The organism is Pseudomonas synxantha (assembly GCF_900105675.1).
In the GTDB taxonomy this organism is placed as follows: domain Bacteria; phylum Pseudomonadota; class Gammaproteobacteria; order Pseudomonadales; family Pseudomonadaceae; genus Aquipseudomonas; species Aquipseudomonas synxantha.
Map to the genome: position 1 here is coordinate 1,983,041 of NZ_LT629786.1, position 54,892 is coordinate 2,037,932.

At 60.9% G+C, this 54,892-nt stretch carries 57 protein-coding genes, 1 tRNA gene and 1 pseudogene (2 of these 59 cut by a window edge); 24 read left to right on the forward strand and 35 right to left on the reverse strand.

Annotation, left to right across the window (positions count from 1 at the left end):
* The 20 genes and pseudogenes from BLU48_RS09440 to BLU48_RS09535 form a co-directional block, all read right to left on the reverse strand.
* Positions 1–1,114, reverse strand: the 5' end (the start) of a protein-coding gene (locus BLU48_RS09440; protein ID WP_057024038.1) for an autotransporter family protein. 1,454 nt of this gene lie to the left of the window's left edge; 1,114 of the gene's 2,568 nt are visible here — the first part of the coding sequence; the start codon lies at positions 1,112–1,114; its stop codon lies beyond the left edge, outside the window.
* A gap of 250 nt (positions 1,115–1,364) precedes the next feature.
* Positions 1,365–2,126: a PIG-L deacetylase family protein gene (locus BLU48_RS09450; protein ID WP_057024036.1), complete on the reverse strand. Its 762-nt coding sequence runs from the start codon at positions 2,124–2,126 to the stop codon at positions 1,365–1,367.
* A gap of 179 nt (positions 2,127–2,305) precedes the next feature.
* Positions 2,306–2,965: a glycosyltransferase family 2 protein gene (locus tag BLU48_RS09455; protein ID WP_057024035.1), complete on the reverse strand. Its 660-nt coding sequence runs from the start codon at positions 2,963–2,965 to the stop codon at positions 2,306–2,308.
* A complete protein-coding gene (locus BLU48_RS09460; RefSeq protein WP_057024034.1) occupies positions 2,962–3,561 on the reverse strand; it encodes an SAM-dependent methyltransferase in 600 nt (199 codons plus the stop codon). The genes BLU48_RS09455 and BLU48_RS09460 overlap by 4 nt, the downstream gene beginning before the upstream one ends.
* The gene (locus tag BLU48_RS09465; protein ID WP_057024033.1) at positions 3,558–4,316 is read right to left on the reverse strand and encodes a PIG-L deacetylase family protein; all 759 of its coding nucleotides are present in this window, start codon (positions 4,314–4,316) and stop codon (positions 3,558–3,560) included. The genes BLU48_RS09460 and BLU48_RS09465 overlap by 4 nt, the downstream gene beginning before the upstream one ends.
* Positions 4,313–5,311, reverse strand: coding sequence for an acyl-CoA dehydrogenase family protein (locus BLU48_RS09470; RefSeq protein ID WP_057024032.1), 999 nt, complete (start codon positions 5,309–5,311; stop codon positions 4,313–4,315). The genes BLU48_RS09465 and BLU48_RS09470 overlap by 4 nt, the downstream gene beginning before the upstream one ends.
* Position 5,312: 1 nt before the next feature.
* Positions 5,313–7,472 (reverse strand): glycogen debranching protein GlgX, encoded by a 2,160-nt coding sequence (glgX, locus tag BLU48_RS09475; protein ID WP_057024031.1) that lies wholly within the window; start codon positions 7,470–7,472, stop codon positions 5,313–5,315.
* 109 nt (positions 7,473–7,581) lie between these two features.
* The gene (locus tag BLU48_RS09480; protein WP_057024030.1) at positions 7,582–7,848 is read right to left on the reverse strand and encodes a DUF2934 domain-containing protein; all 267 of its coding nucleotides are present in this window, start codon (positions 7,846–7,848) and stop codon (positions 7,582–7,584) included.
* A gap of 23 nt (positions 7,849–7,871) precedes the next feature.
* Positions 7,872–10,622: a malto-oligosyltrehalose synthase gene (locus BLU48_RS09485; protein ID WP_057024029.1), complete on the reverse strand. Its 2,751-nt coding sequence runs from the start codon at positions 10,620–10,622 to the stop codon at positions 7,872–7,874.
* Positions 10,619–12,703 carry a 4-alpha-glucanotransferase gene (malQ, locus tag BLU48_RS09490; RefSeq protein ID WP_057024028.1) on the reverse strand — a complete coding sequence of 695 codons (2,085 nt, stop codon included), beginning with the start codon at positions 12,701–12,703 and terminating at the stop codon, positions 10,619–10,621. The genes BLU48_RS09485 and malQ overlap by 4 nt, the downstream gene beginning before the upstream one ends.
* Positions 12,700–14,445: a malto-oligosyltrehalose trehalohydrolase gene (gene treZ / locus BLU48_RS09495; RefSeq protein ID WP_057024027.1), complete on the reverse strand. Its 1,746-nt coding sequence runs from the start codon at positions 14,443–14,445 to the stop codon at positions 12,700–12,702. The genes malQ and treZ overlap by 4 nt, the downstream gene beginning before the upstream one ends.
* Positions 14,446–14,465: 20 nt before the next feature.
* Entirely contained in the window at positions 14,466–16,022 is a 1,557-nt protein-coding gene (glgA, locus tag BLU48_RS09500; RefSeq protein ID WP_082636684.1) for a glycogen synthase GlgA, read from the reverse strand.
* Positions 16,023–16,519: 497 nt separating this feature from the next.
* Positions 16,520–17,473, reverse strand: coding sequence for a D-2-hydroxyacid dehydrogenase family protein (locus tag BLU48_RS09505; protein WP_057024025.1), 954 nt, complete (start codon positions 17,471–17,473; stop codon positions 16,520–16,522).
* A 25-nt stretch (positions 17,474–17,498) separates the two neighbouring features.
* Positions 17,499–18,500, reverse strand: coding sequence for an alpha/beta fold hydrolase (locus BLU48_RS09510; protein ID WP_057024024.1), 1,002 nt, complete (start codon positions 18,498–18,500; stop codon positions 17,499–17,501).
* A gap of 45 nt (positions 18,501–18,545) precedes the next feature.
* Positions 18,546–18,989: a YqaA family protein gene (locus BLU48_RS09515; RefSeq protein WP_057024023.1), complete on the reverse strand. Its 444-nt coding sequence runs from the start codon at positions 18,987–18,989 to the stop codon at positions 18,546–18,548.
* 3 nt (positions 18,990–18,992) lie between these two features.
* Positions 18,993–19,439, reverse strand: coding sequence for a DUF411 domain-containing protein (locus tag BLU48_RS09520; protein ID WP_057024022.1), 447 nt, complete (start codon positions 19,437–19,439; stop codon positions 18,993–18,995).
* A gap of 82 nt (positions 19,440–19,521) precedes the next feature.
* Entirely contained in the window at positions 19,522–19,980 is a 459-nt protein-coding gene (locus tag BLU48_RS09525) for an SRPBCC family protein (RefSeq protein WP_057024021.1), read from the reverse strand.
* Positions 19,981–20,069: 89 nt separating this feature from the next.
* Positions 20,070–20,915 (reverse strand): methyl-accepting chemotaxis protein, encoded by an 846-nt coding sequence (locus BLU48_RS32640; RefSeq protein WP_371851108.1) that lies wholly within the window; start codon positions 20,913–20,915, stop codon positions 20,070–20,072.
* Positions 20,916–20,930: 15 nt separating this feature from the next.
* A pseudogene (locus BLU48_RS32645) lies at positions 20,931–22,064 on the reverse strand (HAMP domain-containing protein); the annotation flags it as partial.
* A 135-nt stretch (positions 22,065–22,199) separates the two neighbouring features.
* A complete protein-coding gene (locus BLU48_RS09535) occupies positions 22,200–23,195 on the reverse strand; it encodes an aldo/keto reductase (protein WP_057024019.1) in 996 nt (331 codons plus the stop codon).
* 115 nt (positions 23,196–23,310) lie between these two features.
* Between BLU48_RS09535 and BLU48_RS09540 the strand changes: the two genes are divergently transcribed.
* Entirely contained in the window at positions 23,311–24,222 is a 912-nt protein-coding gene (locus tag BLU48_RS09540; protein WP_057024018.1) for a LysR family transcriptional regulator, read from the forward strand.
* On the opposite strand, the gene BLU48_RS09545 is transcribed toward BLU48_RS09540, so the two are convergent.
* Complete coding sequence (locus tag BLU48_RS09545) at positions 24,219–25,124, reverse strand: AraC family transcriptional regulator (RefSeq protein ID WP_057024017.1); 906 nt, start codon at positions 25,122–25,124, stop codon at positions 24,219–24,221. The two genes, BLU48_RS09540 and BLU48_RS09545, sit on opposite strands and share 4 nt — an antisense overlap.
* A 103-nt stretch (positions 25,125–25,227) precedes the next feature.
* Here BLU48_RS09545 and BLU48_RS09550 point away from each other — a divergent pair, with 103 nt between their 5' ends.
* From BLU48_RS09550 to BLU48_RS09575, 6 genes are all read left to right on the forward strand, one after another.
* The gene (locus tag BLU48_RS09550) at positions 25,228–25,788 is read left to right on the forward strand and encodes a carboxymuconolactone decarboxylase family protein (RefSeq protein WP_043047696.1); all 561 of its coding nucleotides are present in this window, start codon (positions 25,228–25,230) and stop codon (positions 25,786–25,788) included.
* 40 nt (positions 25,789–25,828) lie between these two features.
* The gene (locus BLU48_RS09555; protein WP_057012623.1) at positions 25,829–26,890 is read left to right on the forward strand and encodes an acyl-CoA dehydrogenase family protein; all 1,062 of its coding nucleotides are present in this window, start codon (positions 25,829–25,831) and stop codon (positions 26,888–26,890) included.
* On the forward strand, positions 26,887–27,690 hold the full coding sequence (locus BLU48_RS09560) for an ABC transporter ATP-binding protein (protein WP_057024016.1): 804 nt from the start codon (positions 26,887–26,889) through the stop codon (positions 27,688–27,690). The genes BLU48_RS09555 and BLU48_RS09560 overlap by 4 nt, the downstream gene beginning before the upstream one ends.
* On the forward strand, positions 27,677–28,876 hold the full coding sequence (locus BLU48_RS09565) for an ABC transporter substrate-binding protein (protein ID WP_057024015.1): 1,200 nt from the start codon (positions 27,677–27,679) through the stop codon (positions 28,874–28,876). Before BLU48_RS09560 ends, BLU48_RS09565 begins: the two co-directional genes overlap by 14 nt.
* A gap of 17 nt (positions 28,877–28,893) precedes the next feature.
* Positions 28,894–29,643, forward strand: coding sequence for an ABC transporter permease (locus tag BLU48_RS09570; RefSeq protein WP_164484852.1), 750 nt, complete (start codon positions 28,894–28,896; stop codon positions 29,641–29,643).
* A gap of 117 nt (positions 29,644–29,760) precedes the next feature.
* The gene (locus BLU48_RS09575) at positions 29,761–29,955 is read left to right on the forward strand and encodes a hypothetical protein (RefSeq protein ID WP_043047691.1); all 195 of its coding nucleotides are present in this window, start codon (positions 29,761–29,763) and stop codon (positions 29,953–29,955) included.
* A gap of 1 nt (position 29,956) precedes the next feature.
* Here BLU48_RS09575 and BLU48_RS09580 read toward each other — a convergent pair whose 3' ends face one another.
* Positions 29,957–30,337, reverse strand: coding sequence for a hypothetical protein (locus BLU48_RS09580; protein ID WP_057024013.1), 381 nt, complete (start codon positions 30,335–30,337; stop codon positions 29,957–29,959).
* Between the two features lie 236 nt (positions 30,338–30,573).
* Here BLU48_RS09580 and pvdQ point away from each other — a divergent pair, with 236 nt between their 5' ends.
* Together pvdQ and BLU48_RS09590 are read left to right on the forward strand one after the other, a co-directional pair.
* Positions 30,574–32,853: a bifunctional acylase PvdQ gene (pvdQ, locus tag BLU48_RS09585; protein ID WP_057024012.1), complete on the forward strand. Its 2,280-nt coding sequence runs from the start codon at positions 30,574–30,576 to the stop codon at positions 32,851–32,853.
* A gap of 214 nt (positions 32,854–33,067) precedes the next feature.
* Positions 33,068–33,141 (forward strand) — tRNA-Cys (locus tag BLU48_RS09590).
* Between the two features lie 156 nt (positions 33,142–33,297).
* On the opposite strand, the gene BLU48_RS09595 is transcribed toward BLU48_RS09590, so the two are convergent.
* The 13 genes from BLU48_RS09595 to BLU48_RS09655 form a co-directional block, all read right to left on the reverse strand.
* Positions 33,298–34,362, reverse strand: a complete 1,065-nt coding sequence (locus BLU48_RS09595; protein WP_057024011.1) for a tyrosine-type recombinase/integrase — start codon at positions 34,360–34,362, stop codon at positions 33,298–33,300.
* 3 nt (positions 34,363–34,365) lie between these two features.
* A complete protein-coding gene (locus BLU48_RS09600; protein ID WP_057024103.1) occupies positions 34,366–34,602 on the reverse strand; it encodes a DUF4224 domain-containing protein in 237 nt (78 codons plus the stop codon).
* Between the two features lie 37 nt (positions 34,603–34,639).
* Positions 34,640–35,521 carry a phosphoadenosine phosphosulfate reductase domain-containing protein gene (locus tag BLU48_RS09605; protein ID WP_057024010.1) on the reverse strand — a complete coding sequence of 294 codons (882 nt, stop codon included), beginning with the start codon at positions 35,519–35,521 and terminating at the stop codon, positions 34,640–34,642.
* Complete coding sequence (locus BLU48_RS09610) at positions 35,518–37,737, reverse strand: DNA cytosine methyltransferase (RefSeq protein ID WP_057024009.1); 2,220 nt, start codon at positions 37,735–37,737, stop codon at positions 35,518–35,520. The genes BLU48_RS09605 and BLU48_RS09610 overlap by 4 nt, the downstream gene beginning before the upstream one ends.
* Positions 37,734–38,153, reverse strand: coding sequence for a hypothetical protein (locus BLU48_RS09615; protein ID WP_057024008.1), 420 nt, complete (start codon positions 38,151–38,153; stop codon positions 37,734–37,736). Before BLU48_RS09615 ends, BLU48_RS09610 begins: the two co-directional genes overlap by 4 nt.
* Positions 38,154–38,230: 77 nt before the next feature.
* Positions 38,231–39,052: a YfdQ family protein gene (locus BLU48_RS09620; protein WP_057012611.1), complete on the reverse strand. Its 822-nt coding sequence runs from the start codon at positions 39,050–39,052 to the stop codon at positions 38,231–38,233.
* Between the two features lie 51 nt (positions 39,053–39,103).
* Positions 39,104–39,451: a hypothetical protein gene (locus BLU48_RS09625; protein ID WP_057024007.1), complete on the reverse strand. Its 348-nt coding sequence runs from the start codon at positions 39,449–39,451 to the stop codon at positions 39,104–39,106.
* Between the two features lie 53 nt (positions 39,452–39,504).
* Positions 39,505–39,747, reverse strand: coding sequence for a pyocin activator PrtN family protein (locus tag BLU48_RS09630; RefSeq protein ID WP_057024006.1), 243 nt, complete (start codon positions 39,745–39,747; stop codon positions 39,505–39,507).
* A complete protein-coding gene (locus BLU48_RS09635) occupies positions 39,744–40,118 on the reverse strand; it encodes a hypothetical protein (protein WP_057024005.1) in 375 nt (124 codons plus the stop codon). The genes BLU48_RS09630 and BLU48_RS09635 overlap by 4 nt, the downstream gene beginning before the upstream one ends.
* Positions 40,115–40,390: a hypothetical protein gene (locus BLU48_RS09640; protein WP_057024004.1), complete on the reverse strand. Its 276-nt coding sequence runs from the start codon at positions 40,388–40,390 to the stop codon at positions 40,115–40,117. Before BLU48_RS09640 ends, BLU48_RS09635 begins: the two co-directional genes overlap by 4 nt.
* An 11-nt stretch (positions 40,391–40,401) precedes the next feature.
* On the reverse strand, positions 40,402–40,983 hold the full coding sequence (locus BLU48_RS09645; RefSeq protein WP_057024003.1) for a deoxynucleotide monophosphate kinase family protein: 582 nt from the start codon (positions 40,981–40,983) through the stop codon (positions 40,402–40,404).
* A complete protein-coding gene (locus BLU48_RS09650) occupies positions 40,980–41,180 on the reverse strand; it encodes a hypothetical protein (protein WP_057024002.1) in 201 nt (66 codons plus the stop codon). Before BLU48_RS09650 ends, BLU48_RS09645 begins: the two co-directional genes overlap by 4 nt.
* 138 nt (positions 41,181–41,318) lie before the next feature.
* Positions 41,319–42,071: a S24 family peptidase gene (locus BLU48_RS09655; RefSeq protein WP_057024001.1), complete on the reverse strand. Its 753-nt coding sequence runs from the start codon at positions 42,069–42,071 to the stop codon at positions 41,319–41,321.
* Between the two features lie 106 nt (positions 42,072–42,177).
* Between BLU48_RS09655 and BLU48_RS09660 the strand changes: the two genes are divergently transcribed.
* The 15 genes from BLU48_RS09660 to BLU48_RS09730 all read left to right on the forward strand — a co-directional run.
* Complete coding sequence (locus tag BLU48_RS09660) at positions 42,178–42,426, forward strand: transcriptional regulator (protein ID WP_057024000.1); 249 nt, start codon at positions 42,178–42,180, stop codon at positions 42,424–42,426.
* Positions 42,427–42,566: 140 nt separating this feature from the next.
* The gene (locus tag BLU48_RS09665; protein ID WP_057023999.1) at positions 42,567–43,055 is read left to right on the forward strand and encodes a phage regulatory CII family protein; all 489 of its coding nucleotides are present in this window, start codon (positions 42,567–42,569) and stop codon (positions 43,053–43,055) included.
* Positions 43,048–43,251 (forward strand): TraR/DksA C4-type zinc finger protein, encoded by a 204-nt coding sequence (locus BLU48_RS09670; RefSeq protein WP_057023998.1) that lies wholly within the window; start codon positions 43,048–43,050, stop codon positions 43,249–43,251. The genes BLU48_RS09665 and BLU48_RS09670 overlap by 8 nt, the downstream gene beginning before the upstream one ends.
* Complete coding sequence (locus tag BLU48_RS09675) at positions 43,248–45,938, forward strand: bifunctional DNA primase/polymerase (protein WP_057023997.1); 2,691 nt, start codon at positions 43,248–43,250, stop codon at positions 45,936–45,938. The genes BLU48_RS09670 and BLU48_RS09675 overlap by 4 nt, the downstream gene beginning before the upstream one ends.
* Before the next feature lie 328 nt (positions 45,939–46,266).
* A complete protein-coding gene (locus BLU48_RS09680) occupies positions 46,267–46,755 on the forward strand; it encodes a hypothetical protein (RefSeq protein WP_057023996.1) in 489 nt (162 codons plus the stop codon).
* 257 nt (positions 46,756–47,012) lie between these two features.
* Positions 47,013–47,378, forward strand: a complete 366-nt coding sequence (locus tag BLU48_RS09685; RefSeq protein WP_057023995.1) for a putative holin — start codon at positions 47,013–47,015, stop codon at positions 47,376–47,378.
* Positions 47,371–47,661, forward strand: a complete 291-nt coding sequence (locus tag BLU48_RS09690; RefSeq protein ID WP_057023994.1) for a phage holin family protein — start codon at positions 47,371–47,373, stop codon at positions 47,659–47,661. The genes BLU48_RS09685 and BLU48_RS09690 overlap by 8 nt, the downstream gene beginning before the upstream one ends.
* Before the next feature lie 24 nt (positions 47,662–47,685).
* The gene (locus BLU48_RS09695; RefSeq protein ID WP_057023993.1) at positions 47,686–48,417 is read left to right on the forward strand and encodes a hypothetical protein; all 732 of its coding nucleotides are present in this window, start codon (positions 47,686–47,688) and stop codon (positions 48,415–48,417) included.
* A gap of 208 nt (positions 48,418–48,625) precedes the next feature.
* A complete protein-coding gene (locus BLU48_RS09700; RefSeq protein ID WP_032892956.1) occupies positions 48,626–49,120 on the forward strand; it encodes a hypothetical protein in 495 nt (164 codons plus the stop codon).
* A gap of 19 nt (positions 49,121–49,139) precedes the next feature.
* Positions 49,140–51,155, forward strand: a complete 2,016-nt coding sequence (locus BLU48_RS09705; RefSeq protein ID WP_057023992.1) for a phage terminase large subunit family protein — start codon at positions 49,140–49,142, stop codon at positions 51,153–51,155.
* A gap of 2 nt (positions 51,156–51,157) precedes the next feature.
* The gene (locus BLU48_RS09710; RefSeq protein WP_032892955.1) at positions 51,158–51,379 is read left to right on the forward strand and encodes a DUF6148 family protein; all 222 of its coding nucleotides are present in this window, start codon (positions 51,158–51,160) and stop codon (positions 51,377–51,379) included.
* Complete coding sequence (locus BLU48_RS09715; RefSeq protein WP_057023991.1) at positions 51,376–52,986, forward strand: phage portal protein; 1,611 nt, start codon at positions 51,376–51,378, stop codon at positions 52,984–52,986. The genes BLU48_RS09710 and BLU48_RS09715 overlap by 4 nt, the downstream gene beginning before the upstream one ends.
* A 2-nt stretch (positions 52,987–52,988) precedes the next feature.
* Positions 52,989–54,338: a S49 family peptidase gene (locus BLU48_RS09720; RefSeq protein ID WP_057023990.1), complete on the forward strand. Its 1,350-nt coding sequence runs from the start codon at positions 52,989–52,991 to the stop codon at positions 54,336–54,338.
* A gap of 41 nt (positions 54,339–54,379) precedes the next feature.
* Positions 54,380–54,796, forward strand: a complete 417-nt coding sequence (locus tag BLU48_RS09725) for a hypothetical protein (protein ID WP_057023989.1) — start codon at positions 54,380–54,382, stop codon at positions 54,794–54,796.
* Between the two features lie 55 nt (positions 54,797–54,851).
* Positions 54,852–54,892: the beginning of a Mu-like prophage major head subunit gpT family protein gene (locus BLU48_RS09730; protein WP_034127785.1), read on the forward strand. Its footprint extends 907 nt past the window's final position; only the first 41 of its 948 coding nucleotides appear in the window; the start codon lies at positions 54,852–54,854; the stop codon falls past the right edge of the window.

Consider the following 54,892-nt stretch of genomic DNA (forward strand, 5'->3'; position numbering starts at 1 on the left):
CCAGTTGGCCGGCGGTGAATGGGTCGATGCTGCCGGTGCCGACCAGCAGCGCACTGCTGCCATCGATGGTCAGGGCACCGGTACCGGTCGCGCTGTCCCCCAGCTTCAACGTGCCGCCCAGGGTCATTTGCGAGCCGTTGTCCAGGCGGATGTTTTCCCATTGGGTGAAGAGGGCGGGGTCACCGACCTTGGTGTTGTCCAGGGTCAGGGTGTCGGTGCCCAGGCCCCCATCCAACACTTGCGCCGCAGCCACCTGCGCTGCCACCAGCCCCTGAAGCAATGCGGTATCGTCGCCTTCCCCCATCAGCACGGATGAATGCAGGTTGCCGCCGGACCAGATGAAGTCATCATTACCAAAGCTGAGCAGCAGTCGTCCTTTGACGGTACCACCGGAGATGTTCACCTGATCGGCACCGCCGCTGACGCTGATATCGCCGTCGACAAGCGCGTCTTTCGAGATCAGGATGGTGTCCCTGCCGAACCCCGTTACCAGGTTGCCGATGATCCTGCCGCCCGACATATCGAACCGGTTGTCATCGAGTTTCATGTTGACCCGGCCAATGGTGCCGCCGGTCATTGTCGCTTCGTCGCCGTCCTCGAAAGCGCCGGTGATCGTACCGCCGCTCATGAAGAACACGTCCAGCCCGTCGCCTTGTTCCAGCGAGGCGATGGTGCCACCACTCATGGCAAAACGGTCGATGCCTGACCCCTGGGTGACTTTACCTGCCTGGCCTCCGGAAATCTGCGCAATATCGGCGCCCGAGCCCTGGCTGACCGACCCGGTGATGCTGCCCAGGTTGAGCCGGAAAATATTGTTGCCGTCGCCTTGGTCGAGGCTGCCATCGATCCCGGCGCTCGGGCCGTTCACATCGACCAGATCATTGCCGCCCCCGTACACCACATTTCCGCTCACTCTGCCGGTTGCGGTGATTTCAAGGGTGTTATCGCCTCCGGTATCGCTAAAGCCCGGCGCGGTGGCGCTGTCGCAGCTGGAGGCGTCGCTGCCTGCCGTATTGTTGATGGTACACGCCCCATACGAGGCCAGCGGCCAGGCCGCCAGTACGATCGCTGAGGCAATGCCTGAGTACAACAGAGAAGTGATCCGTGTGCGCATGGTCGGTCCTCGCTTGAGCACAATGATGTCCCGGCACCTGGCACACCAGGCGCGGTTCAAGACCATGGCAACGACGAACGCGATACGGATCAGGGACTACGGGTTACCTGCATCTGAAAACATCGGCCAATGCAAAGGGTTGGCATGGCTTTCTCGACTGCACCTTAACCTGTGCAAGACTTTTTGCACCTTAGCCGTAGATTTGATGGGCTGCTACTGTAAGAAATAACAGGTATGGACGAGTCAGCCCCTAGGCAAACACGATCTCGTAGGGTTCGCGTATACGCTCGAGCAACACTTGGGCCAGCTTGGGCGGTAAACCGATCTGCGGATCGCCGACCAATTGGCTGGCATAGGCATGGGTCGCGTGCAGCTTGCGCGCGACGCTCCAGGTATCCAGGCGTACCTTGCGTGCGCGCTGCCAGGGGATCATGGAAACCTCCCGTGCCGGCCAGTGCCAGGCCCAGACCGGCAGTTCATAGAGCTTTGCCCCCACCAGGTTGCAGGCCTTGGCGCTGGCGCGTCCGACGGCATCGTGATCGTCGTTGCCGTCGTGGCACCACGTGGTAAATACCCTGTCGCCCGGTTGCAGGTAGCGCGCGATGAACTGGCTCATCGCCTGTTCGTGGGCGGCTAACGCGTCATCGCGAAACCCGCCGCGGATCCATTTCAGGCTGTGCAACGGCATGCCCAGGCGGCGCAATGCTTCGGCGCTTTCCTGGGGGCGCACCACGCTCAGGCGGCTGGCCGGCCACACCTGGGAGCCGGGATGGCTGGCGCTGCCGTCGGTGATGGAGATCAATTGCAAGGGGTGTTCGCGGGTACTGAGCAGTTGCAGCAAACCGCCGCAGGCCAGTAGTTCATCGCCCGGGTGCGGGGCAATGACCACGACGCGTGCGCCGGGCGGCACCAGGCTGGTGAGTGCGATGGCGGGAACCTGTGCCAGCTGCGGCGCACTGTTCCAGATTTGCGCGGGGCCGCGACGGCCTTCGCTTATGGAGGCAGGCTTCATGGGGGGACATATCCTTGTCGGTCAATGCTGGGTCGTACCCCGTTGACGGGACGACGCTCTTGTTTTCACCCCAGGCTCCGCTGGGGTGAGTGCACGGCACGCCAATCCTGGCGTGCCGTGCAAAGCGTTATGAGCATAGACAAGGATCTGGCGCTTTTACACGTTGGCCTGTCGTTTTTTTACGAAACCTGCATCAGACTTTTCAAGTAGTCGCCGAACCCGCCCTGGGCGCGGCAGTCCAGGCGCGCACTGGTCACCACTTGCGGCGCATGGCTCCAGGCAATCGAGGCGCCGCAACGTTCCAGCTCGCGCACCAGTTGCACATCTTCATGGCAGGCCAGCGGTTCGAACCCGCCGGCCTGCACGTAGGCGCTAGCGCTCACTCCCAGATTGGCGCCATGGATGTGCCGATGCCCATCGCGGGCCTGGTAAGCCTGGTGATAACGAATCTGTGCCGCCGAGTCGAAGCCTTCGCTCCAGGCATCCACCGTCACCGTGCCACACACGGCATCACAGCCCAGGGCCAGTTGCGCCACCAGCCAGTCAGGGGCCACGCGGCTGTCGGCGTCGGTGCAGGAAATCCAGCGTGCGCCCAGGTTTAATAAATGCTGTGCGCCGTCGCCTCGGGCTTGCCCGACATTGCGCGCCTGCACCGGCAGGCTGTACACCCGATGCGCCTGGGCGATCGCAGCGCTGCCATCGGTGCAGCTGTCGAGTACCACCAGGATCTGCACCGTTTCCCCCAGCAGGCCGGGATGGTTGGCGGCGATCTGCGCGGCCCTGAGGCAGTCGCCCAGCAGCGCTTCTTCGTTATGCACCGGGATCAGAATACCGATCATCGCAAACCCTCGTGGTGTGCAACCGAGGTACCGTCGCGGCTCCACAGGTCGAGCAGGAAATCCTGGTCATGGTATTGCGCCAGGGGAGGCATACCCAGCCGCTGCTGGAGCAGGGCGTGCACCTGTTCGGCGGTTTGCGGGCAACCCTCGATGGGCGGGCGCCAATGGCAGGCCAGCAACTGGCCGTCAGTGGCCAAGGCGGCGAGGGCGCAATCGATCAGATGATGCAGGTCGTCGGCATCCAGGTAATAACACAGCTCACTCAGTACGATCAGCTCAAACTTCCCGGCGGGCCATTGCCCGGGCAGGCGACGCTGTTCCACCAGGGCGTGGGGGAAATCCGCCAGCCGCGTTTGTGCCAGCAGCACCGCCGCCTGGGTCGCGTCGCAGCACACCAGGCGATCGCAACGACTCGCCAGTTCAGCGCTCAATTCGCCGTTGGCACAGCCAGGTTCAAAGATCGAGACGTAGTGCGGCCGGGCCAGCAGGGCCAGTGTCAGGGCGCGCTTGCGTTGTTCGTACCAGCGCTGACGAAAGGCCCAGGGGTCGTCGTTGCCGGCAAACAGTTGGTCGAAGTAGGGGGTTGCCACACTCATACGAACACCACTTCAAAAGGTTGCAGCAAACGCTCCACCACATAGGGCGCCAGTACCGGTGGCAGGCCGATTTGCGGATCGCCTTCCAGCTGGCTGGCGAAGGCGTGGATTGCGTGGCGTTTGCGCGCCACGGCCTCGATGGTCAACGGGATTTTGCGTGCCCGATGCCAAGGCACCATGTCGTCTTCAGCCGTGGCCCAGTGCCACGTCCACACCGGCAGTTCATACAAGGTCGCGCCGACGGCCTGGGCCGCTTTGGCGCTGGCGCGGCCTACGGCTTCATGGTCGCAATGGCCGTCTTCGCGCCAGGTGGCGAACACCACGTCGGTGGGTTTGAGGTGGCGCTGGATAAACTCGCAGAGCTGGGTTTCGCGCTCGGCCACTTTGCTGTCGGCAAACCCGGCGCGCAGCCATTTCAAACTGTGCAGCGGCAGGCCGAGGCGATGCAGGGCCTGTGCCGACTCCTGGGGGCGCACTACGCTCAGGCGCTCCACCGGCCAACGCCGGGAGCCGGGGTGGCTGGCACTGCCGTCGGTCACGGAGATCAACTGGATGGGCCGGCCCAGCAGCGCCAGACCTTGCAGCAAACCACCGCTGCCGAGCACTTCATCGTCCGGATGCGGGGCGATAATTACCGCGCGATGCCCCTCGGGTACCAACTGCGCGACGCTGATGTGCGGCAGCTCGGCCAGCCGCGTCGAGGTTTGCCAGTGATTGAGCGATGTACCTTGGCCGACAATCGGATTGGGCTTCATAACTGCCACCTCCCTAAGGGCTCGCCGGCAACCTGTTCGCCCAGGGCGGCAAGGTCGCGTTCGGCATGGCTTTGCCGCACATACACCGGCAAATCCGCCATCAACTGGGCAAAGTGCGGGTCTTTGCAATAAGGCCCCGCACCGACGCCACGGCCAACGTGATGCATGACTTGTTCGACGGTGTCCTCGATACAGGCCCGTGCCTGTTGCGCCAGTTGCCGGGCATCTGCGCCGGGCTCGCGGTCGATCTGCCCGGCGCTGGCGCGCAGCACGCACGCGGCACTGTTGAGGGCGCTGTCGACGGCGCCGAGATGGGCCAGGGCATGGGGTTCGGGGCGCTGGGCACAGTGGGCGCGCAACACTTCACCCAGGCGCTGCGCGGCGCCGTACCAGCATGCGGCAATGCCGATCCCGCCGTGCCAGAAACCTGGGCGCGACAGGTAATCGCCCGGGCCACCGACCGCAACACCCCAGGCCTCGCGGAACAGGACTTCGACGCTGCCCGTGGCCGCCATGCCCACGGCACTCCACCCCTCATCGGTGACCGTCACGCCAGGTTGATCCATTGCCACCGCCACCAGTTGCTGGCGATCCTCCTCGTCCCAGGCGGTCAGCAAACCATGGCTGACCACCGCCGCGCCGGAGCACCACGCCTTGCGCCCATCTACCACGAGCCGCTGGCCAGCGTGTCGCACCCGCACTTTGGCCGTCGGCGGCTCAGATGCCCACATGCCCCATGTACTGCCCAGCGGCGGCAGCGGGCTGTCGAGTTCGGCAATGATCGCCAGCGCATCGGTATGGCCTTCGAACAACTTGCACAGGCGCAAATCATGCCCCGCCACCTGCGCCAGCCCGCTGAAGCGGGCCAGGGTCTGGCCACTGCCGGGCAGCGGCAGTTGATCCAGACCTTCCTCTTGGAGTGCCTTCAGTGCGTCACCCAGGGCCTGCGTATCCGCATAACCCCGGTAGCCCTGAAGGAAACCGTGCAACGCCATCTCACACCTCGCCTTCGCGTTGCAGTTCAAACAACAGCAGCGAGCGGCCGGTTACCGCGTACTCATGCTCGAAATCAAAGCGCTCCTGACCGCGTACCGCCGGGTCGTTGGTGTCGAGCATGCAGGTCCAGAACTCACCCTCTGGCACCGGCGGCAGGCAGAAATTGACCATGTCGTGATGAGCGTTGACCACCAGCAGCAAGGTAGCGTCCGCACCGGCGCGACGAATCCCGGTTTCCTGGGCGCGGCCATCCATCAGCATGCCCAGGCAGCGGCCCTGACTGTCTTCCCATTGCTCGGTGGTCATCTCGTTGCCATCCGGCGCCAACCAGGTGACGTCCTTCACGCCGATGTCTTCGTTGTAGTCGCCGACCAGGAAGCGCCCGCGGCGCAGGATCGGATACGTCAGGCGCAGCTTGATCAAGCGCTTGACGAACTTGAGCAGGGCCTTGCCGTCATCGTCCAGGTCCCAATTGACCCAGCCGATCTCACTGTCCTGGCAATAGGCGTTGTTATTGCCATGCTGGGTACGGGCGAACTCGTCCCCGGCGACGATCATCGGTGTGCCTTGGGCCAGCAGCAGGGTGGCGAAGAAATTGCGCATCTGGCGCAGGCGCAGTTCGTTGATTTCCGGATCGTCGGTGGGGCCTTCGACGCCGTGGTTCCAGGACAGGTTGTTGTTGCTGCCGTCCTGGTTGTTTTCGTCGTTGGCCTCGTTGTGCTTGTCGTTGTACGAGACCAGGTCGTGCAAGGTGAAACCGTCGTGGGCGGTGATGAAGTTCACCGAGCTGTAGGGCCGGCGTCCGCGGTGGTTGAACATCTCGCCCGAAGCGGTCATGCGCCCGGCGAAATCCGCCAGTTGGCCGTCGTCGCCTTTCCAGAACGCGCGCACCGTATCGCGGAAGCGGTCGTTCCATTCCACCCAGCCTGGCGGGAAGTTGCCCACTTGATAACCACCGGGGCCGCAGTCCCAGGGCTCGGCGATCAGTTTCAACTGGCGCAGTATCGGGTCCTGGCGGCAAGCGACGAGGAAGCTGTGGCGCTCATCGAAGCCATCGCGGTAGCGCCCCAGAATAGTTGCCAGGTCGAAGCGGAAACCGTCCACATGCATCTCGGTGGCCCAGTAGCGCAGCGAGTCGGTGACCATTTGCAGCACACAGGGGTGGCTCAGATCCAGGGTGTTGCCGGTGCCCGAATCATTGATGTAGAAGCGCTTGTCATCGGGCATCAGCCGGTAGTAGGAGGCGTTGTCGATGCCGCGCATGGACAGGGTCGGGCCGCGCTCGTTGCCTTCGGCGGTGTGGTTGTAGACCACGTCGAGAATCACTTCCAGCTTCTGCTCATGCAGGTGCGCGACCATCTCCTTGAACTCGGCAATCTTGCCGCTGGCCAAGTAGCGCGGGTCGGGTGCGAAGAACGCAATGCTGTTATAGCCCCAGTAGTTGGTCATGCCTTTTTCCAGCAGATGCTGGTCGTTGACGAAGGCGTGCACCGGCAGCAGTTCGACCGAGGAAATACCCAGTTGGCGGATGTGCTTGAGCACGTCGTCTTCCATCAGGCCTGCGCAGGTGCCGCGCACCGACTCGCCCACCGACGGGTGGCGCATGCTGATACCGCGCAGGTGGGTTTCATAGATGATCGTACGGTCCCATGGCACCCGGACCGGTTGATCATTGCCCCAGGTGTGGGCCGGGTCGATGACCTTGCACTTGGGCACGAAGGGCGCGCTGTCACGCTCATCGAAGCTGAGGTCGTCGTCGGGGTGGCCAATGGTGTAGCCAAACAGTGCCTCGGACCACTTAAGCTCACCCACCAGCTGCTTGGCGTAGGGGTCGATCAGCAGTTTGTTGTGGTTGAAACGGTGACCATTGGCCGGGTCATAAGCGCCATACACGCGGTAGCCGTAAATCAGCCCGGGATGGGCGTCGGGCAGGTAGCCGTGGAAGATCTCGTCGGTGTATTCGGGCAGTTCGATGCGCTCCAGCTCTACCTCGCCGGCATCGTCGAACAGGCACAGCTCGACTTTGGTGGCGTTGGCCGAGAACAGTGCAAAGTTGACGCCCAGGCCATCCCAGGTGGCACCGAGTGGGAAGGGCAAACCTTCACGAATCCGCGACGGTTCATGTTCCTGCGTCGCTGTGGTTTTATCGGGTTTGCTCATTGAGTTGCTCCTGCAAAAAGTCTTTTTTCGGGCCGAGCGCAACCGTACTGACGGTGCTTCAGCGAATGACGTGGACGCAAACGGGCCTCCAGTACGGAGGCCCAAGGGATCATGGGGCGGGCGGTTTGGGCTTTTTCGGCGCGGCCGGTTTTTTCGCCGCAGGCTTTGCTGGGGCAGGTGCGGCCTTAGGCTTGGCGGCGGCCTTGGTCGCGGTTTTCGGCTTGGCGGCTGGCTTGGGCTTACTAGGGGTCAGCGCTTCGGCTTCGGCCAACTTGCGCGCCATCTCCCAGTGGCGAGCATCCTCGCCGTGTGGCTTGCCTTCGGACTCCCAGATCTGATGCGCCAATTCGCGAATGCGTTCCTCTTCTTTACTCATCACAAACTCCTCACAGAAAATGTTCAGCTTTCTTGATTATCAGGATTGATAAAGACATTGACCGGGAGATCCCCCAGGGCAGCGTTGATCAACAGCTCCTTGTTGGGTGTGACTGCGCGCGTTTGAAAAAGTCCCTTCCAGTTTTGTGTTGTGGCGGCGAACGGTAATTTAACCCGCGTGTCGCCCCAAACCGGCGCATTGATCTGGGGAAACATGCCGTTTTCAAGCAGCTGATAAGGCCAACGTGGCACCACTACCACCAGCTGTTGGCCTTGATGTTGGCGATAGAACGCGACCACCCGCTCGGCATGCTGGCCGACCACTTCCAGCGCGGTATAGCTGCCGTGGCGGAACAGCTCGGGATAGGTTTTGCGCAAGCCCAGCACCTGGGCGATCAACGCCTGTTTGATACGCCCGTCACGCCAGTTGAACAACAGTTCGCCGATATCCGGTGGGGTATCGAGCGCGTGTTGGCGCGTAGCGAAATCCACCGGGCGACGGTTGTCCGGATCCACCAGGCTGAAGTCCCAGAACTCATCACCCTGGTACACATCCGGTACGCCCGGCACAGTGAGATGAAGCAAGGTTTGCGCCAGCCCGTTCAGGGCGCCGGCAGGAGCGATGGCTTGGGCGGCGCTGTCCAGTGCACTACGCAACGGCGCACCGGCGTCACTGAGTAACAGGCGCTTGAGGAACCCTTCGACACCTTGCTCATAGGCGTCGTTGGGGGCGCTCCAACTGCTCTGCAACTTGGCCTCGCGCAGGGCTTTTTGCTGCCACTGCCAGAGGCGTTGCTGGTAGACCTCCAAGTCTGGGTTGTGCTCCAGCGGCCAGCTGCCGAGCAGCACCTGATACAGGATCAGCTCATCACCCGCCGAGGGGCTGTCGGCATGCTCGCGCAGGGGCGTGGCCAGGTTGCGCCAGTGATCGACCTGTTCGGCATACCAGGGCGCGCACTCGCTGAGCACCGCCAGGCGCGCACGCGTATCTTCGCCGCGTTTATGGTCATGGGTGGCCGTGGCCAGCAGATTGTCGGGGAAGGCCTCCAGGCGCTGTTGATTGGCGGCGTGGAAGTCCGCCAAAGGCGCACTGAACTGTTCGGTGCTGAAGCCCACATCATTACGCGACAGCAGCACTGCCGAGCGATAGAACGCGGTGTCTTCCACGGCCTTGGCGGCGGCGGGCGAAGTCAGCTGCTGGAAGCGTACGCAGGCATGCTTGAGGATCTTGCGTTCACGGCCCACCGGGCGATTGCGCCAAGGCTGGCCGCCCAGCCATTTTTCCAGATGCTCAAGCACCGGCCAGTCGCCTTCGTTGAGGGTGCTGCGCGCACCGTCCATGGCCTGCTGGAATATCCTGTCGTCGGCCGCGCTGCGGCCCCTGGCGCTGATGTAGGTGCGATACACCGGGAAATGCACGATCAATTCCTGCAAGGCCCGCCGGATGGCGCCCAGGGTCAGGTCGCGGGTCATCACATCGTCGCGGGCCACTTGCAGCAAGGCCTGGGCCACGCTTTCGAAGTCGCCGCCCAACGAGCCGTTGAGGATCTGCTGGCGTGCCAGCCGGGCCTCTTCGATAAACGCCGAAGGGCGTTCGCTGTGCCGCGTCCACAATTCGGCCAGCGGGGCAAAGCCCTCTGGGTGGTGTTGCAGCAATGACAGTTGGTTCATGAATTCGTAGCCGGTGGTGCCGTCGACCTGCCAGTCTTCACGCAGGGTTTCCCCGTCACCGAGGATCTTTTCCACGAAGATCGGCAAATGGCGCTGGGGCGACAAAGCATCCACGCGGCGACGCAACTTACGGCAATAGCCACGCGGGTCGGCCAGGCCGTCGATATGGTCGATGCGCAGACCGTCCACCAGGCCTTCGCTGATCAGCTCGAAGATCTTGCCGTGGGTGGCTTCGAACACCGCCGTGCGTTCCACACGCAGGCCGCCCAGCTCATTGACGTCGAAGAAGCGCCGCCAGTTGATATCGTCAGCGGCGGTGCGCCAGCTGGCCAGGCGGTAGGCCTGTTGTTCGAGCAGATGATGCAGGCGCTCGAAGCCCTCGGGCTGGCGACCATCGAAGGCGGCCAGCCGTTGTTCGATAGCCGGCAGTACTTCGGTAGCGCGTTCGGCCAGCGCTTGCTTGAGCCAGGCGGCTTCGGCGTAGGCGTCGTCCTGATAAGCGAGGGCGGCAAAGCGCTCGGCCAGCGGCTTGAGCCCCTCGTCGTGGCCAAGGATCAAGGCGTAGTCCCTTGGGCAGATCGGAAAGCGATGTTCATAGTGTTCGGCGTAGAAGGCTCCGTGAGCGGCATCGAACTTGAGGGTCAGCGTACCGCTCTGCAGGGCTTCACCGTAATCGCTGCCCAGAAACGGCATGAGCAATTGGCCTTTGAGCAAGGGGTCGGGCGAATGCCACTGGATATCGAAGAATTCGCTGTAGGGGCTCAAGCGGCCCCACTCCAGCAGGTCCAGCCACCAGGGGTTATCCGCACCGCCCACAGCCATATGGTTGGAGACGATATCGAGGATCAGCCCCATATCGTGCTCGCGCAGTGCGGCGACCAGGCGCCGCAGCGCCGCTTCGCCGCCCAGCTCCGGGTTGACACGGGTGGGGTCGACCACATCATAGCCATGCATGGAGCCGGCGCGGGCGCTCAGCAGCGGCGAGGCATACAGATGACTGATGCCAAGCTGGGCGAAATACGGCACCAGCGGCACCGCGTCATCAAGGGTAAAGTCTTTATGAAATTGCAGGCGCTGGGTTGCGCGCAGGGGCAGTGCTTTCATCGGTCACGCTCATAAGCTTGGTTGCGCGCTACCGCCAGCAGTTCGAGGCGGCGTGCAGCACTATTATTGTCGAGCAGGCTGGCGGCCTCGCCTGGCAGGCGACGACGCCAGTTGGGGTGGGTGTCGAGGGTGCCGGGCAGGTTGGCTTGCTCTTGGACGCCCAGTGCGTCCTCCAGCGGCAGCAATACCAGTGGCGCGCGGGTGTGCCCCAGGTAGCGCACACTGGCATCGATCATATGGTCGGTGTCGTTGCGTATTTCATCGACAAAGTTCTGCGGGTCCTGGCCCAAGGCTTGGCGCAGCGCCTGGCGTTCGTGCAGGCGGTGCTCGCTCCATTGCTCCACGGTCGGGGCGTCGATCAGGCCGAGTTGGATATTCCATTCGATATCGCGGCTGTGCCACCAACCGTTGAGGGTGGGCAAGTCGTGGGTGCTGGTGGTGGCCAAGGCGTTGTCGGGCCAGTCCAGAATTGGCTTGAATTGGCCTTCATGGTTCTGTTCGAACAGCAGCACGCGCATGCCCAGGATCGAGCGGGCGCTGAGCTTCTCGCGCAGGCCGTCGGGCACGGTGCCGAGGTCTTCACCGAGGACGATGGCCTGGTGGCGATGGGATTCCAGGGCCAGCAGGCGCAGCAGGTCGTCCACCGGGTAATACAGGTAGGCACCTTCATGGGGCGAAGCACCCAGGGGAATGACCCACAGGCGCTGCAAGCCCATCACATGGTCGATCCGCAGGCCGCCGGCATGGGCAAAGTTGGCCCGCAGCATTTCGATAAAGGCGCGAAAGCCGTTGCGCTTGAGGCCTTCGGGGGAGAACGCCGAGATGCCCCAACCCTGGCCCGCACGGTTGAGAATGTCTGGCGGCGCACCCACGGTCAGATCGGCCAGCAGCTCATCCTGGCGGCTCCAGGCCTGGCTGCCACCGCCGTCCGCGCCCACCGCCAGGTCGGCGATCAGGCCGATGCCCATGCCACTGCCACGGGCGGCTTGTTGTGCGCGCTCCAGGCTGCGGGCGATCAGCCATTGGGTGAAGGCGAAGTAACCGATCTCGTCACGGTTTTGCTCGGCAAACTGCGCGAGGGCCGGGCTTTGCGGGGTGCGCCAGGCTTCGGGCCAATGGCGCCAGTCGAGGTCTTCGCCTGCGGCGGCGCGCTGGGCTTGTATGGCCTCGAAACGGCAGTGGTTTTCCAGCGCTTCGCCGCCGCACTGGCGGAAGCTCTGGAAGTCGGCATGCTGCGGGTGCGCGCCGTGGCGGAAGTCTTCATACAACGTACGCAACAGGCGTTGCTTGGCCCTGGCGGCGGCGGGCCAGTCGATCAGGGGCAGTTGCTCCAGTGCATGCAGTTCGTCCGCCAGCCCGGCGGCTTCGATGGCGTTGCGCACTTCACGTTCACCCAGGATGCACGCGGGCGAAGCATACAGGCTGTTGAGAAACAGGCGGCTGGACGGCGAATAAGGGCTGAAACGTTCGGTGTCGGCGCTGAACATCGCGTGCATCGGGCTGATCGCCACCGCCTCGGCACCGCGCTCGGCCGCCGCACGCATCAGATGCTCCAGGGCCAGGGTGTCGCCGAAGCCGCCATCGCCGAGGCGGCGCAGGGCATACAGCTGCGCGCTCAAACCCCAGGCGCGGGCGGGGCGGCTGTCCACCGCGTCAGCCACGCTGAAGCAGTGGGCGGGGGCAACGGCCAGGGTGAAGGTTTGCCCGTCGATATGTACCTGGTGGTAGCCGAGGGCGATCACACCGGGCAACACGGCATCGCCGTCGAGGCGCAGCTCCAGGGTTTCACCGCCTTCGAGGCTGACGCGACACGGGGTGTCCGGTGCGAAGTAGCGCGCCAGGTCCAGGCCTTCACCGCTGTCGGTGGTCATCAACGGCGGCAGGTGGGTGTCTTGTTGTACTCGCTCAAGGTCGCGCAGGCTGGCGTCGATCTCGGCATCGGTATCGGCCGGGTGCCCCAGCCCTTTGAGGACCGCACGCAGGGCATCGGCTTGCACATGTTGCGGGCGACCGTTGGCATCGATCCAATCGACGGCCAGGCCCGCGCGGCTGGCGAGTAGTTCCAGGTTCGCTTCGCTCAAAAGTGTTCTCCAGCAGGGGATAAGGACACGCGGGCGCTGTGGGGTGGCAACTGCGCACCTTGCTCGGCCGGCGTTTGGAAGATGAGGTGTCGGGGCGGCGAGTGATCGATGGGTTGCTCGCCAAGGTTCAGGTCGATTTGCAACAGGCTGCCGTTGCCCAGGCGCCAACGCGCCGTTACGGCGCCCTCGGCCAGCACCTGTGCGCCCAAGGCCGTGGCGCCGGGCAAATGCGGCGCCACATGCAGGTGGCGCAGGTTCAGCAGGTGACGATAGAGCTGGGCGTGGTCGTTCTCGACAAATGAAGGCATCGATTGCAGGAAGGTGGGCAACGCGTTGGGGTCGGGGATGCGCTCGCGTTGCTCGGGGTCGTGAAATGCGGCGAAATCGGCGAACTCATTGCGCCGACCTTCGCGCACCGCCTCGGCCAGTTCACCGTGATGGTCGGTGAAAAACAGGAAGGGTTCGGTGGCGTTGACCTCATCGCCCATGAAAATCATCGGGATCATGGGGCACAGCAGCAACAGGGCGGTCGCCGCTTTCAGCGCCTGGGGCGAACATAGCTGGTGCAGACGTTCGCCCAGGGCGCGGTTACCGACCTGGTCGTGGTTCTGCAGGAACGCCACGAAGGCGCTGGGCGGAAGGTCGGCACTGGGTTCGCCGCGTGCATGACCATGGCGGGTGGTATCGCCCTGGTAGATAAACCCTTCGCCCAGACAACGCGCCAACTTGGCGGTAGGCTGTTCGGCAAAGTCGCTGTAATAGGCATCGGTTTCGCCGGTGAGCAGTACATGCAGCACGTTATGAAAGTCATCATTCCATTGGGCGTCGAAGTCCTCCTTTAACAGGTTGGCCTGGTTCAGCTCGTTTTCCAGCATCAGCCAGACGTGACGCCCGCTGTCGACCCGCTGACGCACTCGCTGCGCAAGTTCCTTCAGGAAACCGGGATTATCGATGGCGTGCACCGCATCCAGGCGCAGGCCGTCGAAGCGGTATTCCAGCAACCACATCAAGGCGTTATCGAGGAAGAAATCCCGTACCTCACGGCGTTCGAAATCGATGCCGGCGCCCCAGGGCGTGTGCACGTCTTCCTGGAAGAACCCCTGGGCGTACTGGCCCAGGTAATTGCCGTCGGGCCCGAAGTGGTTGTAGACCACATCCAGGATCACGGCGAGGCCGAGGGCATGGGCGCTGTCGATCAGGTGCTTGAGTTGCTCGGGTGAGCCATATGAGGCGTGGGGCGCGTAGGGCAGCACGCCGTCGTAGCCCCAATTGCGTTCGCCGGGAAATTGCGCCAGAGGCATCAGCTCAATGGCGGTGATGCCCAGCTCGGCCAGGCGCGGCAGGTGCTTCTCCACCTCGGCGTAACCGCCCATCGCGCCGACGTGCAGTTCGTAGATCACCGCCGTATGCCAGGGGCGGCCTTGCCACTGGCTATGGCGCCACTCATAAGCGTGCGGGTCAACCACTCGGCTCCAACCGTGCACATCCACGGCCTGGGCCCTGGACGCGGGGTCGGGCACCGCCTTTTCCCCATCGATGTTGAAGCGGTAGAGCGTGCCGGCGGGGCACGCCGCCTTTACTTCGAACCAGCCATCTGCCTGGGGCAGCATGGCAATGGATTTCCCGTGTTCCAATTCAACGCTGACATAAAGCGCGTCTGGCGCCCACAGGGCAAAACGCGTGTGTTGCGCGTCCAGCATGATTGCGCCGTGGGGCGAGGTTTCCAGAGTCCGTAGTGGCATCTATGAAGCCCTCCCAATGATTATTTAGTCGATTTCCCCAGGGCCTTGGCCACCAGTTGTTCGTAGAGTTCGGCGTAAGGTTCTACCGCCTGGCACCAGTTGAAGGGTTGGGTCATGGCGCAGCTGCGCATGGCGTTAAGCAGGCCAGGCAGGGCAAAGACCTTGAAGGCGCGGCTCAAGGCTTCCTTGTAACTGTCCACAGTGGACTCGTTGAACAGAAAACCTGTGACGCCATTTTCAATGGTGTCCGCCAGGCCGCCGGTGTTACGTGCCACCGGCAACGAGCCGAAGCGCTGTGCATACATCTGGCTAAGGCCGCACGGCTCATAGCGCGACGGCATCAGCAGGAAGTCGCTGCCGGCGAACATGCGCCGAGCATCGGTCTCGTTGAAGCCGATGCGCACGCCCACCTGGCCCGGGAATCGCAACGCCAGCTCGCGCATGGCATGTTCTTCTTCCGGCTCGCCGCGGCCGATGATCGCGATCTGGCCGCCGTTTTCGACGATGAAACCGGCGACCGCCTCGGTCAGGTCCAGGCCCTTCTGGTAGACCAGGCGCGACACCACCGCGAACAGCGGGCCGCTGGACGGCTGCAGCCCAAACAGCTCGCGCACATGGGCGGCATTGATGGCCTTGCCTTCCCAGTCGCCGATATTGAAGTTGTGGGTCAGGTGCGTGTCGGTGGAGGTTTCCCAGCTTTCGTCGATGCCGTTGGGAATCCCGCTGAGCAGTCCTTGCTGGGTCTTGCTGGCGAGAAACCCATCCAGCCCGCAGCCGAATTCCGGGGTGGTGATCTCCTGGGCGTAGGTGGCGCTCACGGTGGTGATGTGGCTTGAATAGGCCATGCCGGCCTTGAGAAACGACATCTTGCCGTAGAACTCCATGCCTTCCTGTTGCAAGGCGTGGGGCGGAATGCCCAGCTCGGGCGTCGACGCCAGGCTCACAACGCCCTGGTAGGCCAGGTTATGAATGGTGAACAGCGTCGGCGTGCGTGACCCACGCCAGTGCATATACGCCGGGGCCAGGCCAGCGGGCCAGTCGTGGGCGTGCACCAGGTCCGGGCACCAGTGGATTTGCGCCAGGTTGGCGGCCATATCGGCGGCGGCCAGGCCCAGGCGAGCGAAGCGAATATGGTTGTCGGGCCAGTCGCGACCGTTGTTGGCGCCGTAGGGCGTGCCTTCACGCTCGTACAGCTCGGGGCAGATCAGCACATAGATGACCAGGCCGTCCTTGAGGTCCATGCGCCCGATCTTGCAGGGTGGCAACGCGGCGTGGCCGCCCAGCTCACCGACAATGTGAATCGGGTTGTCGCTTTCCATCACCTGCGGGTATCCGGGGATCAGCACCCGCACATCGTGCAGGTGGGCCATGGCGCGGGGCAGGGCGGCGGACACATCGCCCAGGCCACCGGTTTTTACCAGGTCGGCGAATTCGGAGGTGACGAACAACACTTTCTTTCGATTCGGGTTCTGACTCACGATCGGCCGCACAGTGTTGGGCAGGTCGGCCAAAGACTTAGGCCCCCCTGCCGGCTGACTAAAACGCTCTCCCTGAGTATCTACTGCGGCACTGATCATAATGCACTCCCATCTGTTGGTTGGCTGATGGCCCGCTGCCATCAGTTCCGATTGACCGCATCCTGCGGCCAGACACACAAGCGCTGTACAAACTGGCAAGGCGTATGCCAGTTGCGGCTCAGGCTAAAAAAGATTGGATGGACGGGCATTTGGCGTGAGACGCGTATGCTCGTCCTTACCTAAAACTGGACCTGCGGCAGAGTTCGAAAGTTTCGATTTTTTGCGGGGTTTTTGTTTTGGAACGGACCCATCGGTCATCAGTCTAGGACAGATCCCAGCGCCTGTAGGGTTTTCAGCGGGATTTTGTAGGACAAAAATCTTTTAAGCTTAGGCTGCTGGCGATTAGCCTCCTATCTCTGAAGGAGCGAGCTTACTCGCGAAGCATTCAAGAGCGCCGCGCACACCTTGAATGTCGCGCGTTATCATTGACGGCTTTCGCGAGCAAGGTTGCTCCTACAGGAGCAGGCCAAGCACGGCGCTCGCACTGATTTGGTGCGTCAACCGAGTATACGAACGGGCACACCATTGGCCCAGGCCTGGATATCCTCAATCATCTGCTGATAGAACTGCCGGTAATTCTGCTCGCTCACATACCCGATATGGGGCGTCGCCAGCACGTTGGGCAAGCTGCGCAACGGATGGTCAGCGGGCAGCGGTTCCTCGGCGTATACGTCCAGCGCCGCTCCGGCCAGGCGACCGCTGCTCAGCGCCTGCACTAGGGCCTGCTCGTCCACAATCGGCCCGCGTGCGGTGTTGACCAGGCGCGCCGTCGGTTTCATCCAGCCCAACGCCTGGGTATCCACCAAGCCACGGCTGCGTTCACTGAGCACTAAATGAATGCTCAGGATATCGGCCTGCTCGAACAGTTCGCGCTTGCTGACCCAGGTGACCCCAGATTCTGCCGCCCGCTGCGGCGTGAGATTCTCACTCCAGGCTATCACCCGCATGCCGAACACCTGGCCGAAGCGGGCGACCTTCTGGCCGATACTGCCCAGGCCGAGGATTGCCAAGGTCTTGCCATGCAGATCGCCGCCCAGGCCAACCTGCCAGCCGCCTGCGCGTAGCGAGTTGGCTTCGGCAAGCAGATTGCGCGTGCAAGCCATGATCAACGCCCAAGTCAGTTCCGGTGCCGCGTGTTTGTAGCTGTCGGTGCCGCACACCTGGATACCCAGGGCCATGGCGGCGGGAATGTCGATAGCCGCATTGCGCATGCCGCCGGTCACCAGCAATTTGAGCGTCGGCAGGCCTTGCAGCAGCGCCTTGTCGAAGGTTGAGCGTTCGCGCATCACACAAATCACGTCGAAGCCCTGCAGACGCTCGACCATCGTGGCGGTGTCGGCGGGGTAATCGTGGAGAAAATGCACTTGGCCCACGGCGTCCAGAACCGACCAATCCACCACACCCCTGGCTACATTCTGCCAATCATCCATCACTGCAATCTGTACCGACATTTACGCGTGCCTCGCAAAGGTTGGATCAAAGGGTTTTCATACCCTGCAACAGCGCTTTATGAAACTGCTCCGGCTCTTCCATCTGTGGCGCATGGCCCAAGCCTGGGAATTCCACCAGGGTGGCGTGGGGAATCAGCTTGGCCACCTGCTTGCCCAGCACTTGGTAATTGCCAATCCTGGCCTTGACCGCCGGCGGCGCGACATCTTTGCCGATGGCGGTGGTGTCGCTGGTGCCGATCAGCAGCAAGGTGGGCACCTGCAAGTCCTTGAATTCGTAGTACACCGGCTGGGTGAAGATCATGTCGTAGATCAACGCCGAGTTCCAGGCGACCTGGGTGTGCCCCGGGCCCTTGTTCAGGCCGACGAGCATATCCACCCAGCGCTCGTATTCGGGTTTCCAGCGTCCGACGTAATAGGTGTCGCGCTCATATTTGCGCACGCCGTCGGCGCTCATCTTCAACTCACGCTGATACCACTGGTCGACGCTCTGGTAGGGCACGCCCAGGGCTTTCCAGTCTTCCAGGCCGATAGGATTCACCAGCCCAAGCTGCTCGGTTTGGGTGGGGTACATCAGCGCATAACGGGTGGCGAGCATGCCGCCGGTGGAGTGGCCGATCACCGTGGCCTTCTGGATGCCGAGTTTTTCCAGCAATTGGTGGGTGTTGGTCGCCAGTTGCTGGAAGCTGTACTGGTAGTGGTCGGGTTTGCTGGAAGTGCAGAAGCCGATCTGGTCCGGCGCGATCACGCGGTAACCGGCGTCGCTCAAGGCCTTGATCGAACCTTCCCAGGTGGCACCGCAGAAGTTCTTGCCGTGCATCAGCACCACACTGCGCCCGTTGGCTATGCCTTTGGGGGGGACGTCCATGTAGCCCATTTGCAGGGATTTGCCTTGGGACTGGAAGGTGAAATGCTCCAGCGGATAAGGGTATTGAAACCCTTGCAGCTCGGGGCCATAAGTGGCGGCGAACACGGGAGCGGCAGCGCCTGACAACAGGCCAGCGACGCACAACGCACGGATAAAAGGCATGGGTTCCAGCTCCAAGAGAGATGACCGGATGCTCTTTGGAAGAGATTAACTGGGGATTAACACCCACTGCAGGGTCAGCGCTGCGAGCACCCCATAACGTACGCCTTTGGCCAGGGTGACCAGCAATAAGAAACGCCACAGCGGTTCACGCATCACCCCAGCCACCAAGGTCAGCGGATCGCCGACAATGGGCATCCAACTGAGCAATAACGTCCAATGCCCCCAGCGCGAGTAATGCCTGCGAGCTTTGTCCAATTGCCTGGCACTTACCGGAAACCAGCGCCGCTCCTTGAAGCGCTCCACCGAACGCCCCAGCAGCCAGTTGACCGCCGAACCCAGCACGTTGCCCAGGGTGGCGATACCCAGCAACAGCCACAGGTGATAATGCCCACTGAGCAGCAGGCCGACCAGCACCGCTTCCGATTGCAAGGGCAGTAATGTCGCGGCGCCGAATGCCGCGGCGAACAGCCCCAGGTAACCCATCAGCACCGGTCAGTGTGCCGGGTACTCGGCCACTACTACGTCTTTACCGTCACGGGTCAGGCCGATGACTTGATACGCCTCGCTGCGACCCTCCACTTCCATGCCTGGCGAGCCCAGGGGCATGCCCGGCGCGGCGAGGCCCAGCAGGTCATTGCGGTTGCGCAGGGCCAGCACTTGCTCGGCGGGCACATGGCCTTCGACGAATTTGCCGTCGATCACTGCGGTATGGCATGAACCCAGGCGTGGGGCGACGCCCAGGCGTTGCTTGACTGCGCTCATGTCTGCTTCGACATGGTCATTGACCTTGAAACCGTTGCTCTGCAAGTAGCTGATCCACTTTTTGCAGCAGCCGCAGTTGGCGTCGCGGTGCACATCGATGGGGATCAGGTCCGCGGCCTGGGCCAGGGTGGAGAGCAGGACGCAGGAGAGCAGGGCCAGTCGCAATGGGTTTTTCATCGTGGGTCTCACTGAAAGCGCGGCAATAAACCGGGCATTCTCCCTGTTTTTCGCATCGGGGCGACGCAGTAATGTTTCTAAATTATACGAAGCCGGGGCTTTCCAGGCGGCACTTGAGCTGATCCAGCGCGATGGCGGACAGCTTGGCAATGTTTTCGTGCAAGGTCGCGAGTTGCAACTCGGTCTCATATGTCAGTACGCGCTTGAACAGTGTGCCGTTACGATGAGGTTGCAGGAAATAATGGATATCACCGTCCACAGCCAATGAGGTAAACACGGCCTTGAACTCATTGGGACAACGGGCGATTTGCACGCGGTAACTCATGGGGACGCGTATGCCCAGCAAGTCAATGGTTTCAGTAAAACGCGCACCGACCTGCACTGAGCCGGTGGTGCCAGTGTCGGCATTGAGAGAGGTGGGGTGCCATTCGTGCCAGCGGTCGGGCTGGGTCACATAGGCGTAGACGCTATCGATAGGTGCCTGGATGAAGCGCTCCTGACTGATCCGCTCCAAGCGGATCGAATGCTCAGTCGCATGCATGGCACACCTCCTGTGTGGCGGGTTATAACACTGGGAGCTCTCAGGATAGTCGACTCCCGTGCTTAGCACGGGAGTATTCGGAGCATTGATCAGCGCACTTTAAAGCGCCCCATCAAACTGATCACCCGGCCATTGGCCTCCAGCAGGCTCTGGGTATTGATTTGCGTGGTATGCCCGCTTTGTACCAGTTCATCGACCATATGGCGGATCTGCACCATGCTGCGGTTGATCTCCTCGGTCACCGCACTTTGCTGCTCGGCGGCCGTAGCGATCTGGGTGCTGAGGTTGTTGATATGGCTGACCGAACCGGCCATCTCATCCAGGCCGGTATTGACCCGCGCCGTGGCGTCCGCTGCTGATTGGCAACTGGCTTGGGTGTTTTCCATGGCGGCGACCGAGGAACTCACGCCGGTGGTCAGGCGTGCCAGCATCTCGTTGATCTGCGAGGTGCTGGCCTGGGTGCGGGCTGCCAGTGCGCGCACTTCGTCGGCTACCACGGCAAAACCCCGGCCTTGCTCGCCGGCCCGCGCCGCTTCAATCGCAGCGTTGAGCGCCAGCAGGTTGGTCTGGCCGGCAATGGCGCCGATCACGCCGAGGGTTTCGGTAATGCGTGCGGCATCCTGGCGCATGTTTTCCACGGTGTGGGTGGCGCTGGCTACTTCACCGATCAACGCGCTGACGCTGGTGGACGCTTCACCCACCACCACCCGGGAGCGGTCGGCATGTTCGTTTGCACGCTGGGTGAACGAGGCGGTCTCGGCGGCGTTTTGCGCCACGGTGTCGGCGGTGGAGCTCATTTCGGTGATGGCGGTGACGGTCTGGTCGGTTTCCGAGGCATGCCTGACCAGGATCTGGTTGGTATGGGCTGATGTTCGTTGCAACTGCTCAAGCCCGGACGACATGGCGCCAGTGGCTTGGGTCACTTCGCCGATCATGTTTTGCAGGTAAACGATAAAGCGGTTCACCGAGTGGCCGATAGCGCCCAACTCGTCTTCGGCCCGGATGGTGATGCGTCGCGTCAGGTCGGCGTCGCCGGTAGAGAGGGCGTCAATATTGGTTTTCAGCGTTTTCATGCGCTGCACCAGTTGGCGGATGGCATAGGCGGCCAGCAGCACCAGCAGTAACACCATGGGGATCTGCACCAGGGCCAGGCTGCCGAGCACATCATTACGCTGGGCGGTGATCAGCGAGGTGGGCAGGGCGGTGGCGAGGAACCACGGCGTGCCCTCGATGGCACGCATGTAGAAGGTGCTGGCCACGCCCTGGTTGTCGAATTCACTGCGTTGCGGCCCCTGGTCGCGATGGGCCAGGGCTTTGCTGACCTGCGCGGCGAAGGCCGAGGTGCCGGTCAGTTCGCTGATGTTCTTCAACACTACCGGGCTACTCAAACGGGTGCTGTTGCTGATGATCTTGCCATCGGCCTCGACGATCAGCATTTGCCCGCCGATGTCTTTTTCCTTGCTGGCCACCAGCTCGTTGAAGAAACCCAGGGTCACGTCGATGGTGGCCACGCCATAGGCCGCGCCGTCACGCTGGATCGCCATGGCGCAGTTGGTGCGCGGCTCCTGGCTGGCATCATCCTTGTAGGCGGCGGCCCAGGCACATTGGCCGCGTGGGGAGGCGAGGCCGCCCTTGTACCAGCTCTGGTCGTAATAGTTGGGGGCAGGGTCGCTGTTCCAGAAGGTGTTGACCACCAGCTTGCCGGAGGCATCGCGGTGCCAGAAGGTGCTGTGCTTGTTGCGCCCCGGTGTCCGCTGATTGGGCAACGGCCAGATACCGCCGCCAAATACTTTCAGCTCGCCGTATTGATCCACCAGGCCAGGTAAGACCTTGTCGATTGCATCGCTGTCGAGCAGGGGAATGGTCTGGGTGATGCTACGTTGCTGGGCCTGGACCTTGTTCAATTCGCCCTGGATCTGTTCGGCCACTTCGGACACGCGGTTGAGCACCACCTGTTCTTCGGTGTGCTGCAGCTTGGGGGCGACCAACTGGCCGATACCGACCACGGTCAATACGAATAACACCAGGACGAATAGCACCAGGAACAGGGTGTAGCGGGCTTGGATCGAGCGCAGTGGGGGCATGGGGGGTCGTCCTTACGAAGCGTTATTGTCGACGCGGCTTTTTTACAGCTTCGTAGGGCTATCGGCTTGGCTGGGAGGAGCTTTAGGTACCTGGGTACAAGAAGCTGAAGGCGCCGCCGAACGGCGCCCACACGATTAGATATCTAACATCGCCATGACTTCCTGAGGGTAGCGCAAGCCCGCGGTTGCATGGCTGGGGAACATGGCATCCAGCGCCGCCAATTCAGCCGGGGTGAGGAGGATCGATGCACCTGCTACGTTCTCTTCCAGGTATTTGCGCTGCTTGGTCCCTGGAATTGGGACAATGTAGTCACCCTGGGCCATTACCCATGCCAATGCCAACTGCCCAGCCGTGACGCCTTTGTCTGCCGCCAGAGTTTGAACCTGATGCACCAATTGCAGGTTTTTCGCGAAATTCTCACCCTGGAAGCGCGGGTTGAAGCGGCGATAATCGTTCGCGCCGAAATCATCCGGGCTTTTCAGTGCTCCGGTGAGAAAGCCGCGGCCGAGGGGGCTGTATGGCACGAATGCGATGCCCAGGCGCCGGCAGGCGGCGAGGCAGCCGTTGTCTTCCTGGTCACGGCTCCATAGCGAATACTCGCTTTGCAGGGCACTGATGGGGTGGACTTTATGTGCCCGCTCCAATGTCGCGGCCGATGCTTCGCTCAGGCCCAGGTAGCGCACCTTGCCCTGCGTCACCAGCTCGGCCATGGCGCCGACGGTTTCCTCAATGGCTACCTCCGGATCGATGCGGTGCTGGTAGTACAGGTCCAGGGTTTCCACGCCCAAGCGCTGCAACGTGCCGTTGATGGCGTCGCGGATGTAGTCGGGCCGGCCATTCACGCCGCGCAGTGCCGGGTTCGTCGGATCGCGGACGATGCCGAACTTGCTGGCCAGGAACACCTGGTTGCGCTTGCCGGCAATGGCTTTGCCAATCAGTTGTTCATTGGTATGAGGGCCATATATGTCGGCGGTGTCGAGGAAGTTGACGCCTAATTCCAAGGCCCGGTGCAAGGTTGCGGTGGCTTCACGGGTATCAATGCCGGGACTATAGAAATCGCTCATGCCCATGCAGCCAAGGCCGATGGCGGAAACAAGGGGGCCGTTTTTACCGAGTTGACGTGTGTGCATGGCAGTTGCTCCTGAAGGTGAAGGCACAGTGTGACGCTCGACAAAAACGGGATAAACCGGTTAGAAACGCTATCAGTATTCGCAATATCTAAATAATCCCCTGAGGAAGCGCCCTTTGGACCGATTCAACGCCATGCGCGTGTTTACCCGAATCGTGGAGTTGGGCGGGTTTGCCAAGGCCGCCGACAGCCTGCAAGTGCCCCGCGCCTCGGCGACGGTTCTGATCAAGCAACTGGAAGCGCACCTCGGTGTTCAACTGTTGCAGCGCACCACGCGCCAAGTCAGCCCGACCCTGGACGGCGCCGCCTACTACCAACGCTGTGTGCAATTGCTGGCCGACCTGGAAGAAACGGAGGCGGTATTTTCCGCTCGGCGCCAGAACCCCCGTGGCACGCTGAGCATTGATATGCCCTCGGGCATCGGTCGCCTGATCGTGATCCCAGCATTGCCTACGTTCACTGCGCTGTACCCGCAGATCGAGCTGGAAATCGGCCTTAACGACCGCCCGGTGGATTTGATCCGCGAGGGAGTCGATTGCGTCTTGCGCGGCGGCCCGGCCCTGGATGAATCGCTGGTGGCGCGGCCGCTGGCGATGATGGATCAGTTGACCCTGGCCAGCCCCAACTACCTTGAACACATGGGCATGCCCAGCAGCCTGGATGACCTCGGCCGGCATCAGATGGTCGAATACCTCTCCAGCGCCAGCGGCAAACGCTTTGGCCTGGAGTTCCAGATCGGCACCGAGCTGCGTCAGGTCCACTTGCCGAAACGCATCGCTGTCAACAGTTCCGACGGTTATTTCGCCGCGTGCGAGGCCGGCTACGGGCTGATCCAGGCGCCGCATTACCACGCCATGCGCCAGCTAGCGGCGGGCACCTTGGTGCAGGTGCTGCCGCAGCTGGCCGTGCCGAAAATGGCGTTGACCGCGCTGTACCCGCCACACCGCCAGCTGTCACAGCGGGTGCGTGTGTTTGTCGATTGGCTGGTGCAGCTGTGTGCTCGCCCAGGCACGGGGTTGCAACGCTAGGCCTGCGCCCTGCGATAGGCGCCAGGCTGCTGCCCGGTGACTTTATGAAACGCCCGTGTAAAGGCCGCCACCGATTGGTAGCCTACCGCCAGCGACACCTGGGCGACGGTCTGGTCTCGCTTGAACAGCTGGCAGGCGTGACGCATACGGATCATCAGCAGCACCTGGCCCGGTGACTGGCCGCACAGTTCATTGAAGCGTTTGAAAAATGCCGAACGTGACAGCCCGGCGCAGGCAGCCATGTCTTCGAGGGTCCAGGGCTCGGCTGGGCGTGCGATCAGTTGTTCCAGCAACTGCGCGAATGCAGGTGTGCGGCCCAGCGCCGCCAGGCCGCCCAGTCCAGTGTTATCGATGACCTGCTGGCGCAGTACATACAGGAACAGCAAGTGGCACAGGCGTTCCAGCAATGCCGAAGAGGGCGCGGGCGTGCGGTTGCACTCTTGCAGGATCAACTCGAAAAGATTGCGTGCAGCGGTCAGCGACGGATCGCCGGCACGCAGGATGATCCAGCTGGGCAGGGTATCGACAATCAGCGTCGACAGGCCGGATTGGAAATGAAAGAAACCGCAGACTAATCCCACACCATCCGTGGCGTTGCTGTCCAGGGCCTGCATCGGACGGCGTGGGCATTCCTGGGCGCCGGCTGCCGTGGCGTCCCCGGACAGTCGATAAGCAAAGTCGCGCAACAGAAACACCGCGTCACCATTATTCAAGTGCTGAGGCGTTGGATCGCCGTCGATATGCAGCCAGCACTCACCCTGCACAATCAAATGGAAGCTCGCCTGGGCCAGGCCGTGGGTGCTTGCGTGCCAGTCGCCACAATAGCGACCCACGTGAAACAGACTGGTGTTGAGTTCGAGGCTATCTAATAACCAGTCGACAAGAACATTGGACGAATTCATCTAATGGAAAGACTCAAGAGCAAGTAATCGCTACTTTAGCCTATTGAGCGATTTTTTTAGAACCAACAGACTGGGGCATTAGATCCCACTAGGAGACCTCGCCATGTCCCGCGTACCGTTACTGACCCCCGAAACCGCCCCGGAAGCGGCCAGGCCCTTCCTTGAAAACGCGCTGAAAGGCTCGGGTTTTATCCCGAATCTGCTGGGCGTCCTGGCCAACGCACCGGCTGCGCTTGAGACCTATATCACCGTCTCCGGCTTGAACGCCAAGGCAGAACTGAGCCTGGCCGACCGCGAAGTGGTGCAACTGATTGCCGCCACCAGCCATGGCTGCGATTTCTGCGTGGCCGGTCACACTGCCGTGGCGCGCAACAAAGCCAAGCTGCCTGAAGACGTGATCGAGGCCTTGCGCCGGCGTGGTGAGCTACCGGACGCTCGCTATGAGACACTCGCCGCTTTTACCCGGGAAGTGATCGCCACTCGTGGTGATGTCAGTGATGCCGGCTTTGAGGCGTTCCGCGCTGCGGGCTACACCGACGGGCACGCGCTGGAAGTCATCTTGGGCGTGAGCCTGGCAACCCTGTGCAACTTCGCCAACGTGTTTGCCCGCACCCCGCTGAACCCGGAGCTGGCGCAATACCGTTGGGAAAAACCGGCAAGCTGAAGCGGCCTTGGTCCACCTGCTGTAATAAGGAGATACATGAATGCTTGACCCAATCTTGAGCCGTTGGCTCGATGTTCAAGCGCAGGCCCTGGACGTGGGCAGTTGCGATCCACAGGAAGTGCTGCCACGCCTGGCAGAGGCCAATATTCTGAAAATCGGCGTGCCCACCCAATTGGGCGGCCTGGGCGGTGATGTGGCAGGTGCGGTCGAGGCCATTGCCAATGTTGCCAGCCATTCCCTGGCGGCTGCGTTTGTATGCTGGGGCCAGCGCTCGTTTATCGAGTATTTGTTGCAGAGCCCGAATGAACGGTTGCGCGAGCAGCTGATGCCGGACCTGCTCAGTGGCAAGTTGGCCGGGGCAACCGGGCTGTCGAATGCAATGAAGTTCATATCGGGCATCGAGGCGTTGCAGATCAGCGCCGAGCCCAACGAGCATGGGTGGACGCTCAATGGTCGCTTGCATTGGGTGACCAACCTGCGCAAGAACGGGTTTGTCGCGGCAGCGGCCATTGAGCATGCAGGAGGCGGCACGCCGTTTATCCTGGCGATCCCGGATTCGGTGGCAGGCTTGCAGCGTTCCCGAGACCTGGAGCTGCTCGGGCTGCAATCAAGCAATACCGCAGCGCTTGGCCTGGAAGGCGTGGAGTTGAGCCGCGACTGGTTGCTGCATGAAGATGCGCGCAAGTTCCTGCCGGCCGTGCGCCCGGCGTTCCTGGGCTTGCAGTGCGGCATGTCGATTGGCCTGGCCCGCCGTTCACTGGCTGAGGTGGCCCACCACCTGGGCGCTAGTCGTACGGTATTGCGTGAAGAGTTGGAAGCATTGCGCCTGACGCTGGATCATCTGGTCACCGAGCTCAAGGCTGGCTTGCTGGCCGGGCGCTTCGCCGCCGACCCTGTGCCCTTGTTCAAATTGCGTATCGCCCTGGCCGAAACGGCCGCCGGCGCCGTGCAGCTTGAGCTGCAAGCCAGCGGTGGCAAGGCTTACCTGACCGCACATGGCAGCGGCTTTGCCCGGCGCTGGCGCGAATCGGCGTTCGTGCCAATTGTGACGCCAAGCCTGGTGCAATTGCGCACCGAGTTGCATCGCCAGGGCCAGCTATGAGCCATGCGGTCATGACGGCCCAGGGAATTTGCCTGGGGTATGCCAGCGGGCCGGTGCTGCAAGGCTTCGACTTGCAGCTGCAACCGGGCGAAGTGGTATCGATCCTCGGTCCCAGCGGCGTGGGAAAATCCAGCCTGTTGCGCGTGCTTGCCGGTTTGCAGGTGGCCCAGGGTGGCAGTGTGCAGGTCTTGGGCGAGCCACTGCGCGGTCCCCATCCCAGGGTGGCGGTGGCGTTTCAAGACCCGAGCCTGTTGCCATGGTTGAACCTGGAAAAGAATGTGGCTTTCGGCCTGGATTTCGCCCGCCAGCCGCACCTGGCCACAGAAGAGCGACGCCACCGCGTCGACCGTGCGATTGCCGCCGTTGGCCTGGAGCATGCGCGGCAACAGTTCCCTGCGCAGCTGTCCGGCGGCATGGCTCAGCGCACGGCGCTGGCCCGCTGCCTGGCGCGTCAGCCCCAGGTGTTGCTCCTCGATGAGCCCTTCGGCGCGTTGGATGAAGTGACCCGCGCCGATATGCAGCACCTGTTGCTCAAGGTCAATCGTGAGCAAGGTTCGGCGGCGGTACTGATCACCCACGATATCGATGAGGCACTGCTGCTGTCCGACCGCATCCTACTCCTGGGCAACCGCCCGGCGCGGACCCTGGGCGAATGGCATATTGACCTGCCACAACCGCGAGATGAACAGGTCGAGGCCATCGGCGCGCTGCGTATCGATATTCTTAAAACCTTACGGCAGGCGAGCCGCACTCAACCCAACCCCTTGGAACAACAGGAGCTTAGCCATGTGTCTGGATGACTTGACCCACTCGCGCCGTGACTTTCTCAAACTGTCTGCCGTGCTCAGTGCTGCCGGCGCCTTGCCGCTGTTGAGCAGCCTGCAGGCCCGTGCCGCCAATGAGCCTGACGCGCCGGTACGCATCGGTTACTTGCCGATCACCGACGCCACGCCGCTGCTGGTTGCGCACAATAATGGCCTGTTCGAAGCCGAAGGCATCAAGGCTGAACGCCCGGTACTGCTACGTAGTTGGGCCCAGGTGATCGAGGCGTTTATTTCGGGCCAGGTCAACGTGATTCACCTGCTGTCGCCGATGACCGTGTGGGCGCGCTACGGCAGCAAGGTGCCGGCCAAGGTCGTGGCGTGGAACCATGTCGGCGGTTCGGGCTTGACCGTATCGCCAGGTATCACCGACGTGAAGCAATTGGGCGGCAAGTCGGTGGCTATTCCGTTCTGGTATTCGATCCATAACGTGGTGGTGCAGCAACTGTTCCGCGACAATGGCCTCACGCCGGTCAGCCGTGCGACCGGCGGCGCGATTGCCGCCAATGAAGTCAACCTGATCGTATTGCCGCCGTCGGACATGCCGCCTGCGCTGGCCAGCAAGCGCATCGACGGCTACATCGTCGCCGAGCCGTTCAATGCCCTGGCGGAGAACCTCAAGGTCGGTCGTGTGCAGCGCTTTACTGGCGACGTCTGGCGCAACCACGCGTGCTGCGTAGTGTTCATGCACGAACATGACCTGACCAACCGCCCGGAGTGGTCGCAGAAGGTAGTGAACGCCATCGTCAAGGCCCAGGTATGGACCCGGGACAACCGCGAAGAGGCGGTGAAGTTGTTGTCCAAGGACGGCCCGAACCGTTACACGCCACATGCCGAGCCGGTGTTGAGCAAAGTCCTGGCCCCGGCTGCCAGCGACCGCGCTGGCTACCTCGCGGACGGTGCGATCCAGCACGCCAATTGGGACGAACACCGCATCGACTTCCAGCCTTACCCATTCCCCAGCTATACCGAGGAACTGGTCAGGCGCCTGAAAGACACGCTGATCGAAGGCGACAAGAAATTTCTCGCCGACCTTGATCCGGCCTTCGTCGCCAAGGATCTGGTGGACGACCGTTTCGTCCGTCATGCGATCGAAGCAGTGGGTGGCATGAAGACGTTCGGCTTGCCGGACGGTTATGAGCGGCACGAGGAGATTGGCGTTTGAACAACGGCAAAACCGTCGTGTGGCCAGGTTGGCTGCTCGGTATCAGTGGCTTGGCAGGCTTGTTGGTGTTGTGGTGGCTGGGGGTGAAGGTGTTTGGCGAGGCCGATGGTTTGTCGGCGCGCTTTTCCCTGGCGTCCACCGCCAGCAGCCTATGGGAATTGCTTGGGCGCAGCGAGTTGTATCTGCATATCGCGGTGAGCCTCAAGCGTATCGTTGTAGGGTTGTTCCTGGCGCTGTTGGTGGGCGTACCCTTGGGGCTGCTGGTAGGCAGTTCGCGTAACCTGGAGGCGGCGACTACACCGGCCTTCCAGTTTCTGCGGATGATCTCGCCACTGTCCTGGATGCCTATCGTGGTGATGCTGATGGGGGTAGGGGACCAGCCCATCTACTTCCTGCTGGCCTTCGCTGCCGTATGGCCGATCATGCTCAACACCGCAGCTGGCGTGCGTCAGCTGGACCCGCGCTGGTTGCAGTTGAGTAAAAGCTTGAGTGCCACACGTTGGGAAACGCTGCGCCGGGTCATCATTCCGGGCGTGGTCGGGCATGTGCTGACTGGCGTGCGCCTGGCAATTGGCATCTTGTGGATCGTACTGGTGCCATGCGAAATGCTTGGGGTCAGTGCAGGGCTTGGCTATTACATCCTCGATACCCGCGACCGCCTTGCGTATTCGGAATTGATGGCGATGGTTGTGTTAATCGGGTTGCTGGGGTTTGCCCTGGATGCGTTTGCGCGATGGCTGCATCAGCGATGGGTGCACGCGAGTTGAACGCCAAGGGAGCCAAAGCGAATCATCGGCTGTAACATAACCCTCCCTGTAGGATCGAGCTTGTTCGCGTCTACGGGGAAGTAATCTTGTTACATATCCAAGGTCCAGGAACCCGTCATGACCCAAAAGCAACGCTTGAAATATTCGATCCTGATTTCCCTGGTAGTGCTGGCGTCGATGTTTGGCCTGTCCTACCTGCAGAATATCGGGGTGATCAGCGAAAAAACTTTCCAGTACCTGGCCATTGCGATTGCCGTGGTGGTCGTGGTGATCAACGGCATCATGCGCCGCAAGGTCAAGCCCAACTTCTGAGTCAGGCCCGATCCTCGAGCACTTTGGCAGCCTCTTCATGGAGGCTGTAGCTCTTGTCGGCATTCAATGTGATCACGCCCTCGCTGCACAGACGCTTGAGCACCTCTCGCACACTGAGAAACGACAACGGGATGCCCAGCTCCAGCAAATGGCTGTGCACACCCCGCACCCCCAGCGTGCGCTGGTTGTCGGCAGCGGTGAGGAGGGCGTCGATGACCTTCAGCCGAATCAGGCTGGTGCGCAAACCGAAACACTTGAGCAAATGGCGGATGCGCTGGTTGCCCTGCTGTTCGGGCAGCTTGCCGAACGCTTGTGTGCTATTGCCGAAGCTGGAATCGGCAGTCGGTGAATGTCCATCCGTGGGCACTTGCGGGTTATACATGCATAAACTCCTTTTCAGAGCCGGATCAGAAAAAGATGGCGCTCTTAAGTAATAAGACGAACGAGGGGCGCAAATCATGAAACGGTGGATGTAGAAAATTTGTCGGTATCGGATTGGACACACCTCGACCGCCACTGATAATCGTCTCTGCCGACTAAATTACTCCTGGCTATTCGCGTTCTTACGGTGGGGTAACCATCCCTCGTAAGGGTGTTCAATTTGACTGTGGAGTCGGTGTGATTATTTCCAACGGGTTGTCCAGGGTAGGTGTGGCAGGGCTGTTGCTGGGGGTGAGCCTGGCCGCATCGGCACGGGAACCAGTAACGCAGGCGTCGGCGGATATCCGCCGTACCAGTTACGGTGTACCGCATATTCGCGCTAACGATGAGCGTGGCCTGGGAGTTGGTATCGGGTACGCCTATGCCCAGGACAACTTGTGCTTGCTGGCTAATGAAATAGTGACGGTCAATGGCGAGCGCGCCAAGTTTTTCGGCCCGGAACAAGCCACCCTGGAAGAGCGCAACAACCTCGCCAGCGATGTGTTCTTCGCCTGGCTGAATAACCCCGAAGCGGTGGCCTCCTTCTGGAAAGCGCAAACCCCGGAGCTGCAACAGCGCATCCAAGGCTACGTGGCCGGCTATAACCGTTATCTCAAGGAGCAGGGCGCCCCGGCACAATGCCAGGCAGCCTGGGTTCGGCCATTGGTGGTTGAAGATCTTGTGAAGTTGACCCGCAGGCTATTGGCGGAAGGGGGTGTCGGCCAATTCGCCGAAGCCTTGGTGGGGGCTACACCGCCTCAAGCCATCGCCAGTGTGCAACCCAGTGCCAAAGCCTTTGAACTGGCCGCCGCCAGCCAGCAGCGCTTCACCCTGGACCGAGGCAGCAATGCCGTCGCCGTCGGCCGTGACCGTTCCTTCAATGGCCGTGGCATGCTGCTGGCCAACCCGCACTTCCCCTGGGTAGGCGGCATGCGCTTTTACGAGATGCACCTGACCATCCCCGGGCAGCTGGATGTGATGGGCGCTGCCTTGCCGGGCCTGCCGGTGGTAAATATCGGTTTCAACCAGCATGTGGCGTGGACGCATACCGTGGATACGTCCAAGCATTTCACCCTGTACCGCCTGACCCTCGATCCCAAGGACTCCACCCGTTACCTGCTGGACGGCAACTCCATCCCCCTGGACAAGACGACCGTGACGGTGCAGGTCAAGCAAGCTGACGGCAGCCTCAAGGACGTGACCCATACGGTCTACAGTTCGCAGTTCGGCCCCGTTGTGCAATGGCCGGGCAAGCTCGACTGGGACAGCCACTACGCCTTCAGCCTGCGCGATGCCAACCTGGGTAACGACCGGGTGCTGCAACAGTGGTACGCCATGAACCGCGCCGGCAGCCTCAAGGAACTGCAAACCTCGGTACACACCCTGCAAGGCATTCCCTGGGTCAATACCCTGGCCGCCGATGACCAGGGCCAAAGCCTGTACATGAACCTGTCGGTGGTGCCCAACGTCAGCGCCGCCAAGCTCGCCCAATGCAGCGACCCGCGGGCCGGCCTGCAAATGATCATGCTCGACGGCGCTCACAGCGCCTGCGCCTGGGACATCGACCCGCGCGCTGCCCAGGCCGGCATCTTCCCGGCCGACCAGTTGCCACAGCTGCAGCGCACCGACTATGTGCAGCACTCTAACGATTCCGCCTGGATGGCCAACCCCAAGGCGCCGTTGACAGGCTTCTCGCCGGTGATCAGCCAGGACAACATCGGCCTCGGCCCACGCGCCCGCTTTGCCATCCAACGCCTGCAGTCCCTGGACAAACACCCCATCAGCGTTGCAGACCTGCAAAACATGGTCATGGACAACCAGGTGTATCTGGCGGGCCAAGTCATGCCCGACCTGCTGGCGTTCTGCGCCAAACACCTGGGCGCCGACGCCGCTGCGCTACAACCGCTGTGTGCCAGCCTGAAAGACTGGGACCAGCACGCCAACCTCGACAGCGGCGTGGGCCTGGTGCACTTCATCAACCTGATGCAGCACCTGCAGCAAATCCCCGACGCCTGGCGCGTGGCCTTCGACCCGGCCCGCCCTCTGACCACCCCAACCGGCCTCGCCATCGACCGCGCCCCCGTTGCCAAGGCCCTGCGTGAAGCCATGTTGGCCTCCAGTGCAGAGGTCAACAAGCTTGGCCTGAAGCGCTGGGGCGATATCCAAGTCTCCGGCCAAATCCCCATCCACGGCGGCCCGCAGGAACTGGGTATCTACAACGCCATGCAAACCGTGCCCCGCGCCGACGGCAAACGCGAAGTCGTCAGCGGCACCAGCTACCTGCAAATCGTCACCTTCGACGACAAAGGTCCCAACGCGGTAGGCGTGCTGGCGTTTTCCGAATCCAGCAACCCAGCGTCCAACTACTCAAAGGACCAGACCCAAGCCTTCTCCGAGAAAAAACTGCGCCCACTGCCGTTCACTGACGCCCAGATCAAGGCCGATCCACAGTACCAAGTCCAGGCAGTGAAGGAGTAGGGCAGGCATGCAACCCCTTGATGCCAAGGCAGAATATTTTTTGAAATCAAGGGGTTGCAGGCATAGGCAAATGAGTACATAATGGCGCCCATCGAACGCAATGAAGCATTAAAAACTTCAATGTATTCAATGATTTAGAGTAGAGGCAAGCTTCACATAGCCCACTCAAGTTTGTATGCGGTGAATGTCAGCAGCAAGGGCATTGATCGTTTGAGGCCGAGTAGCAAAATGGTTATGCAGCGGATTGCAAATCCGCCTACGCCGGTTCGATTCCGACCTCGGCCTCCACTCTTAAAGCCCCGTAGATCAATGGTCTACGGGGTTTTTTATTGCCTGCGATTTGGGATCGTTTCCGCAACTTTTAGTATCGTTTCCGCAACCCCCGCAATATTTGGAAGCTTTGGGGGTTGTGAAACGTACCTGGCGCGGGAAGGTTTTGAGGTGTTATTTCGTAGGTTTGACGATCTCGCCAACTCTGCGATAGACCTTCTTGGTCATCTCTTCGGTGCTGTGGCCAAGCAAGCGGCTGGCGTGTGTTAACTCGATCTCGCTAGCAGCCTTCGGTCGTATATCCTTGAACTGGAACTGGCGGATCAGCACGGCCAGCGCGTTGTCGCCAGCAGCGCCTGCCTTGATTGCTGCATTCTCGCGCGCGTCGTCCCAGCGATTGCGTAGCATCTGCTGGCTCATACGGAGCCCGGACGTGTTAGTGATCAGTCGCGATGTTTTTATGCCGTTGAGCGCACGACGCTCTTGCAGGTCATTGATGAAGGCGCTGAGCCCAGACTGCACACCTTCATCTTCCAGGCGCAGGCGAAGCTTCTTCGCAGTTTTTCCCTGCTTGACCATTAAGAACCCGGCGTTCAGATCGGTGGTGGCAACTGCGAGCACGTCCGCAGGGCGCTGCCCGGTCAAGTAGGCTAAGTCCATGGCATCCTTGAGTTCCTGCACGGCTGCATCGTAAACCGCATTCCACACGATATCGCCGGCGTAATAGTCCCGTGGAGTCTCTTTGTTGCGGCGAACACCGAAGCAAGGGTTGGCGTTGCTGGTCAGGCCCCACTCACGGGCTATCGTGAACATATGCGATAGCAGCGCGATTTCACGGTTGGCCCTGACTTTTGCAGTCCTGGCGTCCCGGTACTGCGCAACTACCTGGGGCGTTATAGAATCAATGGGGGCTTTTTCAAACGCTTTCCTGAGTTGCTTGAGTTCTTTCATGTTGTCGGACTGGGTGCGCAGCCCCTTGGTGGGGATGATCTCCTTCACGTACCTATCGAACAAAAAGCCCAGCAAGTGGCTGGGCTTCGGTGGCGCTCGTCGCTCCAGCCTGGCCCATTCCACTTTTGCCTGGTCGAGGTCGCCGCCCAGGGGAATCTCTTTACGTTTGCCGTTGGCGTCCCTGCCATTGTAGTAATACCCCGTCCATATCTTGCCGCTCTTGAGTGTGGCATTGCGGCGGATCATGCGCGGTGGCAGGTCCAGATTGGCTGCATTTTTCCTTCGCATTGGTCAGCTCACATTCGCCAGGTCGAGCGTCCAGGTTTCTGCCGCTGGGTTCACGGCAGAGGGCGTTACGCCTGCAAGCTTCATTCGGGCATACACGCGGCCCACGATCGGGCGACGGGCACCGGTCAGAACATGCTCCCAGTGATTTTCGTTCAACCACTGAATTTGCTTGGACGGGATCTGATAGCCGGTGATGGTGGCTAGCTCTTCGTCGGCCAGGGTCTCGCTTTGGAATTCCATCTTGTAGTGGGAAGTGGTGTTGTTCATGGCAAGTCCCTCAGTCGCCACAGAAGCAGGCTATCGCTTCGTCGTGGTCGGCGAACATGTCGAATTGGGTGTCGGAGTAGTCGATCATTTGCTGATAGCTTGGGCGGTCGAAGCGGAAGCGGGCACCGTCGCCGGTGAACTTGCCGCCTGATACCACCTCGCTTTCCATCCTTGCCCACCACAATGCTTTAGGGCGGTCGCTTGCGATGATCGAATAGACCTGCTTGGCGCCCTTGAGAAAGCACAGGTCACAGTTCCCCTCCAGCGTTCTACCGTTGATCGTCGGTAGCATCAGGTCGAACGGTTGGGCGGCCCAGAACTCCGTCACGTCCTGCACGCCGACACCGGCATCAGCCAAAGGCATGGCCATCGAAGCCCATTTGCTTTCGCTGGTACTTTTCCGGGTTCGGATCTTTGCCACCCGGCGCGGCTCATCGGCCCGTATTCCGGTCATCATGTCTACCGGCGCCTCCTCGGTCGAAAGGCCCAGGCTGCGCAGGTACTTGTGGATGATCCTGATCTTGAGATCGATGGTGCAGAACCTGGTGACCGGGTTGGGCAGGTACTTGCGTTTGCGGATTAGCGCTTCGAATGGTTCGCCCTGGCGGCTGGCAGTGGCGTAATCCACCACTGCAAAGCCCGCGTCGTTGTCTCGAAACTCCAGCCAAACAATCTGCACTGCCCAGCGCTCTGCGCACTCCCTAACGAACTCCAGGGTGGCTGGATGTTCCTTCCCCGTATTGGCAAAGGTGACAACCAGATCGTTCAAGTCGGCGTTGTTCTCCAGTACCTGATGAAGCATGTAGGCGCTCGTGCGGCCGCCGGAGAAACTCACAACAGTTGGTCCAGTCAATGCGTAATGTCCGGGCAGGTGGCGTACTGCGCTGGTCATGCTGCCTCCCGCTGTTGCAGGGTGATTTGCCATGGGTCGTTCGCCATGGCGATGGCGCACATCGGCGGCGGGCTGACACTGTTTCCACACATGTGGACCTGCTGCGTGATGGTGAGGGGCTTGCCGTCGACGCCGTGACTGATGATGTAGTCGGCGGGGAAGCCCTGGGCCTTGTACAGCTCTGGCGGCTTGAGCATCCGCAGGCAGATATCGACGATCACGTAGGGAGTTCCCTGAACCATCACTGTTACCAGGGCCAGGCGGTCCTTGGTGGTGATGGTGGGAGCCGGTGTGTCACAGGCGCTTGTGTTCTCGGTGCCGTAGTAGCTGATCAGGAAGGCTGCAACGCGCAGGGCGCCAGCTTCATGCTCCGGTGAGAGTGTGAGTGACACTAGGGAACTCTTGCCGCCGCCACCAGCTGTGATCGTGGGAGCGGGCTCTTCCAATCCCTGCCCAACACTGCCACCGAATGCCCGCTCCATGAATGCGCTGACCAGCCCGTGGTGCTGGCCGCCGGCGCTGACAGTGTGCAGTGGGTCGTCCAAGTCACGCGCATCGCAGTTGCCGCGCAGATGCACCAGGTTCGCCGCCACCAGCTGCTGCTGGCTGCCGGTATTCGTGACCGTGGTCATTGGGTCTTCGATGCTCTTCGCGTCGGTGGTGTTAAAGCCACCATTCATTTGCGCCATGAAAACGGTGGAGATTCCCATCGCATGTGCTGCACCGGCCGCGCGCTGGTAATTGCCGCCGCTGGTAATTGTTGGCAGTGGCTCGGCGATAGACTTACCCGCATCGTTGAAACGAAACTTCACCAGGTGCGCAGCAGCAAGGGCGTATTTGCCGCCTGAGGCCATGATGGTCCCAAGTGGCTGCCCCATATCTGCGGTTCGTGGGGCTGCGCCCGGCTTGTCGCCGTTACCAAGCTGCACCAGTGTGGCCGCCGCGACTGAGTGCCCGCCGCTGGCGGTCACGGTTCCAAGTGGGTCGGCCGCCGACTTGCTGCCAATTCCCCAGCGTTGAGCGCTGCCTGGCTGGCCTTCGCCATGGGCGGCTGTGACCATCACCGGGCTGATCAGCGTGAGTTCGCCACGGTTCGCGCAGGTGATGGTTGGTAGCGGGTCAAGCGGGTCATTGATTCGATCGCTGCCCTGGTGCGTTGCTGGTGCGATGATTGGGCTGACCACCGAGAAGGCGCCGCCCTTTGGGTAGGAGGTGATGGTGCGCAGCGGCTCGTCGGCTGACTGCACTGCATACCCTGACCAGTTGGCAATCGGCACAATGAACGGCGCCGGGTTGTCGATTACGAATTTCTTCATGCCCTTGGCTACGCGCCGTAGCGTGGCGTCGGCCAGATCCTTCTTGCGCCCGAAAATGCTTTTGCCCAGGTCTGTGAAGTCGATGCAGTCAGCGGCGGTCTTCCACTTCTGCTGGCCCTTGGCGGGGTTCTTCGCATGGGTTTGTGCAGGCCAGACCACCGGCTGTCCATCGCACCGGGCAATCATAAACAGGCGCTCCCTGCTGGTGGGCGCGCCGAAGTCGCACGCCTTGATCACCTTCCATTCCACTACATAGCCCATGCCTTCCAGCAGGGCCACAAAACGGCGCCAGGTACGGCCACGTTGTTTCGGATCTGGAACCAGGAACTGATTCGATACCGGCACTTGTTCGCCAGGGGCGGCGATCCGGTTGGTGGTCTTTCCTTTCTTGGTCGGGTGTGGAACCTGATCGAGCGTCACAACGCGGCCGGTGGCCTTGTCGCGCTTGGCGATCAGCCGGCCCCATTGCAGAATCTGTTTCACGTTCTCCAGGCTGATCACTCGGGGTCGTTTCTTGCCTCCCCACTTGAGGCCGATCCACGACAGGTTGCGGATCTCGCGCTTGCGTGGTTGGCCTCCTGCGGCCTGGCTGTGGTGCGTACAGTCCGGCGACATGTGGAACCAGCCCACGGCCTTGCCGTTGCACTCGGTGTCGGGGTCGCCTTCAAACACGTCGGTTGTGTAATGCATGGCGCCTGGGTGGTTCATGGTGTGCATGCTGATGGCGTGCGGGTTGTGGTTCTTTGCGACGTTGACAGGACGGCCCAGGCCCATTTCGAGGCCTGTACCGGCGCCGCCGCCGCCACAGAAGAAGTCCACGACGATTTCATCGTCCTGGGCGTTAAAGCCCAGGCCGTACTGGGTTTTGAAGTCAAACGGCTGCTTTTTGAGGGAGGTCATGTTGCATCCCTCGCCACTGATTGAGTTGGGTAGGCTGACACCCACATTTTCGCGGCGAAGGCGATCAGGTCTCGCTGTTGTTTGGTTGCCTTGATGACCATTGTTTCGGTGCCGGGGAATGCTTGCCATGTTTCCACTGCTAGACGCAGCGTCGTGCCTACGTTGGTCAGCAGCTCATGATCTGCAAAAGTGCAGACTGACTGCGCCCGAGCTTGTGCTGCGTGGCGGAGTTTGATTTGGTTCCGGAGGTCATGCCTCAAGGCTTGAACTTCTTGATCATGGAGTTCATTTTTGCCATTTAAGCCCTTTGCAAGGCCGCGGGCGTAAGCTTTCTGGCTGGCCTTGATCAGGTGGAACGCAGTTGCGAGCCAGCCGATTAACAAGCCAATTACGATGATGGTGGTTTCGGTTTGCATGTGCTGTATGCCTCGTTAGAGCCCGCCGCCGGACAGTTTTGGTGAGAGGACGGCGACGGGGTGTTGCAGGGAGTTAGTTAGAACGTGGCTTCGTAGAGCGGCACGTCGTTAATGGCGCCTTCGATCTTGGCGCGCACAGCGTTGTATGCTTCCTCAAGCACCTTGTCTGCGCGTACCAGTTCAAACCACATCGTCAGGCGGCCTTCCTGAATCCGATAACGGAAGCGGGCTGGCACGCAGAACATTTCACCGCCCAGGAATGGTTTGAGCGCGATGAAAAACTCTTCCGGGATGCGTAGCTGTCCTGCCTCGCCGGCGCGCCCCTCGATCTCTTCGTTGTAGGTCAGCTGAACCTGCCCATTGTCGAGGCGGGTGCCTTGGCGGAACGTGATGTTCTTTTTGGCTTCCAGGGTGCGGCTGATTTCCAACATGTCTGCGGCGCTGGGGCTATTGTTTTGCTCAGGGTGGTGGGTGATGTCCTTCACGTTGTCTTCAATGAATTCGGCGAAGGTGGCTTGGTCCATGCGCTTGCGGTCTTTGTCTTTCCAGTTGCCCCATTCAACGGTGGTCGGGCAGCGGTACGTTGCGACGTGATCGCGCCAGGCAGGTGCGGCCGGGTCGTGATAGTCGATGACGGCAGTGAAGGTGCGGCCTTCGGGGCCGTTGCAAAACACGGCGGTGGCCTGAGTGGCGAAGCGGTTCACGTAACTGATGAACGATTCGGCGTCGAGTACCGTGAGCTTCTGCTTGATGCGTGATGGCGCAGGCAGAAGGTTTTCCAGGCTTTCGATATTTACACCGTTCGGTACGAGTGCAAGTGGCGCGGGAATGCCTGGGACTTCCATTGGCTTGCCGAGAGATTGAGCCAGGGTGACCAGGTGCTGTAGGGCTTGTTGCATTGGATGTGCTCCAGTGGTTTGCGATTTGGTGAGAGGTTGGTGCTACGGCTGTTACTGGCTGACCTGGCGCAAGGCACCGGGCGCCGGATCGTCCTCGACGCGACGCAGCGGGATTTCCTGCTGGCGCGGGTCGCGGCGGGTGATGTTGCCTTCAGGCGTGAGGAAGAACAGGGACGTACCGCGAGCCAGAACAGGCTCTTTGGTCTTGACGTCGGCCTTCACCGTCATCTGGCCGCCGCCATCAGGCTTGTAAGTGAGCTTTATGGTCAGGTCGCCGCCCTTGCCGGTCATGCGGATGGCGTCGATCAGGCTGTGCTGGGCCTCGGTGAGTTCGTCCAGCAGGCCACCGGCTTCGATGTCGCGCAGGGTGTCCATAAAGGGGCGTGCTTTGGTGCTCATGTGCTGTGCCTCATTGGGTTGTTGCCCCTGGTCGGCAGGGGCTACCGTTTGAATCAGGCCGCTTGGCTCGTCGCCTGGGCGTCGAGGTAGTCGGCAAGGTCGTGCAGATAAACGACAGGCTTGGCGCGTACGGAGCAGTGCAGGCGCTTGACCACCAGCGCGATCCGGCCTGCCTTGATTTCGTTGAGCAGGTGGCGGTCGGTGCGGATGTGCGTGAAGTACTGCTCACGCACGGCGGTCAAGCTTGGGCACGGCGTAGCGAACTGGCGCCGGAGTTGTTCCAGGGTGGTGGTCACGCGGATTCCTCCCCATGCCCCTCCTTTCGGGGCACCAGCTTGAGGCGGATCAGTTCGGCAAGACCTTCTTTGCTCTTGCCCTTGGCCGCTGCCAGGACGTTGCCCTTGGCGTCGGCCACTACAGCGCCGTAGGGGTATTCCGGGCACTTGACCGGTGTCACGTAGGCGACTTGGCCGTCGGCGATCACGGCGTCAACGCAGCGGAACACTTCGGCAAGTTCCACCGACACGCAAGGCAATGCCTCCAGCAATGCGACAGCTTCGGCTGATGCGCCAATCAGCGTGGCGCGGCTGACCACCGTTGGGTGGTTGAGGTACATCGGCACCAATTTCAAGGCACCTACAGCGGAGTTGATGGCGGTGGGCTTCATGCTGCGGCGTCCTTCTTGGTGATGGTGATGTCCAGTTTTTTTGCGATCCACTCAACGCCCGCTTCCTTGACCATCACTACGGAGTAGTGGGTGTAGTTGCGGAGTGTCGGATTCCAGCGGCTGCGTGGGTCGGAGAACAGGTAGCCGCGCTCGCGATGTGCGCTGGCTAGATCTCCAGACGAATTCAGCACGCCGAGATCCCGCAACCTGGTGCGGAAGGCGCGGGGCTTGAGCCCGAGCAAAGCTGCGGTTTGATCCAGGGTGCGGTTCATGGCTGCGGGCCTCAGGCGGTGAGATGTTCGGAGTGTTGCTGGAGGCGGCGAACCATCAGGAACACCTCATCCAGCGAGCGCAGGAACTCCTCGACCGTGCCGTAGTTGGTCAGCGTCAGATCATCCTTATGAGCTGCTACCCCGGCCTCGCTGACGTGAGGGTTCACGGCTTGTGCGTCGGGCCGGAAAATATGAATGACCGTGCCGCCGCGCCGGCGAATAAGGTCTGCTTCATTTTCGAAGCGCACATCGCTGACGACGAAGCCCAGCACGGCGCCCAGTGCCTGGGTCATATAGTCAAGGTTCTGTTCCGCGAGCTTTACCCAGACATCTGGGTGTACGGTGTTGCGTGCCCACTCAGTGCCCATCGACTGCATCAGTTGATGCGGCGACCGGTCCAGCCAGGCCAGGGGTTGCTCCTTGCGGTCGCCTTCGAAGTCGGTAGGGTCAAGGTTAAAGATCGCCATCAGGCCATCGCGGAGCGGATCAGCGAACGCGTAGTGCTCCAGCAGGTAAGTGCCTACCAGGTGCTCGGCGGCGGTCGACTTGCCGGAGCGGGCGCGGCCAGTGAGGCCAATCAGAAGAGGCTTCATGCTGCGTCGCCTCCCCATGGGCCCTGGTTACCGCTGACAATGGCTGCGGGGGAGGGGGCAATGGTGGCGCGACCCAGATTGACGATGACCAGAAGGCCAGTGCTGCGCTGGATGCGCTCTACTGCGGCGGGGCTGGTTGCCGCCGCCGGGTGCAGGTAGACCGGGCAGCGGGTGTTGCTGTGCTGTGTCGTTTGCATGTCTCGTACTCTTTGGTGAGAGGGGTACGAACAAACAATACGCGTTTATTTGTTTTTTGGTCAACAGGAAAACTTGTAATTGTTTCTTTGGTTAACAAAAAGCCCGCATTGCGCGGGCTTTTCGTACAACATTCGCTGTCAGCGTAAAACGGAATACCAGAAAATTCGGCCTAAAATAACTATCCCTTCCGTCTGAATCTGTTCCTCCGGGTACTCTTCATCTGGGTGCTCGTCCCTATTGAAGCTCCGCATACGTAAGCCGCCGCGCGGTAGTCGGTAAAGGATCTTCACTCGGAGCTGCCCGTTTTGACTGACAGCGAAAATATCCCCGTCCTTTATAGCTGTCTTCCCTCGGTCGACGCCGGCCAAGCTGCCATCAGGGATAACTGGAGCCATGCTGTTGCCGGAGACGACGATGCATACGATGTTGCTAGCGTCGACTCCAAGTGATTGTAGCGACGACTGACTAAATCCAAGCTTTACCGTGCCGTGCTCTTCTATTTCCGTACGCCCAGAACCTTCGGGCTGTTCAACTTCCTTGAGCATGGGAACCTCGACTTCATTTTCAAGTGGAGGTCCGTCTTCCCATACAGCTATAGGGGCATCAATTAACTTGGCGTTGGATTGCTTCACGACTGTCGATGAAATCTCCCAGCTCTCGTCGAGCGCCTCCATGGGCATGCTAAGCACCTGGGCAATTTTCATAGCGTGCTTAGTAGTCTGAGACTTTCCGCCCTCGAATGCCGCATACACCTGTTGGGTGAGCTTTTTAGGCGGAACGAGTAGAGCTGTGACGCGCGTGGCGACATCCGCTTGAGTCAAATCAAGTTCTTCGCGGCGGGCTTTGAATTTCAGGGCCAGGCGGCTTGGGGTGGGGAGCTGTTTAGTCATCAAGCGAGGCTACAAAAAGTTTTGTATTTCATCAAACATAAAAAGATGTTGAGGGATAACAAAAATAGTTGTAATTTCTCGTTGTGATTTTAGTTCGAGGGTTGAGATGAGCATTTCGAATTCCATGCGTGAGGCGCTTGCTAAGGCCATCAGCCTTGCCGGCGGCCAGGCCGCGTTCGCGGTGCTGGTCTCGACGCCAGAACGGAACGTCTCTCAACAGCTCGTCTCGTACTGGTTCAGAAGGGGCGAGCTTCCTGCTGAGATGGTATTGCGAGTCGAAAAACTGACCGGAGTCCCGAGAGAGGCATTGCGGCCTGACGTTTTTTTGCTACCGGTCGACCTGCAAGCAGCTTAAAAAAGGCGCCGGGCCGGGGCCTCTCACCAAAGATCCCCCAGCCCGGCTACGACGATACACAGCACATGCACATCGGTCGTGGTCGTAGGATAGGGCGTGCCCGTTTCTATGGCTAGACCGTAAACGGAGTATTTACGGTTATGAGTCGAACAGAACAGTCACCGGCCATTGCGCCGGTTCTTTCACTTCGTAAGGCAATCTATCGTGCGGCGCATGATTACCGCGGCGGTGTCACCGCCCTGGCGCTCGATATGGTGATGGAATACGACAGCTTGCAAAAGAAGGTCAAACATGACTTTGAACAGCGCTGGCTTGATCCTGATGAGCTGGAAGAGCTGATACGGCTGACGGCAAATCCCTTGTTACTCGATGCGCTGATGCGACCTGCCGGTATGGTCTGGTACAAGCCGGAAGCGGCGGCGCCGACCAAGGAAGCCTTGCTGGCCGTCAGCAAGGTGCTGCACCGGACGGGCCTGTTTGTTTCCAGCATGCATGAGGGTGCTGCCGACAACATCTGGGAACCGCATGAAGTTGAATGTCTGGAGAAGCACGGCGCCGATGTGATCCGCGCGGTGCTGGGCATTATGGCTGGGGCCCGGCAAGCAATGGAGGCCCGCCAGAATGACTGACATCATTGATATTGCCAACGATCAGGCCGAGTACTTTCTACAGGTCGCACTTGGTCGCCGTCATCGCCCAACAAGCTCCGTCAGCGCCCAGTTCTGTGAGGATTGCGACGAGCCTATCCCGTTACTTCGTCAGCAGACGATTCAGGGTTGTGCGACCTGCGTCAGTTGTCAGGGGTTGCGGGAGCGGCGGCGATGAGTGAGCAATCCACCAGCACAGCGATATCGTCCTGGGCACGCCGCTACATCGAAACCTTTAACCTTGCACTGGTCCCGATTGACCCAGGCGAAAAGGCGCCCAAGGGCGTGGGGTGGAACAAGCCAGGCGGTTACATCACCGACCCGGCCGCAGCCGAAGCATTCTGGCAACGTAATCCCAACCACAACCTGGGCGTAGTGCTCGGGCCAAGTCGCGTTTGCTCGTTGGACGTTGACGATGTGCCGTGGACGCGGTTTGTGCTGTTCGACCAGATGGGCCTCGATCTGGATGCCATGGCGCTGGTATATCCGACCATCGTGGGAAACCCGTTGAGGTTCCGCGTGCTGTTTAAAATGCCGGATGACATGGAGCTGACGCGCCACTCGCTTTCTTGGCCCAATGAGAACGACCCCGATGGGTCGATTCACAAGGGACTGCTGGCTCGGGCGAAGGCGGCGAAAGAGCAGGGGGACACCGCTGGTGAGGCGGCTGCAAAAGCTGAGGCCGACGAATACAAGCGGTTCACGGTGTTTGAGCTGCGGGCGGGCCTGGTGCAGGACGTATTCCCGCCATCAATCCATCCTGGCACTGGTAAGCCGTACACCTGGCGCACGCCGCCGAATGCAGCGGATGGCCTGCCGGTCCTAACCAATGAGCTGCTGAACATTTGGCAGAATTGGGACGTCTTCAAGCGCAACGCCGAAGCGGCGTGCCCATGGGCGCCAAAGCCAAAGAAGCCCGCCGCGAAACCTATCAAACGCGCTCCACCTGCTGATGGCAAACCCTCGGTGATTGATGAGTTCAACCGGTGCCACGATGTGGAAGAGCTGTTGCGCGCCCACGATTACATCAAGCGCGGTAACAAATGGCTGTATCCACACAGCAGTACCGGGCTACCAGGCGTGACGGTGACTGATCGCAAGGTCTATTCCCACCACGGTGCCGATCCGCTTGCCAACGGTCACCAAAATGACGCCTTTGAGGTGTTTTGTCTGTTGGACCACGGTGGTGACCAGTCGAAGGCAGTGAAGGACGCCGCCCGGATGTTGGGCATGCAGCATTCAACCCGGCCAGATCCGCACGATCTTCCCCCAGCCCCATCTGCGGATGCAGTCGGGCAGGACTCCGGCGTCCCGAATGGTGAAGCCGATCCGGCTGCTGACGGGGGCGTGGGGGAAGAGCTGACGTATGAGCAAGTACTCCGGCGGTACGTGCTGGTCGAGGGAACCACACACGTTTGGGACCTCGACAAGTCGCGAGTGATGAAGAAAACCGCGTTTGAGGCGCGGGTCGGCAAGCCGTTGGCGAAACAGTGGATGGACGACACCCTCAAAAAGCTGATTTCAGATGACAAGGTTAAGGAGATCGAGCAGGCCCGGAAAATGGCGGGCAAGAAGGGTGGGGCTCTTAACCTTGAGCCGATTGAGCGCTATGTCTATATCGACGGCACCAAGGATGTTTGGGACCGAGAGAAGAAGCGCCGTGTTCCAGAGGGCGCGGTCAAGATGGCTCTCGGCGACATGTACGGCATGTGGTTGAACAGCCCGGATCGCCGCGTGGTTGATGTGGAGAACATTGTATTCGACCCGACAATGACCAAAGATCCGAACGTCTATATCAATACCTTCGACGGACTGCCCATGGAACCGAGCCGCGATGACGCGGCGTGCGAGAACCTGCGGTGGTTGATCTCGTTCCTGTGCAATCACGATAAGTCGTCGAACGATTGGTTGGTGAAGTGGCTCGCGTACCCCTTGCAGCACCTTGGCGCAAAAATGGATACGGCGGTGCTGGCTCACTCCACCATGGAGGGCTCAGGTAAAAGCCTGTTGTTCGCTGATGCCTTCGGGTTGTTGTACGGGCAATACGCTGCCACGGTCGGCCAGACCCAGTTGGAAAGCAACTTCAACGCCTGGCAAAGCCGCAAGCTGTGGGCGGTGTTTGAGGAAGTGGTCAGCCGAGACCAACGTTACAACCAGGTGGGCAAGATCAAGCACCTGGTGACCGGGAAGACGGTGCGTATGGAGTCGAAGTTTATCAACGGTTGGGAAGAGGCCAACCACATGAACGCGGCGTTCCTAAGCAACGAGATTATGCCGTGGCCGATTGCTCCAAGCGACCGCCGAATGCTGGTGCTTTGGCCGATGGAAACGTTGCCAGTAGATCGCCAAAAGGCGGTAGGCCGGGAATTGGAGAACGGCGGTGTAGCGGCACTGTATGCGTGGTTGTTGTCCATTGACCTCGGCGATTTCGACCAGCGCACCAGGCCACCCAGCACTGATGCGCGTGAGCGATTGGTGGCGTTGAGTCGGGCCAGCTGGCAGACTTTCCTGTTCCTCTGGCAATACGGCGAACTTGGGCGCGATATGTGGGGCGCCTGCTTATCGACAGACCTTTACGCGATGTTCCTGGAGTGGTGCCACCGCAACAAAGAGCATGTGATGAGTCAGACGAAGTTCTCGTTGTTCATCAGCTCCGAGGTGGATAAGACCCGCGCCATCCCCTGGACCGACGGCAGCAATCGCAAGTTCGGTGCGTTCTTCTTTCCGCGTGATGACCAGGCTTCCCAGCCCCCATCACTCAGGTCGGCCGACCTGGGCAAGGCGGTGGTTGCTTGGCGGGCAGCGGCACGCCTGGCGGGCTGGAACGTCGACAACTGGGACCACATCAAGGCGGCGGCAGCATGAATCCGACGAAAAGTGTGTTGGGTGTGTTGGGTGTGTGTTGGGTTGGTTTTCGATACCTCACACAATTTCAAGCCTTCTATTTCGCGGCTTTCCGGCTTGTGTGTTGGGTGTGTTGGGTTTGGCGTCGCGCACGCGCGTGGGTGACATTATTTCAATCCATGACGGCACGGTTTTTTTCTTATGCGAGGACCGTTAAACCCAACACACCCAACACACTCAACACAGATGTTTTAAAGCTATTGAATTTAAAGGATTTTAGCTGTGTTGGGTTTGTGTTGGGTATGGCGTTTTTTGTGTTGGGTTGGGTTTTGAGCGGGGGAGCGGGGCGATGATCGAAGAAATTGAAGAACTCATGCAGCATTGGGGCAGCCAGTTCAACCAGGTAGGTGATGGTGGTGGGTTGGGCAGCCCAATGGCGACGATTATGGAGTGGGGCGGCTCTGCCCCTCGCGGTACTCCGGGCTCGCGTGACTTGATGATGGCTTCCGGCGGTGGGATGGATCATGCGGCAATGGAAGTCGCGGCGGCTCTTGCACATCTGGAGAGACAGTCTGAGAAAGGCGCGTTGCTCGCCAAGTTGGCGCGCAATCGTTATCTGCCTCGTCCTGCTTGGTCGGTCCGATCTCAGTTGCCTTTGCTTGGCCTCGGTGACGATGCGGACCGTACATATAGGAATTGGGTCCATGCGCTGCATCAACAGGTGCAGGTGATCTTGACCGTGCGCAGTGCACCAGGTCGCGCACGGAATAAGCGAGTGAAGTCACCGGTCACTGATTTAACTCGGGCGTCCAACATGGCCCGCGTCAGATCCTGCTGAGTACCGTTCGTCTGGAGGGTTTACCTCAAAGCTGCGTCGAAGTGAGTCAAAGGTGCGTCGAGCGGATCAACCGAAAATCACTCCTTTTCGGTTTTTCCGGAGAGGGGTAAAAAGTCCCCACGATATGAAATTTGCGCCTTGGCGCTGACCTCGCACGTGCTGTGCAGCTTCACCCGGTTCCCCTAGACCGGTCACTAACCCCGCTTCGGCGGGGTTTTCTTTTTCTGCCCGATGGGTGTCTGCAATGGAGTATCAGCATGGGCGAGCCAGCAAGCACGGCTGCAACAGTTGTCGTGGCCGGTGGAGCCGGTGCTGCTGTAACGGGGTTGTTCACTGGAATTGATGCGCTTGCCGTGATCGGCGCGCTTGCTGGTGCCCTGGTGTTCTTCACCACCACCGAAGAGTTGCCGGTGTGGAAGCGAGTGGTGTTCCTGCTGGTCTCCTTTGTCATGGGCTATCTGTTCGCACCGAGCCTCGGTGAGTTGGAGTTGTGGGGCATTCGACCGTTCAAGCACTCCGGCCCGGCTGCGTTCGGTGCGTCGGTGCTTGTTGTCACGGTCGCACTCGCCATCATCAAGCGACGCGGTCTCGATGCCGAGCCGCAAGGGAGGCAGGATGGATAGTCACGTGATTCAGGCAGTGCTGACTCAGGCCACGTTCTGGTTGTGCGTGGCGTTGTTCGTTCGCTTGTTCACCTTCCGGCGCCGTGGCGCACGCTTTCGTCGCGATATGAGCTGCCTTGCCTGGATGGTGATGGTGGCATCCGGTGCGGTGATTGTTTACATCGGCAAGGGCCAGTTGATCATGCCGAGTAATTCGTGGCCGCTGGTGGTGCTGCTGGCGGTGTTCGTTGGGTCGGTGTGCCAGAGTTCGGGCAACCTGGCTCGTGTGTGGCGAGTCGGTTGAGTTTGTAGGTTGGAGATCGCTCCCATGATGCGGCTTGAGATGCGGGACAACATCGATCAGATCGTCAAAGAGATGCGCGGCATCAGCCGGTCCAAGGTGCCCACGGCAGCAGCCAAGGCGCTGACATTCACGGCTGAGCGCGTCCAGGCTGCCGAGAAGGCCGAACTGGTGCGGGTATTTGATCGCCCCACACGCTGGACACTTAACTCCATCTTCAAGCGCAGTGCCACGGTGACTCGGCTGTATGCCCGTGTGTGGGTCAAGGACGAAGCCAGCTCAGGTGTGCCAGCGTCCAAGTACTTGCCTGTGCACATGGAAGGTGGCAACCGCCCGCACAAGCGCTTTGAGAAGGCGCTGATTCATTACGGCCTGATGCCAGCAGACATGTATGCAGTACCAGGTCGGCGCGCTCGAATGGATGGTAACGGCAACATCAGTCGCGGCCAAATCGTGCAGATCCTTTCGGCTCTCGGTGCAGCGGAGCGGGTGTCGGGCTTCATGGCAAACCGCACGAAGCGCAGCAAACGCCGCAACCGTAATGCGCCGGACTACTTCGTGGGTCGGCCTGGCAACGGTGCCGGCCCTCGCGGTATCTGGCAGCGGGTCGGCAATGGTGCAAGACCCATCCTGATCTTCGTCAAGCGCCCGACCTATCGACGGCGCTTTGACTTCTACGGGGTTGCCAATCGCGTGGCCCAGGCAGAGTTCGAACCTCTGTTCCGGCGTGCCCTGGCTCGGGAGATGGAAAGGGGCTGACCTCCTGTCGGCTTCGTGCTTTTTCTCTCAAAAAGTGGCGATATTTCAATGAATTGGCAAGTTTTAGGCTTGACAGAGGAACATGTGCCTCGAAATCAATGGGTCCTTCTGGGCACCGGGGCCAACGGGGTAATTCGAACCCCGACTTTTTCACAGATTCAACCTGACATAGGGGGTTCCGCTTCCATGTCGGCAATAGGACAAGACCATGCAAACCCAACGTGAAGTCGCTGATCACCTGGACATGAGTGAGCGAAATGCCCGCGATGTGCTCAAGGCGTTGGACCTGGATTGGCAGACCGCAAGCCTGGATGAGATCCGGACGGCCTATATCCGCGACCTGCGTGGAAAAGCCGCTGGGCGCGGGGGCAGCCAGCTTGAACAGCTCAACAGAGCGCGGATCGATGACCTGCAGCAGAAGTCGGCCAACGGACGGTTGGCGTATCACGAAAAACTGAGATCACTGATCCCGGCAAGTGAGGCTGAGCGGGTGCTGTCCGACTGGGCCAGCTTCGCAAACCGGGAATACCTGGGCGGCCTTGAACGAATCATTCAGGAAATCGAGAACGTGCAGAAACTCACGGTAGATCGAACAGTGGTGGCCAAAGTTGCTGGACCTACAACCGAGCGAATTGCAGGCTACGCGCGAAAACTTGGCGCGGAGCTTGTCGGCAGCAGCGGGGAAATTCAACCCGCCCCGTGATATCCCGACCGCGCATTACATGAGCACAGAGTTTTACCTGCCCGCCGAGAGCGGTGTTCTGCACGGGCTTTACGACTTCCAATACACGCCTTACTTTCTCGGCGTCGCCGCCGCCCTGGACGACCCTCGGGTGAGCGAAGTTGACCTGATGAAAGCGGCGCAGATCGGCTGGACGTGGTTCCTGATCGGCTACCTGTTCAAGTTCATTCACAACCTGCCGCGTCCGATCATGATCCTGTTTGCCAAGGAAAAGGACGGCAAGAACTTCCACGACGAAAAGCTCAAGTTCGGCGTCAACGCGAATACCGAGGTGGCGAAGCTCATGCCGGTGGACGTCAGCCGCACATCGGGCAACCGCTGGGACCATAAGACTTTTCCAGGCGGGTTCCTCAAACTGGTCGCGTCCAACTCCCCGGGCAACGTCAAATCCACGTCTTCCGTGGGTTTATCGGTGGTAGAGGAACCGGACGATACCAGCGACGATGTGAAGGGGCAGGGCGATGCGATCGCCCTGCTGGAAGAGCGTGGCAAGCGTTATCCCGGCTCCAAGATGCTGGTAGGCGGGACGCCGGCGATCAAGGGCGCGAGCAAGACCGAGGCGCGCCTTGCACAGACCGATTGCCGGGTGCTGCCGGTTATCTGCCATTCCTGCGGCCAGGCGCATGTGCTGGACTTCGCTCATATCAAGTGGCTCGACATTGAGGAAGAAGCAACCCCTCATGAGATCTACGGCCGCGCAGATCCTGAGACTGCCGGCTACGGTTGCCCTCACTGCGGCGAGATCTGGGACGACTATCAGCGTAAAGAGAACATCCGCAACACGGTGTTCAACGCGGTAGAAGCTGGCGACCCATACTGCGGTTGGGTGCCGACCAAACCTTTTGCCGGGCGCGCTGGGTTCATTGAGTTGAATGAGCTGTACGCCTGCTTGCCCGGTACCAGCCTGGCCGACATCGTGCGCGAGAAGCTCAACGCCGAACACCAGGCGTCCATGGGCAACCTGTCGCTGCTGATCAAGTTCGTCAACCAGAAACAAGGCCGTGCCTACGAGTACAAATCCGATCTGCCCGAAGCCGACAAACTGGCCGAGCGCGCAGAGGACTACCCGGAGATGTACGTGCCCATGGGCGGAATCGTGGTCACCGCTGGCGTCGATGTTCAACACGATCGCCTGGCGGTGGTGATGCGGGCTTGGGGCCGGGGTGAGGAATCCTGGTTGCTTTACTGGGGCGAAATCTACGGCGAAGTGGTGCTGCCAGACCAGGGCGTCTGGTTGGATCTGGAGAAGCTGCTGTTTGCGGCGATTCCTCACGCCTGCGGCGCCAAGTTGAAAGTGTTGGCGACTTCGCTCGACACCTCCGACGGCACCATCACCCAGGACGCGGCTTATGCGTTCTGTCGTAAGCACCAACGTAGTGGTGTGATGGCGATCAAAGGCGCGAGCGAGCGTGGCAACACCCGCGACGACGAGCGCCGGGAGATCTTCAGCGCGCCTCGGCAGGGCGTCGATACCGACAAAGAGCAGAAGGCATCCAAGTATGGCCTTCGCCCCTACATCGTCGGCACGTCGCGGGCCAAGGACTTGTGGATTGAGGGCCGGTTGCCGATGACTGGGGATGGCCCTGGTCGGATGCACTTTTACAAGACGGTGCGCCCGGACTACTTCCGGCAAATCACCGCCGAAGTGAAGGCCCCCAGCCGTCGACACCACTATCGCAAGGTGTGGCAGAAGAAGGCCGGCGAGCCGAACGAAGGCACGGACTGTGAAACCTACGCTCTGCACGCAGCCCGATCCTTGAAAACACATTTGCTTCAGGAACAGGACTGGGCGGCGCTCGATGCCCAGATCCGCCAGGGTGGTCTGTTTGATCAGCCAGAACCGGTTAGGCCTGAGGCTGAGCCCAACCCCGAAACCGAGGGGGCGACCCCGGAACCACCGCCACCCGTTGAACCCCCCGATCTCCCGCCTGCTGGCGGGAGAGTTGTTTCTGGGCGCCGCAGTGCAATGCGCGTGCTCTCCCAACGCAGGAATTAATCATGGCTATCACCCTGGAACAAGCGCAGGGCCAGCTCCAAGCCTGGCTCGATGCGAGCATGAAGGTCAGCCAGAAGCAAAGCTACCGGATCGGCACCCGCCAGCTGGAGTACGCTGACCTTGCCGAGATCACCAAAACGATCGACTACTGGCAGAAGCAAGTTGATGGCCTGGAAAGCGGCCGGCCACGGGGGATTGTCCTGCGTGGGATCACGCCGCGATGAGCCGGGCGCCGAAAGCCTCACAACCAACGCTGCTCGACAAGGCCATCACCTGGTTGAGCCCTGAACGCGGCGCCAAGCGCATGCATGCCCGGCTCACCATGACCGCGCTGGGCGGTTACAGCGGCGCGTCGAAGGCCAAGCGCTCGTTGAGTGCCTGGAACCCCGCCGCCGGCAGTGCAGCGGCTGACTTGCTGCCCGACTTGCCCACGCTTCGCGAGCGTTGCCGTGACCTTGAGCGCAACAACCCCATCGGCGGCGGTGCGATCAACACGGTGACCACTAAAACGGTCGGTACCGGCTTGGCGCTCAAGTCCGTGGTGAACCGCCAGATCCTTGGCTGGGATGAAGATCAGGCCAGGGAGTGGCAGCGCAAGACTGAATCGCTCTTCAAGTCCTGGGCGGAAACTACCTGCTGCGACATCACCCGCGAGCAAAACTTCTATGGTTTGCAGGATCTGACGTGGCGTTCGGTTCTGAGCAGCGGTGATGTGTTTCCGCTGTTGACCCACAAGGAGCGCCCTGGCCATCACTACTCGGCGTGTATCCAGCTCATTGAAGCCGACCGGATTTGCAACCCGTCGGGCAGGGCTGATACGGAAACCCTCACCGCCGGTATCGAACGTGATGCCGACGGCGCGCCGATCAAGGCTCACATCCTGCGCAGCCACCCTGGTGCGCTGGGCGTTAAAGAACGGGTATGGGATGAACGCCCGTTCTTCAACGAGCGTGGGGGGCGGGTGTTGTTGCATGTGTACCGCCGCCGCCGGGTAGGCCAGCCGCGTGGCGTGCCGTACCTGGCGCCGGTGATCGAAAAGCTCAAACAGTTAGACCGCTACACCGATGCCGAGCTGGAAGCAGCGGTGGTATCGGCGTTCTTCGCTGTGTTTATCAAGCCGGGGACTGGCGGCAGTCTGAGCCCGTTGGCATCTGCTGCCACCGGCAACACGCCCGTCGGCGGTGATCGGCCTGCTGGACGGGAGCAGGGTGGCTGGGACGGTTCACTTAGTGGCGGCATTGTCGCCGAGCTGGACGACGGTGCGTCCATCGACACTGCGGCCCCAGGCCGGCCAAACATGGCGTTTGACCCGTTCGTGCTAGCGATGCTGCGCCAGATCGGCATGGCCCTGGAATTGCCCTATGAGGTGCTGATCAAGCACTTCACTGCCAGCTATACCGCCGCGCGTGCAGCCGTCATGGAAGCGTGGCAGTTCGTTCGCGGTTGCCGCGACTTCCTGGGCTCACACTTCTGCCAGCCGGTGTACGAGCATTGGCTTGAAGAGGCCATTGCGCAGGGTGATATCGAAGCCCCTGGGTTTTTCGATCACCCACTACTCCGTTATGCCTACTGCGGTTCGCTGTGGGTGGGTGATGGTCCTGGCACCGTAGACCCTTTGAAGGATATCAACGCCGCCGAGAAGCGGATCGATATCGGCGTCAGCACTCTGGCGAAGGAATCCATGCTCTACGACGGCAGCGACTGGGAGGAAAACCACGAACAGCGCGCCCTGGAAGTGAAGCGCCGGCGCGATGACGGGCTTTCAGCTTCACCGACGGCGCGCCCGGACAATGAGCCGCCGGCCAATCCCGACTTACCTGAACGGACCTAACTATGAGCGACAACCCAACCGATGCACCCGTGCACCGGGTGACGGCGTTCGACTTGGTGTCACGCGAGCCCTGGGCCATTACCCCGGACATGCTGCAAACCATCACCGCCATTGCCCGTCGGGAGCATGAAGGCCCAGAAGCGCTGGAAGCCAGGCAGGGCAAGCCCCTACAAAACAGTCGGGCGGTGACTCAACGTGGCAACGTTGCCTTGTTGCCAGTCACTGGCCCGGTGTTTCGCTATGCCAACTTGTTTACGGCGTTGTCCGGTGCAACCTCACTGGATGTTCTGGCGAAAGAGTTCACCGCCGCCGTCGATGATCCGCGAACAGACACCATCATCCTGGTGATGGATACCCCGGGCGGCATTGCCAGTGGTATCGCTGAGTTCGCTCAGATGATCCGTGCTTCTCCCAAGCAAGTGGTGGCCTACGTATCCGGCAACGCAGCCAGCGCAGGCTATTGGATGGCGGCAGCGGCACATGAAATTGTCATGAGCCGCACCGGCGCCGTTGGCTCCATTGGCACGGTGTTGACGGTGCGTAAAGGCGAAGACGACGGCAGTTTCGAGATCGTCAGCAGCCAGAGCCCGAAAAAGCGGCCTGACTTCGGTACCGAATCTGGCCGCGCTGTAGCACAGGCGCACGTTGACCGACTGACCGACATCTTTGTCGAGGACGTTGCCAACTATCGCGGCCTAAGTGTTGAAACCGTCCTGGCGGACTTCGGCCAGGGCGACATGCGGATTGGCTCGGACGCCGTTGCGTTGGGCATGGCCGACCGTGAATCCACCCTTGAAAACCTTATCGCCGAATTCAACGGCAGTCCCTCTGGAGATCGATCCATGTCCACTACCGCCAGCAGCACCACACCCGCACCGACGCCAGAAAAGCCAGCTGTTACCCGTGAATACCTCGCCGCGAACCATGCTGAGTTGCTTGCCAGCCTGGAACATGACGCCCACGCAGCTGGCGCTCGCGCCGAGTGCGATCGCATCAAGGCAGTCGAGGCGGCGGCTTTGCCCGGGCATGAAGAGCTGATCGCCAGCCTCAAGTTCGATGGCAAAACCAGCGGCGCCGAGGCGGCTGCACAGGTGATTGGTGCCGAAAAGTCCAAGCGCGCCACTGCTCTTGCCGACATTCGCAGCCAGGCCCCTGCGCCGGTACCCAACGCACTCACGCCACCGGCTGCACCAGCTGCCGCCGAAGAGGATCCAGAGGCGCCCCTGGAAGATCGCGCCAAAGCGACCTGGGACGGCGATAAGGAACTGCGCGCCGAGTTTGGCACCTTCGAGGCCTACCACGGTTATAGCAAGGCCACCGACCGTGGTTTGGTCAAGGTTCTGAAAAAGTAAGCACCTGGTAAGTCCCTCAAACCCTGGCTCTGGAGAATCCCATGCCTCTTACACTCGATACCCCCCGCGCCTACGAGATCGGCACCATCAACGACTTGTCCGTTGCCGCCGGTGTGCAGATTTTCGAAGGGGCGGCCGTTGGCATCATCGCTGCCAGTGGGCTGGCGCGCCCTTTGGCGGCGGGTGACCTGTTTGTCGGTTTCGCTGATCGCGGCGTCGACAACCGCACCGGCGCCGCTGCGGCCGCGCGCGTCCGTCTTCGCGAAGAAGGCAAGATTGAACTGCCCGTAGCTGCCCTGGCGGTTGCCGATATCGGCAAGCAGGTCTACGCCAGCGACAGCGGCGCATTCCTGCTGACCGCGGCCGGGAATAGCCTGGTCGGCCATGTTCACCGTTTTGTCCGCTCTGGCGTCGGCATCGTCAAGTTCGCCGCCCAGCCAGTGCCCGTCGCGCCTTAACGCAACACCCAAACCTTTCCTTTTTTGACCGTATCCTTCTTCAGGAGAATCACCCATGGGTGCTGAAGTACTTTCCAGCCGTGCCGTCATCGGCAT

What these genes read in the sequence shown, in the direction of transcription:
- BLU48_RS09600 (WP_057024103.1), bottom strand. Translation starts at nt 34,602, where the DNA reads ATGGAATTCCAAAGCGAGACCCTGGCCGACGAAGAGCTAGCCACCATC.
- BLU48_RS09675 (WP_057023997.1), top strand. Translation starts at nt 43,248, where the DNA reads ATGAGTGAGCAATCCACCAGCACAGCGATATCGTCCTGGGCACGCCGC.
- BLU48_RS09560 (WP_057024016.1), top strand. Translation starts at nt 26,887, where the DNA reads ATGAGCCATGCGGTCATGACGGCCCAGGGAATTTGCCTGGGGTATGCC.
- BLU48_RS09620 (WP_057012611.1), bottom strand. Translation starts at nt 39,052, where the DNA reads ATGCAACAAGCCCTACAGCACCTGGTCACCCTGGCTCAATCTCTCGGC.
- BLU48_RS09580 (WP_057024013.1), bottom strand. Translation starts at nt 30,337, where the DNA reads ATGTATAACCCGCAAGTGCCCACGGATGGACATTCACCGACTGCCGAT.
- BLU48_RS09645 (WP_057024003.1), bottom strand. Translation starts at nt 40,983, where the DNA reads ATGAAGCCTCTTCTGATTGGCCTCACTGGCCGCGCCCGCTCCGGCAAG.
- glgX (WP_057024031.1), bottom strand. Translation starts at nt 7,472, where the DNA reads ATGAGCAAACCCGATAAAACCACAGCGACGCAGGAACATGAACCGTCG.
- BLU48_RS32640 (WP_371851108.1), bottom strand. Translation starts at nt 20,915, where the DNA reads ATGATCGGCGAAGTGACCCAAGCCACTGGCGCCATGTCGTCCGGGCTT.
- BLU48_RS09550 (WP_043047696.1), top strand. Translation starts at nt 25,228, where the DNA reads ATGTCCCGCGTACCGTTACTGACCCCCGAAACCGCCCCGGAAGCGGCC.
- BLU48_RS09575 (WP_043047691.1), top strand. Translation starts at nt 29,761, where the DNA reads ATGACCCAAAAGCAACGCTTGAAATATTCGATCCTGATTTCCCTGGTA.
- BLU48_RS09710 (WP_032892955.1), top strand. Translation starts at nt 51,158, where the DNA reads ATGGCTATCACCCTGGAACAAGCGCAGGGCCAGCTCCAAGCCTGGCTC.
- BLU48_RS09555 (WP_057012623.1), top strand. Translation starts at nt 25,829, where the DNA reads ATGCTTGACCCAATCTTGAGCCGTTGGCTCGATGTTCAAGCGCAGGCC.
- BLU48_RS09465 (WP_057024033.1), bottom strand. Translation starts at nt 4,316, where the DNA reads ATGAAGCCCAATCCGATTGTCGGCCAAGGTACATCGCTCAATCACTGG.
- BLU48_RS09605 (WP_057024010.1), bottom strand. Translation starts at nt 35,521, where the DNA reads ATGACCAGCGCAGTACGCCACCTGCCCGGACATTACGCATTGACTGGA.
- BLU48_RS09625 (WP_057024007.1), bottom strand. Translation starts at nt 39,451, where the DNA reads ATGAGCACCAAAGCACGCCCCTTTATGGACACCCTGCGCGACATCGAA.
- BLU48_RS09665 (WP_057023999.1), top strand. Translation starts at nt 42,567, where the DNA reads ATGAGTCGAACAGAACAGTCACCGGCCATTGCGCCGGTTCTTTCACTT.
- BLU48_RS09715 (WP_057023991.1), top strand. Translation starts at nt 51,376, where the DNA reads ATGAGCCGGGCGCCGAAAGCCTCACAACCAACGCTGCTCGACAAGGCC.
- BLU48_RS09450 (WP_057024036.1), bottom strand. Translation starts at nt 2,126, where the DNA reads ATGAAGCCTGCCTCCATAAGCGAAGGCCGTCGCGGCCCCGCGCAAATC.
- glgA (WP_082636684.1), bottom strand. Translation starts at nt 16,022, where the DNA reads ATGATCAGTGCCGCAGTAGATACTCAGGGAGAGCGTTTTAGTCAGCCG.
- BLU48_RS09690 (WP_057023994.1), top strand. Translation starts at nt 47,371, where the DNA reads ATGGATAGTCACGTGATTCAGGCAGTGCTGACTCAGGCCACGTTCTGG.
- BLU48_RS09565 (WP_057024015.1), top strand. Translation starts at nt 27,677, where the DNA reads ATGTGTCTGGATGACTTGACCCACTCGCGCCGTGACTTTCTCAAACTG.
- BLU48_RS09470 (WP_057024032.1), bottom strand. Translation starts at nt 5,311, where the DNA reads ATGGCGTTGCACGGTTTCCTTCAGGGCTACCGGGGTTATGCGGATACG.
- BLU48_RS09455 (WP_057024035.1), bottom strand. Translation starts at nt 2,965, where the DNA reads ATGATCGGTATTCTGATCCCGGTGCATAACGAAGAAGCGCTGCTGGGC.
- BLU48_RS09720 (WP_057023990.1), top strand. Translation starts at nt 52,989, where the DNA reads ATGAGCGACAACCCAACCGATGCACCCGTGCACCGGGTGACGGCGTTC.
- BLU48_RS09660 (WP_057024000.1), top strand. Translation starts at nt 42,178, where the DNA reads ATGAGCATTTCGAATTCCATGCGTGAGGCGCTTGCTAAGGCCATCAGC.
- BLU48_RS09505 (WP_057024025.1), bottom strand. Translation starts at nt 17,473, where the DNA reads ATGTCGGTACAGATTGCAGTGATGGATGATTGGCAGAATGTAGCCAGG.
- BLU48_RS09520 (WP_057024022.1), bottom strand. Translation starts at nt 19,439, where the DNA reads ATGAAAAACCCATTGCGACTGGCCCTGCTCTCCTGCGTCCTGCTCTCC.
- BLU48_RS09460 (WP_057024034.1), bottom strand. Translation starts at nt 3,561, where the DNA reads ATGAGTGTGGCAACCCCCTACTTCGACCAACTGTTTGCCGGCAACGAC.
- BLU48_RS09535 (WP_057024019.1), bottom strand. Translation starts at nt 23,195, where the DNA reads ATGCACACACGTCAACTCGGTAAAAACGGCCCCCTTGTTTCCGCCATC.
- BLU48_RS09635 (WP_057024005.1), bottom strand. Translation starts at nt 40,118, where the DNA reads ATGAAGCCCACCGCCATCAACTCCGCTGTAGGTGCCTTGAAATTGGTG.
- BLU48_RS09595 (WP_057024011.1), bottom strand. Translation starts at nt 34,362, where the DNA reads ATGCGAAGGAAAAATGCAGCCAATCTGGACCTGCCACCGCGCATGATC.
- BLU48_RS09655 (WP_057024001.1), bottom strand. Translation starts at nt 42,071, where the DNA reads ATGACTAAACAGCTCCCCACCCCAAGCCGCCTGGCCCTGAAATTCAAA.
- BLU48_RS09480 (WP_057024030.1), bottom strand. Translation starts at nt 7,848, where the DNA reads ATGAGTAAAGAAGAGGAACGCATTCGCGAATTGGCGCATCAGATCTGG.
- BLU48_RS09725 (WP_057023989.1), top strand. Translation starts at nt 54,380, where the DNA reads ATGCCTCTTACACTCGATACCCCCCGCGCCTACGAGATCGGCACCATC.
- BLU48_RS09485 (WP_057024029.1), bottom strand. Translation starts at nt 10,622, where the DNA reads ATGAAAGCACTGCCCCTGCGCGCAACCCAGCGCCTGCAATTTCATAAA.
- BLU48_RS09610 (WP_057024009.1), bottom strand. Translation starts at nt 37,737, where the DNA reads ATGACCTCCCTCAAAAAGCAGCCGTTTGACTTCAAAACCCAGTACGGC.
- BLU48_RS09705 (WP_057023992.1), top strand. Translation starts at nt 49,140, where the DNA reads ATGAGCACAGAGTTTTACCTGCCCGCCGAGAGCGGTGTTCTGCACGGG.
- BLU48_RS09525 (WP_057024021.1), bottom strand. Translation starts at nt 19,980, where the DNA reads ATGCATGCGACTGAGCATTCGATCCGCTTGGAGCGGATCAGTCAGGAG.
- BLU48_RS09695 (WP_057023993.1), top strand. Translation starts at nt 47,686, where the DNA reads ATGATGCGGCTTGAGATGCGGGACAACATCGATCAGATCGTCAAAGAG.
- BLU48_RS09640 (WP_057024004.1), bottom strand. Translation starts at nt 40,390, where the DNA reads ATGAACCGCACCCTGGATCAAACCGCAGCTTTGCTCGGGCTCAAGCCC.
- BLU48_RS09615 (WP_057024008.1), bottom strand. Translation starts at nt 38,153, where the DNA reads ATGCAAACCGAAACCACCATCATCGTAATTGGCTTGTTAATCGGCTGG.
- BLU48_RS09680 (WP_057023996.1), top strand. Translation starts at nt 46,267, where the DNA reads ATGATCGAAGAAATTGAAGAACTCATGCAGCATTGGGGCAGCCAGTTC.
- treZ (WP_057024027.1), bottom strand. Translation starts at nt 14,445, where the DNA reads ATGCCACTACGGACTCTGGAAACCTCGCCCCACGGCGCAATCATGCTG.
- BLU48_RS09510 (WP_057024024.1), bottom strand. Translation starts at nt 18,500, where the DNA reads ATGCCTTTTATCCGTGCGTTGTGCGTCGCTGGCCTGTTGTCAGGCGCT.
- BLU48_RS09650 (WP_057024002.1), bottom strand. Translation starts at nt 41,180, where the DNA reads ATGCAAACGACACAGCACAGCAACACCCGCTGCCCGGTCTACCTGCAC.
- BLU48_RS09545 (WP_057024017.1), bottom strand. Translation starts at nt 25,124, where the DNA reads ATGAATTCGTCCAATGTTCTTGTCGACTGGTTATTAGATAGCCTCGAA.
- BLU48_RS09670 (WP_057023998.1), top strand. Translation starts at nt 43,048, where the DNA reads ATGACTGACATCATTGATATTGCCAACGATCAGGCCGAGTACTTTCTA.
- BLU48_RS09700 (WP_032892956.1), top strand. Translation starts at nt 48,626, where the DNA reads ATGCAAACCCAACGTGAAGTCGCTGATCACCTGGACATGAGTGAGCGA.
- BLU48_RS09685 (WP_057023995.1), top strand. Translation starts at nt 47,013, where the DNA reads ATGGGCGAGCCAGCAAGCACGGCTGCAACAGTTGTCGTGGCCGGTGGA.